The sequence below is a fragment of the Leptospira brenneri genome (genome assembly GCF_002812125.1).
GTDB lineage: Bacteria > Spirochaetota > Leptospiria > Leptospirales > Leptospiraceae > Leptospira_A > Leptospira_A brenneri.
Genome location: NZ_NPDQ01000010.1, coordinates 1 through 57,671 on the forward strand (window position 1 = coordinate 1; position 57,671 = coordinate 57,671).

48 protein-coding genes (1 of these 48 running past the window's edge) are annotated in these 57,671 nt (G+C 39.0%); 27 read left to right on the forward strand and 21 right to left on the reverse strand.

Annotated features, from left to right (window positions below; genetic code table 11):
* Nucleotides 1–82 precede the first annotated feature (82 nt).
* The gene (locus tag CH361_RS17495; RefSeq protein ID WP_100792118.1) at nucleotides 83–4,342 is read right to left on the reverse strand and encodes a beta strand repeat-containing protein; all 4,260 of its coding nucleotides are present in this window, start codon (nucleotides 4,340–4,342) and stop codon (nucleotides 83–85) included.
* A 78-nt stretch (nucleotides 4,343–4,420) separates the two neighbouring features.
* Here CH361_RS17495 and CH361_RS17500 point away from each other — a divergent pair, with 78 nt between their 5' ends.
* From CH361_RS17500 to CH361_RS17510, 3 genes are all read left to right on the forward strand, one after another.
* Nucleotides 4,421–5,614: a CaiB/BaiF CoA transferase family protein gene (locus CH361_RS17500; protein WP_100792119.1), complete on the forward strand. Its 1,194-nt coding sequence runs from the start codon at nucleotides 4,421–4,423 to the stop codon at nucleotides 5,612–5,614.
* Between the two features lie 75 nt (nucleotides 5,615–5,689).
* The gene (locus CH361_RS17505; RefSeq protein WP_100792120.1) at nucleotides 5,690–6,781 is read left to right on the forward strand and encodes a metallophosphoesterase family protein; all 1,092 of its coding nucleotides are present in this window, start codon (nucleotides 5,690–5,692) and stop codon (nucleotides 6,779–6,781) included.
* Nucleotides 6,778–9,087 (forward strand): ATP-binding protein, encoded by a 2,310-nt coding sequence (locus CH361_RS17510; protein ID WP_100792121.1) that lies wholly within the window; start codon nucleotides 6,778–6,780, stop codon nucleotides 9,085–9,087. Before CH361_RS17505 ends, CH361_RS17510 begins: the two co-directional genes overlap by 4 nt.
* Here the strand turns inward: CH361_RS17510 and tpx are convergent.
* Together tpx and CH361_RS19735 are read right to left on the reverse strand one after the other, a co-directional pair.
* Nucleotides 9,071–9,586: a thiol peroxidase gene (gene tpx, locus CH361_RS17515; RefSeq protein WP_100792182.1), complete on the reverse strand. Its 516-nt coding sequence runs from the start codon at nucleotides 9,584–9,586 to the stop codon at nucleotides 9,071–9,073. The genes CH361_RS17510 and tpx overlap by 17 nt on opposite strands.
* Nucleotides 9,587–9,673: 87 nt before the next feature.
* Complete coding sequence (locus CH361_RS19735) at nucleotides 9,674–9,829, reverse strand: hypothetical protein (protein ID WP_165782281.1); 156 nt, start codon at nucleotides 9,827–9,829, stop codon at nucleotides 9,674–9,676.
* Between the two features lie 379 nt (nucleotides 9,830–10,208).
* On the opposite strand from CH361_RS19735, the gene CH361_RS17525 reads away from it, so the two are divergent.
* Entirely contained in the window at nucleotides 10,209–10,973 is a 765-nt protein-coding gene (locus tag CH361_RS17525; RefSeq protein ID WP_100792123.1) for an alpha/beta hydrolase, read from the forward strand.
* A gap of 328 nt (nucleotides 10,974–11,301) precedes the next feature.
* Nucleotides 11,302–12,399 (forward strand): acyl-CoA desaturase, encoded by a 1,098-nt coding sequence (locus tag CH361_RS17530; protein WP_100792183.1) that lies wholly within the window; start codon nucleotides 11,302–11,304, stop codon nucleotides 12,397–12,399.
* Here CH361_RS17530 and CH361_RS17535 read toward each other — a convergent pair.
* Nucleotides 12,396–14,222 carry a sensor histidine kinase gene (locus CH361_RS17535; RefSeq protein ID WP_100792124.1) on the reverse strand — a complete coding sequence of 609 codons (1,827 nt, stop codon included), beginning with the start codon at nucleotides 14,220–14,222 and terminating at the stop codon, nucleotides 12,396–12,398. The genes CH361_RS17530 and CH361_RS17535 overlap by 4 nt on opposite strands.
* A gap of 48 nt (nucleotides 14,223–14,270) precedes the next feature.
* Between CH361_RS17535 and rsgA the strand changes: the two genes are divergently transcribed.
* The 4 genes from rsgA (at nucleotide 14,271) to CH361_RS17555 (ending at nucleotide 21,464) form a co-directional block, all read left to right on the forward strand.
* Nucleotides 14,271–15,224 carry a ribosome small subunit-dependent GTPase A gene (rsgA, locus tag CH361_RS17540; RefSeq protein WP_100792125.1) on the forward strand — a complete coding sequence of 318 codons (954 nt, stop codon included), beginning with the start codon at nucleotides 14,271–14,273 and terminating at the stop codon, nucleotides 15,222–15,224.
* 65 nt (nucleotides 15,225–15,289) lie between these two features.
* Nucleotides 15,290–16,261, forward strand: a complete 972-nt coding sequence (locus tag CH361_RS17545; RefSeq protein ID WP_100792126.1) for a FecR family protein — start codon at nucleotides 15,290–15,292, stop codon at nucleotides 16,259–16,261.
* The gene (locus tag CH361_RS17550) at nucleotides 16,258–17,871 is read left to right on the forward strand and encodes an LIC10124 family lipoprotein (protein ID WP_100792127.1); all 1,614 of its coding nucleotides are present in this window, start codon (nucleotides 16,258–16,260) and stop codon (nucleotides 17,869–17,871) included. The genes CH361_RS17545 and CH361_RS17550 overlap by 4 nt, the downstream gene beginning before the upstream one ends.
* On the forward strand, nucleotides 17,868–21,464 hold the full coding sequence (locus CH361_RS17555) for a tetratricopeptide repeat protein (RefSeq protein ID WP_100792128.1): 3,597 nt from the start codon (nucleotides 17,868–17,870) through the stop codon (nucleotides 21,462–21,464). The genes CH361_RS17550 and CH361_RS17555 overlap by 4 nt, the downstream gene beginning before the upstream one ends.
* A gap of 65 nt (nucleotides 21,465–21,529) precedes the next feature.
* On the opposite strand, the gene trmB is transcribed toward CH361_RS17555, so the two are convergent.
* Entirely contained in the window at nucleotides 21,530–22,189 is a 660-nt protein-coding gene (gene trmB, locus CH361_RS17560) for a tRNA (guanine(46)-N(7))-methyltransferase TrmB (RefSeq protein ID WP_100792184.1), read from the reverse strand.
* Nucleotides 22,190–22,237: 48 nt separating this feature from the next.
* On the opposite strand from trmB, the gene CH361_RS17565 reads away from it, so the two are divergent.
* The gene (locus CH361_RS17565; RefSeq protein WP_100792129.1) at nucleotides 22,238–23,185 is read left to right on the forward strand and encodes an MBL fold metallo-hydrolase; all 948 of its coding nucleotides are present in this window, start codon (nucleotides 22,238–22,240) and stop codon (nucleotides 23,183–23,185) included.
* A gap of 58 nt (nucleotides 23,186–23,243) precedes the next feature.
* Here the strand turns inward: CH361_RS17565 and CH361_RS17570 are convergent, their stop codons facing one another.
* On the reverse strand, nucleotides 23,244–24,275 hold the full coding sequence (locus tag CH361_RS17570) for a hypothetical protein (RefSeq protein ID WP_100792185.1): 1,032 nt from the start codon (nucleotides 24,273–24,275) through the stop codon (nucleotides 23,244–23,246).
* Between the two features lie 56 nt (nucleotides 24,276–24,331).
* Nucleotides 24,332–24,706: an LIC_13246 family protein gene (locus tag CH361_RS17575; RefSeq protein ID WP_100792186.1), complete on the reverse strand. Its 375-nt coding sequence runs from the start codon at nucleotides 24,704–24,706 to the stop codon at nucleotides 24,332–24,334.
* Between the two features lie 78 nt (nucleotides 24,707–24,784).
* Between CH361_RS17575 and CH361_RS17580 the strand changes: the two genes are divergently transcribed.
* The 5 genes from CH361_RS17580 (at nucleotide 24,785) to CH361_RS17600 (ending at nucleotide 29,464) form a co-directional block, all read left to right on the forward strand.
* On the forward strand, nucleotides 24,785–25,351 hold the full coding sequence (locus CH361_RS17580; RefSeq protein ID WP_208861466.1) for a hypothetical protein: 567 nt from the start codon (nucleotides 24,785–24,787) through the stop codon (nucleotides 25,349–25,351).
* Nucleotides 25,352–25,396: 45 nt separating this feature from the next.
* Complete coding sequence (locus tag CH361_RS17585) at nucleotides 25,397–26,608, forward strand: NADP-dependent isocitrate dehydrogenase (protein ID WP_100792131.1); 1,212 nt, start codon at nucleotides 25,397–25,399, stop codon at nucleotides 26,606–26,608.
* A 176-nt stretch (nucleotides 26,609–26,784) separates the two neighbouring features.
* Nucleotides 26,785–27,495 carry an MBT domain-containing protein gene (locus CH361_RS17590; RefSeq protein WP_100792132.1) on the forward strand — a complete coding sequence of 237 codons (711 nt, stop codon included), beginning with the start codon at nucleotides 26,785–26,787 and terminating at the stop codon, nucleotides 27,493–27,495.
* Nucleotides 27,496–27,499: 4 nt separating this feature from the next.
* The gene (locus tag CH361_RS17595) at nucleotides 27,500–28,750 is read left to right on the forward strand and encodes an adenylate/guanylate cyclase domain-containing protein (protein WP_100792133.1); all 1,251 of its coding nucleotides are present in this window, start codon (nucleotides 27,500–27,502) and stop codon (nucleotides 28,748–28,750) included.
* Nucleotides 28,751–28,792: 42 nt separating this feature from the next.
* Complete coding sequence (locus tag CH361_RS17600) at nucleotides 28,793–29,464, forward strand: DUF4328 domain-containing protein (RefSeq protein ID WP_100792134.1); 672 nt, start codon at nucleotides 28,793–28,795, stop codon at nucleotides 29,462–29,464.
* A gap of 139 nt (nucleotides 29,465–29,603) precedes the next feature.
* Here the strand turns inward: CH361_RS17600 and CH361_RS17605 are convergent, their stop codons facing one another.
* From CH361_RS17605 to CH361_RS17615, 3 genes are all read right to left on the reverse strand, one after another.
* The gene (locus tag CH361_RS17605; RefSeq protein ID WP_100792135.1) at nucleotides 29,604–30,443 is read right to left on the reverse strand and encodes a hypothetical protein; all 840 of its coding nucleotides are present in this window, start codon (nucleotides 30,441–30,443) and stop codon (nucleotides 29,604–29,606) included.
* A 124-nt stretch (nucleotides 30,444–30,567) separates the two neighbouring features.
* On the reverse strand, nucleotides 30,568–31,320 hold the full coding sequence (locus CH361_RS17610) for a rhomboid family intramembrane serine protease (protein ID WP_100792136.1): 753 nt from the start codon (nucleotides 31,318–31,320) through the stop codon (nucleotides 30,568–30,570).
* A gap of 59 nt (nucleotides 31,321–31,379) precedes the next feature.
* Nucleotides 31,380–33,224: an SLC5 family protein gene (locus tag CH361_RS17615; RefSeq protein WP_244279947.1), complete on the reverse strand. Its 1,845-nt coding sequence runs from the start codon at nucleotides 33,222–33,224 to the stop codon at nucleotides 31,380–31,382.
* A 111-nt stretch (nucleotides 33,225–33,335) separates the two neighbouring features.
* On the opposite strand from CH361_RS17615, the gene CH361_RS17620 reads away from it, so the two are divergent.
* From CH361_RS17620 to CH361_RS17635, 4 genes are all read left to right on the forward strand, one after another.
* On the forward strand, nucleotides 33,336–34,499 hold the full coding sequence (locus CH361_RS17620) for an LLM class flavin-dependent oxidoreductase (protein WP_100792138.1): 1,164 nt from the start codon (nucleotides 33,336–33,338) through the stop codon (nucleotides 34,497–34,499).
* Nucleotides 34,496–35,401: an aldo/keto reductase gene (locus CH361_RS17625; protein ID WP_100792139.1), complete on the forward strand. Its 906-nt coding sequence runs from the start codon at nucleotides 34,496–34,498 to the stop codon at nucleotides 35,399–35,401. The genes CH361_RS17620 and CH361_RS17625 overlap by 4 nt, the downstream gene beginning before the upstream one ends.
* 57 nt (nucleotides 35,402–35,458) lie before the next feature.
* On the forward strand, nucleotides 35,459–35,995 hold the full coding sequence (locus CH361_RS17630) for a YcxB family protein (RefSeq protein ID WP_100792187.1): 537 nt from the start codon (nucleotides 35,459–35,461) through the stop codon (nucleotides 35,993–35,995).
* 136 nt (nucleotides 35,996–36,131) lie between these two features.
* Nucleotides 36,132–37,229: a GAF domain-containing protein gene (locus CH361_RS17635; RefSeq protein WP_100792140.1), complete on the forward strand. Its 1,098-nt coding sequence runs from the start codon at nucleotides 36,132–36,134 to the stop codon at nucleotides 37,227–37,229.
* Here the strand turns inward: CH361_RS17635 and CH361_RS17640 are convergent.
* Nucleotides 37,215–37,580: a DUF4180 domain-containing protein gene (locus CH361_RS17640; RefSeq protein WP_100792141.1), complete on the reverse strand. Its 366-nt coding sequence runs from the start codon at nucleotides 37,578–37,580 to the stop codon at nucleotides 37,215–37,217. The genes CH361_RS17635 and CH361_RS17640 overlap by 15 nt on opposite strands.
* A gap of 227 nt (nucleotides 37,581–37,807) precedes the next feature.
* Here CH361_RS17640 and CH361_RS17645 point away from each other — a divergent pair, with 227 nt between their 5' ends.
* The 3 genes from CH361_RS17645 to CH361_RS17655 all read left to right on the forward strand — a co-directional run bounded on the left by CH361_RS17645 (nucleotide 37,808) and on the right by CH361_RS17655 (nucleotide 39,936).
* The gene (locus tag CH361_RS17645) at nucleotides 37,808–38,161 is read left to right on the forward strand and encodes an ArsR/SmtB family transcription factor (RefSeq protein WP_100792142.1); all 354 of its coding nucleotides are present in this window, start codon (nucleotides 37,808–37,810) and stop codon (nucleotides 38,159–38,161) included.
* A complete protein-coding gene (locus tag CH361_RS17650; protein ID WP_100792143.1) occupies nucleotides 38,158–38,673 on the forward strand; it encodes an SRPBCC family protein in 516 nt (171 codons plus the stop codon). Before CH361_RS17645 ends, CH361_RS17650 begins: the two co-directional genes overlap by 4 nt.
* A 168-nt stretch (nucleotides 38,674–38,841) precedes the next feature.
* A complete protein-coding gene (locus CH361_RS17655) occupies nucleotides 38,842–39,936 on the forward strand; it encodes an adenylate/guanylate cyclase domain-containing protein (protein WP_100792144.1) in 1,095 nt (364 codons plus the stop codon).
* Here the strand turns inward: CH361_RS17655 and CH361_RS17660 are convergent.
* Together CH361_RS17660 and CH361_RS17665 are read right to left on the reverse strand one after the other, a co-directional pair.
* On the reverse strand, nucleotides 39,926–40,630 hold the full coding sequence (locus CH361_RS17660) for an SDR family NAD(P)-dependent oxidoreductase (protein ID WP_100792145.1): 705 nt from the start codon (nucleotides 40,628–40,630) through the stop codon (nucleotides 39,926–39,928). The genes CH361_RS17655 and CH361_RS17660 overlap by 11 nt on opposite strands.
* 54 nt (nucleotides 40,631–40,684) lie before the next feature.
* On the reverse strand, nucleotides 40,685–41,758 hold the full coding sequence (locus tag CH361_RS17665; protein ID WP_100792146.1) for an alpha/beta hydrolase: 1,074 nt from the start codon (nucleotides 41,756–41,758) through the stop codon (nucleotides 40,685–40,687).
* 59 nt (nucleotides 41,759–41,817) lie between these two features.
* On the opposite strand from CH361_RS17665, the gene CH361_RS17670 reads away from it, so the two are divergent.
* The 4 genes from CH361_RS17670 to CH361_RS17685 all read left to right on the forward strand — a co-directional run bounded on the left by CH361_RS17670 (nucleotide 41,818) and on the right by CH361_RS17685 (nucleotide 47,064).
* On the forward strand, nucleotides 41,818–42,984 hold the full coding sequence (locus CH361_RS17670; RefSeq protein WP_004785316.1) for an acyl-CoA dehydrogenase family protein: 1,167 nt from the start codon (nucleotides 41,818–41,820) through the stop codon (nucleotides 42,982–42,984).
* 565 nt (nucleotides 42,985–43,549) lie between these two features.
* Nucleotides 43,550–45,361, forward strand: coding sequence for a PAS domain S-box protein (locus CH361_RS17675; protein WP_100792147.1), 1,812 nt, complete (start codon nucleotides 43,550–43,552; stop codon nucleotides 45,359–45,361).
* Between the two features lie 65 nt (nucleotides 45,362–45,426).
* Nucleotides 45,427–46,014, forward strand: a complete 588-nt coding sequence (locus CH361_RS17680; protein ID WP_100792188.1) for a DUF6962 family protein — start codon at nucleotides 45,427–45,429, stop codon at nucleotides 46,012–46,014.
* Nucleotides 46,015–46,056: 42 nt separating this feature from the next.
* Entirely contained in the window at nucleotides 46,057–47,064 is a 1,008-nt protein-coding gene (locus CH361_RS17685; protein WP_100792148.1) for a sensor domain-containing diguanylate cyclase, read from the forward strand.
* A 20-nt stretch (nucleotides 47,065–47,084) separates the two neighbouring features.
* Here CH361_RS17685 and CH361_RS17690 read toward each other — a convergent pair whose 3' ends face one another.
* The 6 genes from CH361_RS17690 to CH361_RS17715 all read right to left on the reverse strand — a co-directional run bounded on the left by CH361_RS17690 (nucleotide 47,085) and on the right by CH361_RS17715 (nucleotide 51,525).
* Nucleotides 47,085–47,627, reverse strand: coding sequence for a DUF6428 family protein (locus CH361_RS17690; protein ID WP_100792149.1), 543 nt, complete (start codon nucleotides 47,625–47,627; stop codon nucleotides 47,085–47,087).
* An 11-nt stretch (nucleotides 47,628–47,638) separates the two neighbouring features.
* Nucleotides 47,639–48,061, reverse strand: coding sequence for an arsenate reductase ArsC (locus CH361_RS17695; protein WP_100792150.1), 423 nt, complete (start codon nucleotides 48,059–48,061; stop codon nucleotides 47,639–47,641).
* Entirely contained in the window at nucleotides 48,054–48,401 is a 348-nt protein-coding gene (locus CH361_RS17700) for an ArsR/SmtB family transcription factor (RefSeq protein ID WP_100792151.1), read from the reverse strand. Before CH361_RS17700 ends, CH361_RS17695 begins: the two co-directional genes overlap by 8 nt.
* Nucleotides 48,402–48,548: 147 nt before the next feature.
* Nucleotides 48,549–49,358: a hypothetical protein gene (locus tag CH361_RS17705; protein ID WP_100792152.1), complete on the reverse strand. Its 810-nt coding sequence runs from the start codon at nucleotides 49,356–49,358 to the stop codon at nucleotides 48,549–48,551.
* Between the two features lie 29 nt (nucleotides 49,359–49,387).
* Nucleotides 49,388–50,350: an NAD-dependent epimerase/dehydratase family protein gene (locus CH361_RS17710; RefSeq protein ID WP_100792189.1), complete on the reverse strand. Its 963-nt coding sequence runs from the start codon at nucleotides 50,348–50,350 to the stop codon at nucleotides 49,388–49,390.
* Entirely contained in the window at nucleotides 50,347–51,525 is a 1,179-nt protein-coding gene (locus CH361_RS17715) for a DUF445 domain-containing protein (RefSeq protein ID WP_100792153.1), read from the reverse strand. The genes CH361_RS17710 and CH361_RS17715 overlap by 4 nt, the downstream gene beginning before the upstream one ends.
* Before the next feature lie 284 nt (nucleotides 51,526–51,809).
* Between CH361_RS17715 and CH361_RS17720 the strand changes: the two genes are divergently transcribed.
* Nucleotides 51,810–55,541, forward strand: a complete 3,732-nt coding sequence (locus CH361_RS17720) for a Cna protein B-type domain protein (protein ID WP_100792154.1) — start codon at nucleotides 51,810–51,812, stop codon at nucleotides 55,539–55,541.
* A gap of 124 nt (nucleotides 55,542–55,665) precedes the next feature.
* Here CH361_RS17720 and CH361_RS17725 read toward each other — a convergent pair whose 3' ends face one another.
* A complete protein-coding gene (locus CH361_RS17725; RefSeq protein ID WP_100792155.1) occupies nucleotides 55,666–56,448 on the reverse strand; it encodes an ABC transporter ATP-binding protein in 783 nt (260 codons plus the stop codon).
* Nucleotides 56,441–57,671, reverse strand: partial view of an HDOD domain-containing protein gene (locus CH361_RS17730; RefSeq protein WP_100792156.1) — the 3' portion only. Its footprint extends 242 nt past the window's final position; only the last 1,231 of its 1,473 coding nucleotides appear in the window; its start codon lies off the right edge, out of view; it ends in the stop codon at nucleotides 56,441–56,443. The genes CH361_RS17725 and CH361_RS17730 overlap by 8 nt, the downstream gene beginning before the upstream one ends.

The window sequence follows — 57,671 nt, forward strand, 5'->3', positions numbered from 1 at the left end:
CTAGAAAAACCTTGAATTGGAATACACCTGAAGATGAAATACGGACTCTTGTGCGTTAAATTCTTGAACCTACCAATCTAAATTAATCATTATCTTGATTGGTGACAGAAACATTTGGTAAGGACTCACCATTGAATCCGGTCCCTCCACCGCTGAGTGAGCCAAATAAAATTGAATAAGCTATATTCCCATCAGTAAGAAAGTCATCAATCCCTGTGATGACAACATTTTGGTAATTATTCCAATTACTAGAAGTAAAAACTAAGTTAGAAACGGAAGTGGTTCCTTCTGCCACATTTGAACTAGAGACGGGAATTGTGACATTGGAATTTGGCCTTGCACGTAAACGAACTTGGAATCGAGATTGTCCACCAATCTCCGTTGTGATTAAGTTAGGTGATAGGACAAGCCCACCAGAACTATTTGCCGATGTTCCACAAGCATTCATCGGGTTTGGGTCGGTGCAAGGGACGATATCATAAATATAATTGATATGATTGCCTGAAATGGAAAGAGGAGTGAGGGCACTGTAGATAGCAGAGGGACTAAATCCAGTGCCTGTTTCTCCAGAGGACACCACCGATGCAATGGTATAACTGACATCACCCAGGGCGGCCGTATCAAGTCCGGTTACTGTGACAAGTTGTCCAGATCCAAAATTACTTGGGGTAAATGTGAGAGGAGCTGTTGGGAAACTGACAAGACCTCCTGGAGTTGTGCTAAAGTTTATCGTGATGTCCGTTGTTGGTTGTGAATCCAAATGGATATAAAATTCCGAGGATGCACCTGACTGGGAAGTGATGACTGTAGCGGGAGTGAACCCTGAAGTTGTAATTCCTGCGCTATCATTATCATTTAAAGTGAGCATAGGGTAGTTTGAAGACGGAAAAGGATTGACTCCATTATAAAAACCGTCTGTAGAAGAAAGAACACCAACAACAATAGGGCAAGATACATTTCCATCATCCACTGCATCATCATTAGGAGTCACAGTGATTGTGTTATGTGCCCCAATCGTATTCCAATTAGCGTTAGTGATGGTAAGGGAATTTGTTGATAAAGAAAATTGTGGTACAACCGGACTAACAATCAATTGGCAAGGGAAGGTCGTTGTTACCGAAATGGGAACGGTGACATCATCTGTTGGAGCCTGACTGAGGAGCACATAGATCGGAAATGCTGCTCCGTTTTCTGCCCTAGTCATATTGGTTGGAGTGATTACGGTTACAGGATTTTCGGATGTACTATAGTTCACTAGTGTAGCGGTAGTTCCCGTACTTCCGACAAAACTAACATACCAGGATGGCATAGAACCTGTTTCTGTTCCATTGACTGTCACAGAATAACTTACGTTCCCATCACTTAAGGCATCGGAAACACCTTGGATTTCTACGGGAACAGAAGTACTCCAATTATTCTCATCGAAGATATATTGTTTAGAGCTAACTGGTGTTCCTCCATCGTTGATCATTCCTTCTGTAGCGTCGGAACTTGCCACTGTCACAGTGACTTGGTTTCCTGGAATGGGTCGACTTCCGAGACGTAGGCTATACATTGCCGATTGCCCTGACTCTGTGGTGAAATATGGTTGGCCTGCATCCAAAGTGAATAAAATACTCGGAGATGGATTGTCATCGTCCGTAATATTGATGGTGACGTCGGAAGGATTCATTCCTTCGTAATCTGTTCCTGATCCAGTGATAGCACCTAACGTCAGTATGTGAGTTCTTGTGTTAATTTCATTGATAGAATCATTTGTTACAACGATAGTCACTGTTTGTGTTGTAGAAAAATTCGTATGAGTAAAGGTCAAACTTGCAGGGGAAAAAGTGTATTGTACTGTGTCTGGTAAATTAAAGGTTTCTCCTGAGATCGGGATGGTCACAGATCCAGAGGCACAAGCTGCTAAATTTGCCGGAGTGTCACAAGGAGCTGAATCCAAACGAACGGTAAAAGTCCCATTACTTCCTCCTTCTGTGAGATTTAATGTTGTAGTAGAGATCGTAAAACCGGCTGTATCATTATCGTTAATGGTAATCACCAAATTGCCGTTAGTGTCAGTGTAGCCAGGCACAGCTCCCGTTGGGTAGAGTCCCGTAAAATATGATCCGTTTGCTTGCGGAATGTGGATGGTGACGGGAATGTTCCCATCATCAAAAGAATCTGAAACAGAACGGATCGTGACTACTTGGGCCACATTCCAGCCACTATCACTTGTGTTTCCTGAATAATTTGCGACCTGTCCGTTTGTGGGAGTAAAGGTGAGAGTCCTGGATGCGGCAACACCGGAAGAACTATTGAGTAAGACAGCCTCTGTTCCGTCGGAAGAAGTAATCGGCCCAATGGTGACATTGGAATTTGGTTTTAAAGAAAGCCTAATTTCAAATGTGATGGTGGAAGTTCCATTTTCTACCATAGAGGATGCGGAAAGATTTTGGATGCGAACCAACGGCTCATTACTATCTGTATTGATGGCAGTGACTGCCGGTATGGATATGGAGCTGTATTTCGGATCGGTTGAAACGGAATTCCCAAAGGAGATGTTTACGTTTTGATCTCCGTCATCCACTCCATCTAACACAGAGGTGATGGTTACTGTTTGTGGTGTGTTCCAATTTCCCGATGTAAAACTCAATGAAGAAGGTGAAACGGTGATTTCAGAAGTATTACTGGATGTGATGCTGGGAATACTTACTGAATTTGTTGGTTGTGAATTGAGAACTACGGTAAATGTTTCTGTGGAAGGAGTTCCATTTTCATGAACTACGAGTCCACCAACAGGAGTCACAGTAAAACCAGCAGTATCATCATCTGTTACAAAAATAGTAACCGATGCCGGTGGTGAAACTGAGTTATAAACTGGATCTGCAGATCCACCTGTATCTACGGTTCCAAATTGTAAAGTGACAGTCCTTGTATCTTCGTCAATTGCATTATTGTTTGTTGTGATATTAACATATTGATCTACATTCCAATTCGCATTCGTAAAAACTAAGTTTGTGGTATTAACATTGGTGATGGTATTGTTTTCTGAAATTCCAGTAAGGGTTACGGTAAATCCTGGAGGTGGTTGTGAGGAAAGATGGATGGCAAAGGAAAGATTTCCTCCATTTTCTGAGATCGTCAAACTACCAGGTGAAGTGAGGATAAATCCAGGTACATCATCGTCAGTATTTGTCACCGATGGAAAGACAGGACCCGCCAAACCATTGTAATCTGTATCAGCGGAGGTAGCGGTACCGGTTACGATAGACACAGTTTTCGGTCCGTCTGCAATAAAATCATCTACACCAGTTACAGTAACAATTTTGGGAGTGAACCATTCTCCTGGTGCAAAGGTAAGTGAGGATGGTGAGGCTGTACCTTCTGAACTTGGACTTGCCACAATGGAAGGAATGGTAACCGAACTTGTTGGTAAAGTATTCATCACTACAGCAAAAGTTACGGCACCGCCTGCTTCCGTGGTTGTAAGTCCTGATAAATTGACTACAGTGAATCCTGCCACGTCATCATCCACATTTGTACCAGTAATGACAGGAACTGGTTTTCCCATATAAGCAGGGTCATTGGAAACGGTGGGGTCTGCTGATATTTGAAAAGTGCTTTCGTCTACACTAAAATCATCCACACCAGTTACGGTAACTGTTTGCGGCACATTCCAATTGTTAGGTGTGAATATCAACTCTACTGCGGCGACCGTTGCTTCTGTTGTATCGTTGGAAACAAAATTTCGAATGATGACATCTTGCATGGGTCTTGTTTGTAATACATAGGCAATAGTTCCTGTTTCTCCCGTTTCGGATGTGATGAGTCCAAAGGTCGGGCTTGCGGCAACTCCAGAGGATTCATCATCTGTATTGACTACGAGTAGAACAGGAAGTGCCATAGAGGAAAATCGAATGTCAGAAGTAAAAGTACTACCCAATTGTACTTTATAATTTTGATTTCCATCGGCGATTAAATCATCGACTCCCGCCAAACGAACGATTTGTGGAACATCCCAATTGTCTTCTGTAAATTCGAGAAAGGTTGCTGATAACAGTACACCCTCTGTGGGGTCACTGACTGTAACTGGGCCAATTCTTACTGAACTGTTCGGCTCTATGTTCAAACGAATTGTGAATTCTGCTTGTCTTCCATTTTCACTCGTAAATAAAAAATTCGGTGCATCATAGATGACAGAACCTTGTCCGGTTGTTGATGCAAAAAAAGAACCGAATAACATCTGTAAATTAAGCGGTGTTATGGATTGGCAAGATACAGTGAGAGTGGAAAACACGAGGAAAATGCTGGAAATACAGACTCTGAACATGATTCCCTTTTGTCCTCGTATGGCTCCCATTTAGGGTTCTCCCTGTATATATTACGAGAAAAATCCCCTAAATCAGAAAAAAATTTCCAGGAAAATGCAATAAACCAAATGAACCAAAATCAAAACCAAACTTCCCCAGGACCACTGGCCGGTGTGAAAGTAGTGGATCTATCCTTACTCCTCCCTGGCCCCTTATGTTCGCAACATTTAGCGGATATGGGAGCTGAAGTGATCAAAATTGAAAATCCAAGAGCTTATGATGGTTCTCGCGCTATGTTTAAAGGCAAAACTGGATATCCTGCTTTGTATATGATGTTGAATCGGAATAAAAAAGCGATTACACTGAATTTAAAACGAGAACAAGCCAAAGAAATTCTTTTTAAACTTTTAGAAGATGCAGACATTTTACTCGAAGGATTTCGCCCTGATGGAATGGATAAGATGGGGATTGGTTATGATGTCTTAAAAGAAAAATTTCCACGTTTGATTTACTGTGGAATTTCTGGCTACGGTATCTCGGGAAAATACGTAGACTTTGCAGGACACGATTTGAACTACTTGGCGATCTCTGGAGTTCTTGACCAAACAGGAAATCCTCCGAGACCCGCTGGTTTTCAAATGGCGGATGTGGGAGGAGGAACACTGACTGCATTGTCTGCTATCCTTGCTGCTCTTTATTATAGAGAAAAAACAGGCAAAGGACAACGAATTGATATTTCGATGACGGATGCATCTCTCCAATTTCTTTCGTTATACGGTGGAATTTTATCTGCTTCAGAAAAATCTCCAGAAGCAGGGAACGATATTTTATCTGGTAAATTGCCCAATTATAATGTGTATGAAACAAAAGAAGGACGATATGTGGCACTTGGCGCTTTAGAAGATATGTTCTTCCAAACTTTTTTAAGAGCGGCCGGAATGGAAAACCTTACCAAAGACCATCCAATGAATGAAGAGAACATTCCTATCATTAAACAAAAGTTAACTGATTATTTTAAATCCAAAACATATTCAGATTTACAACCTATTTTTGATAATACAGATGCTTGTCTTTCTCCCATTCTCAATATGAAAGAAGTATCCGAAGATCCACATATGAAAGACCGAGGAATGGTCTTAGAAAGAAACCATCCAAAATATGGACCGATCCTTCAGTTTGGTTCTCCTTTTCATTTTTCAGAAACACCTTTTGTATATCGAAATGACCCTCCAGAACATGGGGAACATACAGAGGAGATTTTGACTGGTTTGGGGTTCCAAAAGGATAAAATTGCGGAGTTTAAAAAAGACCGGGTGATTTAAGGCTCCCTTGCTTTTTTTTCGTAATTTCTTTATTTTGTCCCAGGGGGGAGGTAAACTCTCCCTTAAACATAAAGTATGAAGTTATTACAAGTATCTGACCTCCACCTTTCCAAAAATTCCCCTGAGGAAAGGGCTTATTCCCTTTCCGTACTCAGAGAAATCTTGCAGACAGCAGAATCTACAAAATGCGCTCGTATTCTATTTTGCGGAGATCTTTTTAATACCTTTCCTGATTTAGAATCACTTCGTTCCGATTTTTTAAAGGAAGTATCTACATATTCAGGAATCATTTATTTTCTACCGGGTAACCATGAGATTCTAGAAAAAAAAGGAAATCATAATCGTTATGCGGACTACGATTGGTCGACAAAGGTAAAAGTTTTGGACCAAACTCCTTATTTTTTATTTGAAGATGATGGGATTGAATTTTTGTCCATCCCTCACCAAGAAAATTATTCCGAATTATTACTTTCTCCACCACCAAACAAACAAACCAAACTAAGGATTGGACTTGCTCATGGGACTGTTTCTGGGATGAGTTTTACAGGTCTTAGTGAGGAAGAAGAAGAGGGCGGATCGTATTTAGATCCTCATCTGATTCAAAATTTGGGACTAGATTATCTTGCCATAGGGCATCTACACCGGGCTCGGATGGGGAATCTTGGAAATTGTAATGTTAGTTATGCGGGGTCCTCTCGTGTTTGGAGAAAGGGTGAATCTGGACCGAGAGGTGGAATTTTGATCCATGTAGATGGATCGAATCTTCGGACAGAATCCGTTTATTGGAAGTCAGCTGGTGAATACCGGGAAATTTTAGTTTCTTTAGATACAGAAGGAAAACCAGAAGAAAAGATCGAAACTTATTTGAGTGGCACAAGTCCAGAGGATTGGATTGTGTTTCGATTTCTTGGGTACGTTGACTCCATGGTAGAGAAACAAAAATTCCAAGAAGAAGTCCTTCGAGATTGGAAATCAAAATTTAGAATTTTAGAATTTGATCCCGATGAATCGCAAATCACTGTCATCCAACATCTATCGGAAAATGAATTTGTGAAACAGTTTTTGGATAAAATGAATGAAAGAAAAGAACAAATGGATCCCATCCTTTGGAAACATACAAGAGTCACAGGGATTCGATTGATTTTAGAAGGAAAAAAAAGCCGATGAATTTAAAAATAGAAAACTTCGGTATCTTTTCCCAAAAAGAATTTTCGATAGAAAAAGTCACTGTGTTTACAGGCCCGAATGAATCGGGAAAAACAACCATTTTGGATGCCTTTGTATCTGCGTTAGTGAAAGTCGCTGGAAGTACAAAGTTTGGAACTTTGCTCAATCTTAGATACAAAGCAGAAAGAAATTCTGATTTAGGAATTCCGAAACTCACTCTTTCCCCTAATTTATTTTTGAACTCACTCGTGATTCGTGAAGGAAATATGGATGTAGGATCAGAAAAAGAGTTGGTGAGCACCATCGAACAAACGATATTCGATAGTGGATACAATCCTGAAAAACTGATTGAACAAGTGGAACAACTTTCTGCAAAGACAGGAACTAGAAAGTCAGCAAAAGACTGGAATTCTGCTTTGGCCGAATTGAATTTAGCCAAACAAAAGTTTGATGCATCGGAATTGGCTTTAAATAGAATCTCATCTGGATTTGTTGATTTACCGATTTGGGAAACAGAACGCCAGAAATTAAAACTTGAGTTGTCAGGGTCTCATTCGGAACAAACTAAATTACAAACGGAACTTCTCGAATTCAAAGAAAGTGAACAACATAATGAAGCAGATCGTGTTTACAGCCAACTACTACAATGGGAAACTTTGGAATCCGAATCCAAACCAGAAGAAAAAATTTTAAAATCTGGTTGGGATAAAAAATCAAAACAGTTGGATGAGGAAATCAAATCATTAGAGCAAAAACGTTCGTTGTCTAAAGAGAGAACACTGAGTTTAGAAACCAAACTAGAATCTTCCCTTACTCAAAAAAAACAAACGGAACAAAAATCTAAAAAGTTAGAATCCTATTTTGATTTTTTTGAAACTTGGAAACAAATGGTTCGAAAATTCCAGGAAGAATCACCCGTCATTCAAAAAACAATTTGGAATCCGTTGAATAGAAGTTTGGCGGGAGGATCGGCTGTCATTTGTGTTTTTTCGCTGATTGGTTCTATATTTTCAGGACTTGATCTTTGGGTTTATCTTTTCCCAATACTTTTTTTGGGAGCATTTTTCTTTTTTCTTTTTCGAGCAAGAGAAATCAAACTAGAAAAGGATGAATTCAAGTGGAATGAAATCATTCGTCGCATTGCAACCGAGATGGAAACTAAAACTTTGGGAGAGTGGAAACCAGAATCTTTGACTATGGAATCGTTAACGTTTACCTTCCAAAGATTTGAAAGGGAATACACGAAACAAAAACTAGAATTAGAAGGACAGAATTCTAGTTTTTCCAATCTTGAAGAAGAAATCGTTAAACTTCAAACAGAAGAAAAAAAGATAAATGAAATTCTTTTGGAAAAGGAAAAGGAATTAGCAAACATCTGGCGTGAGGCTGGTGTTCAATCATTATCAGAACTTTCCGAGTTATACGTTCAGATCCGAGTCAAACAAGAAAAGTTACAAACTCTTACCCAGTCTTTAACACTTGAATCAAAAAAGTGGGGAACTGGTGATTTGAGAGAACTCAAACTCAAACTGAAAGAAAAGGTTGGTGACTTAGAAAAAAAGGGAATTTCCAAAAACTTTTCTTCTGAAGATAGGGCCACCAAACAAAGATTAGAAAATAAACTCCAAGTTCTTTCTGATACAATCCGTGATTTAGAAAGAAAGATTGTGGAGTTAGAAAAAAAATTGGATACGGGGAAAGCGGTTCTAGAATCGCAAATGGTTCCTGCTCAAAAGGAATGGGAACTCAGTAAACGTAATTTAGAACTCAAAGAAAAATGGAAAAATGATTTGGATAGAAACTTTCAAAGTTTGGAAGTTCTTTCTGAGATATTTTCAGAGATGCAGGATGAAAGTACGGACAAAATGTCCTCTCTCGTTAAATCCTTACAAATTAGAATGGATGCATTAAAAGGAAATCTTCCCACAAAACAAATCCATTGGAACGGGTTTTCTGATGAAATCCAAATCAAAACTGATACATCTAATGACAGTTATCGTTTCGAAAATTTATCCACAGGAACCAAAGAACAGATTTCCTATGTTCTTCGTTTGGAATATGCCTTTCGGATTGGAAAACAATTTAATTTGCCGTACTTACTTTTGGATGAACCGTTTCGGCACATGGATGTGGCGAGACTTAACTCAGCATTAGCTTATACTTTACAATGCATCGCAAGTGCTGAAGAAGATTGGAAGTTAGTGATTTTTAGTTTTGATCAAGGTTTGGTTTCTAAAATCAAAGATTTGGCAAAAGAACTTCATCTCCCTTGCCAAATCCATGAATTATCTAAACAAGTTTCTTAGCTTCAGCAAGAACTGTATCGTAATTGGGTTCACTTCCAATTTCTGGTACAAGTTCTGTATAACGAACGATATCATCTTTATCGACAACAAAAACAGCACGTGCGGAAAGTCCAGCAAGAGGGCCTGTCGCGATATGAGTTCCATAATTTTTTGAAAAAGAAAAATCTTTAAACTGAGATCCTGTGATTAAGTTTTCGGAATCGATTCCTTCGGTAGCACAAAATCGTTTCATAGCGAAAGGAAGGTCACCTGAGATAATGAGTGTGGTGATTCCATTTTCTTTGGCTGCCTTTTCGTTAAACTTTTTAGTTTCGAGGGCACAAACTGCTGTATCTAAGCTAGGAACAGCAACTAGAATTTTTACCTTTCCTGATAGGTCTTTGAGTGTAAGATCACCTAAGTCTTGCTTTGCGACTCGAAAATCAGGAGCTTTGTCCCCTGGTTTGGGAAGGTTTCCTTCTAGGGGAACGGGATTTCCTTTGAGAGTTACTTGGGCCATGATTGTCTCCTTAGTATTTAGATTAATTCTAGTCTTTTCGTGAACGGATTCTTCGGGAAGGATTTTTTCCATCCAAAGTAGAGATTCTTAAAGTTCTCCTTTCTGGATGGTTTTTGTCAAATGCCGAACCCAGTGGAGAAGTGAGGAAGGAAAAATCTCTGTGATTTCCCAAAACGCTTCCAACTCTTCTCTATTTTGGGACCCATCGAAAGAGGAACAAAGGGCAAAGCGGGTGATCGCCATTTTCTTTCTTCTTTTGTTAATTTTTGGAAAGAAAGGACAAATTCTGTCTAGTCATCTACGTTTGTTAGTTTGTCTTTATCGGGTAGAAGTCCAATCAATCGAAAGAATCAATAATCAAAGTTAGGATGGTATGTTTTGGTCACAATTATACTGTGTTACCGTGCGAACTGTTTGATTTTCAAACGTTTTGCTACTTTTTTAAAATCCTATAAAGTTGAGATTTGATTCGGATTATACTGCTTTCGTAAACTAACATAAATTAATGTTAGTTGAATGTATTGATAATTTCATAAGAATAAATAACAATCTTACGGAAAATAAAAAAGAATTTTGACTGAAAAAACTATATGATCACTTTTTAGTCAAAAAGAAGGTTACAATGTCTAAAACAATTATACTCATACACGGAAATTTTGTGAACGACCTTACGTGGGCAGAATGGAAAAAGTATTATGAACAAAAGGGTTATAAGGTTTACGCACCTGCGAACCCAGGTCACGATGGGATACCATCTGAATTAAGAAAGAATGTTCATCCAAACTTAACGAAAACAGGGTTTATCGATGTTGTGAATCACATATCAAATCTTATTGATACCTTACCCGAAAAACCACTATTAATTGGACATTCCATGGCAGGTATGGCAGTTTTGAAACTTGTGGAATTAGGAAAAGCAGCGGCTGGTGTCAGTATTGACGGTGCTCCACCGAAGAATGTTTTCCCACCTTTCCAAACATTAAAAACGGTTATTTCAGCATTCGGATTTTTTTCGTTTCAAAAGTTTTTTATGGGCAGTAAAAAATGGTACAACTATGCATTTTTTAATACGATCACCGAATCGGAAAAAGAAATTGCCTTTGAGAAATACGCTGTACCGGAAAGTTACAAAGTAAGTCGCCAATTGGTATTAAATTCCTTTGCAAACATCAATTTCAAAAAACCTCACCAACCAATCCTTTTTATCGGCGGTGGCAGTGACCATATCTTCCCACCAAACCTTACAAAAGCGATCGCATCAAAGTATTCAGACAAAAACAGTAAAGTGGATATTCAGATATTTGAAGGTAAAAGTCATTTTATCTGTGGAGAAAAAGGTTGGGAAACGGTAGCTGATTCTATTTTGAATTGGTACGAAAAATTATAAAGGATTTATTTTATAAAAAAAAATTCATATAACAGAGCCCCATTTTAAGTTTTGAAGAATCAATTTTTCTGATCCTTAAACTGGTGGCTTGGGTTCAGGAAAAAAAGTGGCTCTTTCTCTATATTTGGAGTTTTTTTTGTTCTTCAAAATTTCTGTCTTACTCTTTCCAGTGGGCACGGCTAAAAAATCGTAAATCCAGTCCCTCTCCAAAATCCTAAAAATCACCAAGGATCTGGCCTGGGTGAGTAAAAGTTTCGACGGAAATTTTATTTTTTTTGCAACCGACTTCCTTGTTTGGGACTCTCACAGCGCGAAACAGGAATTCTCTATGACAACACAAGCTGAAACCAAAACCAAAGCCCCGATGGATTGGGTGACTACGATATTTTTACTCACTTCTCCTTTGGTAGGAATCTTTGGAACTCTCTACCTTTATCTTTATGATACCATCCATATAGGCACTTGGGCCTTATTTGTGTTTTATTTTTTCGCAACGGGAATGGGGATCACCGTAGGATATCATAGACTTTTTTCACACAAAGCCTATGAAGCAAAATCTCCCATCAAACTTTTGTTACTTCTTTTTGGGGCAGCAGCCTTTCAGTCAACGGCTTTAGAATGGAGTGAAGACCACCGCATCCACCATAGATTTGTGGATACGGACAAAGATCCTTATTCGATCAAAAAGGGATTTTGGTTTGCCCATATAGGTTGGTTGTTTCGTAAAAGAACCTATGTCCAAAATGGGGTTCAAGATTTGGTGAATGACCCGTTAGTATTGTGGCAACATAAACATTTTTATTCCATTTCGATCTTTATGTGTTTTTTTCTGCCTGGGTTCATCACTATGTTGTGGGGATCTTTTTTAGAGGGGATGTTGGTTGCGGGTTTCCTGCGACTTTTTGTAGTTCACCAATTTACTTTTTTTATCAACAGTGCTTGTCATGTTTGGGGAGAAAGAACTTTTTCCAAAGAACAAACCGCAAGAGATAACTGGATCATCGCCTTTTTTACGTTCGGTGAAGGGTTTCACAACTTTCATCACGAATTTCAAGCAGACTATCGAAATGGAATCCGTTGGTTTGATTATGATCCATCTAAATGGATGATCAAAGGATTGTCCTACCTCGGTCTTACTTATAATTTAAAAAAAGTATCCGAAGAAAAAATTCTCCAAAAAACAATGTATCTAAAAGAAAAAGAAACTTTGAATCAATTTGCAAACCTAGGAGAATCAAAACTTCGCCATTGGGAAGAACAACTCACAAATTTAAGGGAAACTGCACTTCAAGACTTCCAAACTTGGAAACAGGCCAAACAATCATCTAATGAAAAAGAAGTGGGGGCCCTTCAGAAAAAATTTGAAGAAACCAAAGAAAGTTGGGAAAAATTACTTCGTAAACCGGGGAATCCTCTTTTCTCTTAACCTCGAATCTCTCGGAAGATTTCTTTCGGGAGACTGGGAACATCTCCAGGACCAACTAACGGTAAATAAACCAGAAACCTGGTTTTTCCTGGGGAGGATTCCACTTCAATCCTACCTTTGTGTTTTTCAATGATACCTTTTACGATCCCAAGGCCGAGTCCCGTACCTTCTCCTTGGTCTTTGGTTGTGAAAAACGGATCCCAGATTTTGTCTTTGATCTCGGAAGGAATTCCTGAACCATTATCTTCAAAACTAATCATTACATAATCTTCCCCAATCCTTCTTGAGGAAATGACAAGTTTTGGATGTTCGATTTTTTTCATCGCATGGATGGCATTGGTGATGAGGTTTGTCCAAACTTGGTTTAGTTCATCGATATTGCACCTAACGAGAGGAATCGTTCCATAAACCCTTTCAATTTCCACTCCATGTTTGATTTGGTTTTGCATAATCACAAGTGTGTTTTCTAAACCTTCATGTAAATCCGCCTCAGCGTAAGATGCTTGGCCCAAGTGAGAATAGTATTTAAGTGCTTTGACAATCCGTACGATATTACGAATCGCATATTTAATGTTTTTGATATTTCTTTGGAGGCTTAAGGTGTTCTTTAACATCTCAAAACTTTCTTTCCCACCAACTTTCCAAATTCGGATGAGTTCCTCTTGCATATGCAAAAGATGATGATCAATGATAAAGGTAGCGAGGTCAGTAGCATCGTTTTCCGGAATCCCGTCTTGGATGAACTTATGTTTAGTTTCTTTTTTAAGTTTGAATTTATCTTTAGGATCAATTTTTGCCGCAGGATCTTCTTTTACAAAACTGAAAAGAATGTCCAAATATATAGAACGAAAGTCTGGGTTTTGGATGAGATAAGTGATATCACCCAAATGAGATAATACATAAACTAAATTAGCATCTAAGTTGTCGGCAGCACCGTTGATAACAGCGGCCGGAGTATTGATTTCATGTGCAATTCCTGCAACCATCACCCCAAGAGAAGCCATCTTTTCTGATTGTACTAAATGAGCTTGGGTTTCTTCTAATTCTTTCGTTCGTTCTCTTACCTTTGCTTCCAATGTTTCTGTTAAGTTTAACAACTGTTGGTAAATCATCGAATTGGATAGAGACATGAGAGAAACAGCAAGGATCTCTAAAATGATTTCGATTTCTTCGATATCATAAACTTTTTCCTCTTTGTGTTTTCCAAGTAAAATAAATCCAACAAGGCTTGATTTGATGGAAAGTGTTGCCACTAATTCAGATTTTGTTTCTGTAAAAAAATCTAATGCCTGTTTGGCTATTTTTTCGTGATGGGTAGAGGCAAAATGAATGAAGTTTTCTTTGATATGGATTCCTTCCCGTTCAGATAACCAAAGTAGAAATGGATTGAATACTGGAATGGAAGGCAAATCGGAAAATTTTTGGTCCAGTGATTCTAAAAATGGTCTTGGGCGAAATTGTCCTTCTTTTTCATCCCAAGTATACACTTGTACAAATTCAGCGGGGATTTTGGAAGCAAGGAATTGGCTGATGGTTTCGCTAATTTGGTCTGGGTCGTTGAAGGAAATCAGCTCTTCTTTGAATTTTTCTAAGGCAAATAGGTTTTGGACCAGTTCATCTCGTTTTTTTGGTTTCTCCAATGGTTTGGATTTTGGTGTTCTTCGCAAAAAATACAAAAGAGAAAGGGTGAAGGCTCCTAAAAAGTACGCAAACAATGATAAGTTTTTTGTGGAGTCGGTATTGCCTAAGGTATAAGCAAAAAACAACCAGCCAAAAGCAGAAAGGATTATGATTCCAAAAGGAAAGAAAACTTGTGTTTGCATGTCATCTGTATAGAATGTAAGAACTAGATTATTTTGGTACGATTCCACTTGGGTAAAGAACTATTTACAATCGCTCGTATCTTCGGAGCTTATTACGAAATTTATTCAGAAGGAACTACCTATGCCCTGGCTGTCCTAAAAGGAAAGTTACGTTTAAAGAATTCGAACGAACGCCACCCCTTTGTCGTGGGAGACTTGGTTCTCGCCGAAAAATCTTCCGGAGAAGAGTGGGTCATTTCAGAACGCCAAGAAAGAAAAAATTATCTCACAAGGAAGAGTGACCGTGGCGACAGTCACGTGTTATGTGCTAATTTGGACCAAGTGGCTATCCTTGCTTCCTGCAAAGATCCAGAAACCAAACCAGGGTTTATTGATAGGCTCCTTGCTGCATCCTACCAAACAGAAATTCCTCCTCTTATCATTTTCACCAAAAAAGATCTTGTCTCTCCAGAAGAAATCGAAGAAAGAGAAGTTTATTATCGGGAGTTAGGTTACGAAGTCTTAAGTGTTTCTCTTCTTTCGGAAGAGTCCATCCAACCACTCTGGGAACGGATTCGTGGAAAAAGAACCTTTCTTTGTGGAAATTCGGGAGTGGGAAAGTCCACTCTCATGAACCACCTTCATCAAAAAACAGTACAAAGGACAAACCTTGTCAGTGGATCCACCAAAAAAGGAAAACATACCACCACCAATTCTTTCGCCCTGTTTCTGGAAGAAAATACGGTTCTCATTGATTCCCCAGGAGTCAAAGAATGGGGCATTCTACACCTGACACCTGTTGAACTTTGGGAGAGTTTTCCTGAATTACGAAAGATTAAAGAAACTTGTAAGGAAATTTATTGCTGTGAACTGGGTTCTGAATGTCCAATGCGAAAACACATGAACGAATCCATGGATGAAACCAGAAAAAAAAGCTTAGAATCCATGATTGAGAGCCTAGAAAACCCGTATCGTGTCACAAGAAGGGACCATTGGACAAAAGCTGTCACAAAAAGGTATTAGGGAAAAGAGTTGCCAAGCACTCAGTTGTTATCTATTCTTAGAATGTTATTTCCGGAGGAAGGAATATGAAACGTACAATGATCAATCGGTTGTCGGCATTGGGATTTGTGGCAGTTTTTGCCATATTTTTCGCTGCTTGCCAAAAAGATTCTAAGGAATCTGTAACTAATGTTACAGATAAAGCGGCACAAGAAAGTAACGTCGTTGTTGCCTTCGTAAAAGGTGATGTGGTTGTGATCCGCGAGAGTGGACAAGTAAAACCAAACCTGGGTGATGTTTTAACTTCCAAAGATACCATCGTAACTGGCGAGAATGGTTCTGTGGAAATCCTTGTTGGAGAAGACGGAGTTCTCAAGTTAAACAAAAATACTTCACTCAGCGTAAGCCAAGCATTTGCAGCAAACGATGGTTCACGCGAAACAGAAGTGAACATGCAATACGGAAAACTTGTTACAGTTTTACGTAAGGAAAGAAAAACAGAATCTTTCAGCGTAGTGACTCCCACTTCCATTGCGGGTGTGCGCGGAACCATTTTTCTTACCAATGTAGAAAACCCTTCTTCAAAATCTGGGAACGTAGCTTGTGGTTCTGGAAACTGTGTTGTGAAGTATACAGTTCTTGATGGAGCTGTTGCGATTCGCAAAGCAAACTCAGAAAATGAAATCGTTGTCGACAAACAGAAAACAGCTGAAGTCGGAAATGATACTAAACTTTCTGATAAAATGATCAAACCAATGGACAAACAATCTTTATCTGAAATGAAAGAGATGTTGGCTTTTGAAAACACTAAAATGTTACAGTTTGAATCTCTTGCGAACGAACTTCGAACCAACAACGAAGAACTTCAAAAACTAAACATTGGATCTTCTGTAGAAGAATTGGAAAAAGCGGCGAAAACTCGCGAGATCACCAAATCAAAATCAGACGAAGTGATTAAAACTGCTAAGTCCATTGAAGATTCAAAATATATTAAAAAAGACGTTCAGAAAGAATCCCTAAAATTAGCTCCCAAAGAGAGTTTTGATAAGACGAAATGAGATATGTTTATTTACCGGTCCTTTGTTTTTTAGTCGGTTATTGTTCTTCGGTCACAAAGATCGAAACACTGAATCGAAGTTTTACAAAACCTAAGTTCATCACCCCTCTGCCGGGTGAATCGGAACCCCTTCCTTCGGGTAGAGATTACAAAGAACGACTGGTAAATAAATCCACTCCTCATTTTTCCCTCCTCTGGAAACAAGTTCCAGAGGAGTTTTCTAAATCTGATTTATTATTACTCGAAGAAAAAATCCTCTTCCCACACAACAAACTTGGGTTATACAAAAAAGCCCCCAAAGTTCCAGATCCAAAATTTGCTGAAAGTTCCGACTTAGACTTGATACTCGAACTTAGTCTTGTTCAGAGTGCAGACAGATACTCTGTGGAAGTGCAATATAAAGATCCCGTACTGTCGCAGAACTATGGAAAGGCGATCTTTGTTTACCAAGAAGAAAAAGATCCTGTTCGTAAATCTTCAAAATCCTTTGATATTTTTCATGGGAAAAGACAACTCCAACCTTTGACGGGATCGGTTTCGTCTTACTTTGCAGAAGTTTCTTCCCCATCGGATGATGAACTTCGTAATTATTTTACTTCTTCCTTACGAGGAAATGTTTCTGTATTTTCTACCTCACCTGGGACGGCCATTTATTTGGACGGAGTGGAAGTAGGCAAAGCTCCTTTGTTATCTTACCAACTCATCAACGGGAAACATACACTTTCTTTTGCAAAACCTGGTAAAGATCCTGTAAAACGAAATATCCTCATTCGTGCAGGGAAAACCACTCGTGTGTTCCAAGAATGGAGCGACGATATTTCCCAAGGAACCATTGTCATTTCTAGTTTTCCTCCTGGATTAGATATCGTAGTGGATGGGCAAAAAAAAGGAAAAACACAATATGCTGAATCGGGAGTTCCTTACGGAAGTTATCCGATCCAATTCATTCGTACTAAAAACGATTCTAACTTTGAATATGCAAAAGCTGGAATTAAAATTAGACCCAAACAAATTACTTCCATCGCTTTACCCATCTCCCTTGAAGATGGAGTGGGTTGGGAGTCAGAAGAATTTTGGAATCTAACATCAGCTTCTCCAAATTTTTCCGCTACCTTTCCTGGCAAACTTACCTTTGCCAAAAACAAAGACCTTCCTGCCGGTTGGTATGGAGTGTATTCGGAAGATTTAATTCCTGATTATTTGGAAGCCGAACTTGTGTTAGATCTTGTGAAGGATTTGAATGGAGCGGTTGGTTTGACTTTTACTGATCACAATCAAAATACAATTTTAGTTTATGTAGATAAAACAGACTTCCATATCGTAAAATTTTCTTCTGAAGAAAAAGAAGCTCCGGTTCGTTCTTCTTATCGTTGGGATAGAGAGGATGAATTAAAGGGAAGGACTGTAAAACTTTCGACAGATATCGAAAAGAAACTCGTTCGATTGTCTCTTGGAAATAAAACAGTAGAAGAACTTCCTTGGAATTTTGAAACTTTTTGGAATTTAGGAGTCTTAACTCCGCATAACGCTCCAACTACGGGCACACCCCTTCGTGGTGTAAAAATACGATATCCTGACATGGTTAAGTTTGAGGAAAGGCTCCAAAAATGAGACAATTTAGTTTTTTAATTTTTACCTTTGTTCTTTTCGTTGGTTGTCAGTCCCGAGACTTCAAACCTGTGACGGTCAAGGACCCTGTAGTGGAAAAATCAGATCTTTCTGACCGCCAAAAAATCGAGGAAGCGCGGGCCCTTGTCGCGGAAGGAAGTAATGAATTCCAAAAGGGAAATATGGATGCAGCTTTAGAGAAAGCTAAAACTTCCATCCAAACTTTTGAACTCATTGATGGTTATTCACTTCTTGGTTCTTCTTATTACCAGTTAGGTGATTATGAGAATGCTAAACTTGCCTATGAAAAAGGTAAAAATTTAGAACCCAAAAATGAAAAACTTCTCATCGGGCTTGGAACGGTTCAGTCCACTTTGGGAGAAAATGAAGAAGCACTTTCCACTTACCAAACTCTTAGCCAATTAAAACCAGAAGAAACAATTTATACTTATAAAACGGGAATTCTTTTAAAAAACTTGGGCCGTTACCAAGAGAGTTTAGTGGTTTTAAAATCATTAGAATCAAAACCTGAATTTCCTTATCCCGTTGAACTTTTGAATCAGTTGGGCGATATCTGTTTGGAACTCAAAAGATATGAGGAAGCAGAAGCTTATTTTGCCAGAGCGGAAAAACTCAATCCCGAATTAAAAACTGCCAAAGATGCAAAACTTTCTACAAAAATTGCCTCTCTCATCCAACGGGGAAATGACTTCTTAGCAAAAAAGAATTATATTGAAGCAACTTCCGAATTTAGAAAAGCTACCGACTTACAACCGCAAAATGGTGCTGTGTGGTCATTTTTGGGAAATGCACAATTACTAAATGGCAAACTCAAAGAGAGCGAAGAAAGCTTTAAAAAATCAATTTCTTTGGCTGATACAAACCCAAGTGGTTATATTGGTCTTTGTAATGTGTACATCCAAACTCATAATTATTCTGATTGTTTAAAAACTTCTAAACAAGCCGGCGGAAAAATTCCCAAAAATGCTGAAATTCGCAACAAACAAGGGATATGTGAGTGGAAATGGGGGGAAACCAAAAAGGCAACTCTGAGTTTCCAAGATGCATCTAATTGGGATCCAAATTTTTTTGAACCTAAACTCAACCTTGCCTATGTACTCATTGATTCTGGCCGTTTTGATGAAGCATTGGATGTTTTGAAAAAAGCAGAGTCGCACCCAAAAGCTAAAAAAGAAGATATCCGTAAGGCAAAAGTTTTAGCTGAATCACAGAAGTTTATCGCAGATGGTGATACCTTCCTTCGTCAAGGAAAACGGAAACAAGCCTTTGATGAATACGGGAAAGCAATGGGAGTGAATCCCGAGAACCCAGCAGCACAAAATGCTTTTGGTCGAGCTTTCTTTGCATTTGGTGAATATAAAAAGTCTGAATCTTCTTACTTAGAAGCCTACCGAATGGATTCTACAAATCCGGGGGCCTTACAAGGTTTAGCACGAGTTTATGCCAAGACTGGTGAGTCCAAAAAAGAAAAAGAATACATCAAAAAATTAGAAATCCTTTCTGCGACTGATCCTTTTAGTGCGATCACATTAGGTCGTATTGCAGAAGATGCTAGTAAGTGGGATGAAGCAGAAGCGATCTATTTGGGACTTAAGAAAAAATTCCCAAACAATGATGCGGTAGATTACCGATTGGGAAGTTTGTATTACAAACGTGCGGTGGAAGAAAACTCAAAAGAAAATTACGTCCGTGCTAACGAGTTCATTCAAAAATCCAAAAAGTATACAAAAGACATTCCTGAAGTGATTGAAACAGAAAAGACAGTGGCGGAAAACTCTCGTTTTGCGGAGATTCTACCTTTTGTAAAAGAAGGAAATTCTTTATTCAATCGTAAAAAATACATTGAAGCAGTCACTCCTTACCAAAAGGCATATGATAGAGTTCCCAAAGCTTCTCTTCTTGTCAAAATTGCTGAGTGTTATATCGAAAAAGGTGAGGAAGAAAAAGGTCTTTCCATTTTAGAAAATGCAGTTCGTACAAATAAAGAAAATGCCATTTCCTTCAAGGAAGGGATTTACTCTTTTTACTATAAAAAAGGGGAACTAAAACGCGCTGAAGATGGATTTAATGATATCTTAAAAGAAAAACCAGATTCTTATTACGCCTACTATATGTTAGGTCTTGTAACCATGAAACGTAAGAACTATGATGCTGCCATTGTAGAATTTGACCGTTCTATTTTGGTAAATCCTAATTTTGCTCCGAGTAACGTTGCGAAGGGTTTGGCTTTTTACAAACTAGGCCAGATGGATGGGGCAAAACGTGAGTTTGAAAAGGCGAGGGCAAAAGATTCGGAATTTGGATTATCTTCTTATAATTTAGCGATCGCTTACTTCAACGAGGATCTTACAAACGAGGCAAAATCCATTTTAGAATCCATTCGTAAATCGGATCCTGATTTTATGGATGGTGAGATCCAATTGGCTTATATTTACTTTAAAGAAAATAAATTAGAAGAAGCGGAGAAGATCGTTGATCGAGTTTTGAAAGAGGAACCTTCTGCGGAGGCACTCTTTGCTCAATTTAGAATTTTGGATGCTAAACAAAAACAGTCTCCATCGGATAAGGTCAAAACAAAACGAAACCAAGTAAAAGAAAAAATCTTACGTGAATATGGAGAAACCAAATACGCAAGATTACTTCCTTCTGATGCTTTGGATGATGAACCACTTCATGTGACCGACCTAAACCTTTCTGGAACTCCAGTTTCTACACCGATTGTTTATCCAAACAGAATCATTGTGAATTATGGAACCGCTCTTGTTGGATATGACCGGATCACTAAAGAACTGGTTTGGAAACAATACACTTCAACCCCATACCAATTATTAGTTGCTGGTAAGGAGTTGGTGGGGATCACCAATGATACTGCGACTAAGATTTATCCAGAATCAGGAAAGATGAGTTTCAAAAAACAAGTTCTTGTTGGTTGGAAAGTGAAACAAGGTTCCTCTGTGGATGGAAATGGATTTTTACTTCTTTTAGAAAAGGAAAAAGGATCTGAGAGAAAAATTGTCAGAACAAATCCTAATTTGGAAATTGAAGAAGAATGGAATGGAAATGATTTTTTAAGTTTTTCTCACACTTCCGAAGGGAAATTATTTGTCCTTCGTGATTTAAAGAAAGAATTCCAAATCCAAGTGTTTGCCATTGGAACTGATTCCGAAAAAGAAAAGAAACTATCCGCTCCTGTGGTTAAGAAGGATGCGAAAGAGTCTGCGCAGATCCTTGGTTGTTTAGAAGATACTTGTTTAGTGCAACTTGGAAATCAAATCTATCAAGGAACAGAAAAAGCAAAACTAAGTTCCTTGGGGAATACGGACCTAATTCGATCTGTTGTTAAAAACCCTGAGTCTTTACTCATCAATACTGAAAACACCGCCTATCTTTGGAAAGGTGGTTCTAAGTGGAAAGACTCCTACGCGATCCAGGGAGATTTTTATTATCCTTTGGATGGGCTTGTGGTGGAAGGGAGGTCTAAGGAATTACTACTAATCAAAGGTGGTGATAAAACCTCTGTTCCTTGGAAGGGGGATCGTGATGGCCTTCGGATCAGTACGGTAACCGTAGATTAAAAAAATATAGGATCTGTTTTTATAGAGAATCGAATCTAAATTAGAAAACCTAGTTCTAATTTAGATTATTTAGATTTTGTTCGGTTTAGGTAGTAAATCCGCCTTCCTTCGTTTCTTTTTTCGGTTTCGAAAAAGGAAACAGGGAAACCAGGTCTTTCAAACTCGTATTCTTTTTCATCCCAAATAAATTTTGGAAATTTTCTAAACAAAGAAATGGTGCGCCTCGCATAAGGACCGTAGTCGGTTGCAAATAACAACTGGCCCCCTGGTTTCAATAGGTCATAAATTTGTTCGAGCATTTCACCTTGCATGAGTCTGTTTTTACGATGTTTTTTTTTGGGCCAAGGATCGGGAAAGTTGATGATGATTTTATCAAAAATTTCTTTCTCAAGCAATTCATCAAAGAACCACTGAAAGTTGACAGTCATATAGCGGATATTATCCAAACCTAGCGTTTTTCGTTGTTTTTCGGTATGGATGATTCGATTTACCTTCTTTTCCATCAACAAATAACCTGTTTGGCGGTCGCGACCTGCCAATTCGATGGCAACTTCTCCCCATCCCGATCCAAGTTCTAAAACAAAGTTTTGGATCTCTTCCGGGAAAGATTTTTTTAGGTCGATTTTTTTTCCCCGCTCTTTAGGTTGCAGGAGATAGTCGGATTGATAAGAAGTTTTGGTAGTAAACTTCCAAAGTTTTTCTTGGATTTCTTGGCTAACTAACAAATGCATTCCTTCCGATGATGTAATGTCAGGATTTTAAAAAGGAAATAGATGAAAATAACTCTTTTTGGTGTTCGCGGTTCTCTCCCTACGCCTATTTCTAAAATGGAACAAAGAGAGAAAACTCTCAAAATTCTCCAAATGGCCAAAGAAGAGTGGAGGAAGGACCCAGAGGGATTCTCCGAAGAGGAATTTTTAAATCATCTACCCATCCCCCTTTCTCAAGATCTAGGGGGAAATACCACTTGTGTGTTTATTGAAGGGGACGGGGGCGAAAAAGTCATTTTAGATATGGGAACGGGACTTCGGGTTCTCGGAAACCAATTGGCTCCACAAGCTTTTAGTGGCGAAGAGATGGACATTCATATCTTGGTCTCCCATACACATTGGGATCATATCCAGGGTTGGCCTTTTTTTAAACCTGGTTATTCACCTTCTTGTAATATTCACTTTTACTCATGTATAGAAAACTTAGAACAGCGCCTTGTTCGCCAACAACATCCAGAAAACTTTCCCGTTACTCTACAACAAATGGCTTCCAAAAAACATTTTCACCTTTGGAAAGAGTTTGAATCCTATATGTTAGGTGGCTTAAAAATTATTCCTTTTGGCCTTCGTCACCCTGGTTCTTGTACGGGTTATCGAATTCGCGAAGGGAATAAAATTTTCCTTTTCTGTACCGATGTAGAATACAGAGAAGAAGACCGGGAACACCTGCTCAAAATGAAACCACAGATCGCAGGAGCAGATCTCATCATCATCGATGCACAGTATAGCACTGCTGAGGCGGAAAAAAAATTAGGTTGGGGTCATACGGCCGTGAGTAAAGCTGTTGAGTTTGCGGAGATGATGGAAATTCGTTCCGTTGTCCTCACACATCATGAACCAGATCACACTGATCACGAAGTAGCACGAATCATTTTAGATGAAGCAAGGTTACAAAAACCTGGTGGAATGCAGATTCACATTGCTCACGAAGGGCAAAAGTTTATCCTTTAGAATGCCCATCGTTTGCCTCTTCGTTTAAGATGCATCAATTCTGAACCAATTCTAAGATTCATTCGTTGATTAAATAATTAGAATGATAACCCTTTGCCTCACCAGACCAAATGGGACAATTCATTTTTAAGTCTGCATACCAGTGGATTTGGTAGGGTTTTGCAAAAAATAATTGGATAAAAAATCTTAAAAAAGAAGAAATGTTTTCTAACGCGCTCATGGTCGCAATGGGTTTGGTTCGTTTGACGAGAAGTGAACATTTCCCTTCGTTAAAGTAGAAAGTTTCTGTTTTTGGGATCGTATAACCAGAAGTAGGTTCTTTTTCCCAGTCTAAAATTTCTGTTCGTTCTATTGTTCCTTCTAAAACCAAATTGCCTGTTGGATCCAACACCGCAACTCGACGGTAAAACCCACCGGGGAAATCTGCATTGCCAATAAACCCACCAGTAAAAATTCGATGACCATCTTTGGTAATGGATCTAACTAATTCCCATTTTTTAGAGAACTGGTAAACTGGTTCGTTGGAAAGGATATGTTCGAGTCCACCGACACCTTTGATTTCTTCTGTGATTTCTTTATAACGAATGGTTCCTGTTACTTGAGAATAAGAAAAAGGGATGTCAGCCTGGACAAATTTTCCTTCTTCTTTTAGTGGGAATTTCCCTTTGGATATAGGAACAGATCCTTTCTTTGGTTTATAATCTAATTTAATTTCCCAATCTCCATAATTCATATAAAAGGAATAAATTCCGTTTTTATATTCCATCCAGTTCTCCCCACTCCTTTGGTAGAACTGGCCTTTTTTAAATTCATATTCATCGGAATCGAATTCTCGAGTAGAATAGAATACTGGTTGGTCTTTGGATTTTAAAAGTAACGATATACCGTTGTTATGTGATCCTGGGCCAAAATTGCTAACAAGAAAGGTCGCAAAGAGATTGTATTTTTCATTACGAAACGTAAAGTTCCAGGCCTGGAGATATCCTTCCTCAGGGAAATGTTGGGTCTTAAAGTCTTGTGCCGAAGTTTCGGTTGTAAGGAATAACAATGAAACGAAGAGACAAACCAGTCCGAAGAATTGCCGAAACACCGGCAAATCCTAACGGGTGCTTGTAAAAGAATCAAGATTTTTCTTGGGGATTTCCTTTAAATGCAAACGGAACTGGGAAGGGTCAAAGCAAACAAATCACCCAGACAAACGAGCGAAAAGACGGGATGTTCTGTATTGCCAATTTGTTTTAGCCTTTCCCTTTCTTCGGCAATTCCGTCGATATGAATCCAAGTTTCGATATGTTCCTCTGGCAAGAGTCGACAAGCCACTTGGTATTCGAATGTCCCGAGTTTAGAGAAAAAAATCTGAACGAGATCTGGGGAGGAGTCCGCAAGCCGACGACGGAAAACAAACTGCTTAGACTTGGTTTCGCCCCGCATTTCATAGTAATGGTTTAGAATTCTTAAGATATGCAAAAATTCTTCTTTTTTCGTCACAAGCTCGCGCCAAGGCTGATCGGTTTCTTTCATACCACTTGTGGTCATGGAGATTTGACTTTGGTTCTTAAAAAAGGATTCTCACTTGAAAAATACTTTCCCCTATCCAGGATGAACGAAACGGGCATGGTCACGGAGATTTTAGAAATATTCTGGAAAGAGAAACTTCGATTTGCCCAATACTGTTTTGATGAATTGGCTCCTTTGGAAGCAAAGTCCTATGTTGCCATTGGACCTACAGGAAGGTCGGCTGATTGGACCCTCCAACAAATGATCTCTTACGATCGTAATTTTAGTTTTTTCCTTCCTCTTTCATTACGAATTAGTGGGTTTTTCTTTTTTAATAGTTTCAAAGACCAAGAGATTGAAAGAGACCTAGAAACCATCCGAGACCGGTACACTCCGCCCGCTTTTCCTTCCCATTTTTGGGAAATCCAGATCACAAAAGCCGCAGACCTAAAAATCAAAGCGGAGGATCCATTTGTGAAGAGACAATGTGAGTCTTGGAAAGAAGTTCTTGTCCGGCTGGAATCAAAACTTTCTGGAATTTCTGAACGAGATGCTTATAGAAAAAGATATACATCTCTTACGGGAATTCATACCATTTCAGGAGCGATCAATAATTCTACGGAGTTTTGTCACTACTTGTGGAATTTACATATGGTAAATCCAACATAAACGTATTTATGCGAATCAAAAATTGAATGAGTTTAGGAGAAATCAATGGGAAAAATTAAAGTAAAAACACCGCTTGTTGAGTTAGACGGCGATGAAATGACAAGAATCATCTGGAAAGAGATTAAGGATCGTTTCATCTACCCTTATTTAGACATCACTTTGGAATACTATGACTTAGGTGTTGAATACCGTGATAAAACAGATGACCAAGTCACTGTCGATTCTGCTAACGCGATCAAAAAACATGGAGTAGGTGTTAAATGTGCAACCATCACTCCGAACGCAGACCGCGTAAAAGAATATAACTTAAAACAAGAATGGAAATCACCAAACGGAACCATTCGTGCTATCTTAGATGGAACAGTTTTTCGTAAACCAATCATCATCAAAAACATTCCGGCAGCAGTAAACTCTTGGAAAAAACCAATTGCGATTGGACGACATGCTTACGGCGATATTTACCGTGACGTGGAAATCCAAGTGGATGGTCCAGGAAAAGTGGAACTTGTTTATACAGATGCTTCTGGTAAAGAAAAACAAAGACTACTTGTGAATGACTTCAAAGGTGGTGGTGTTGCACTTGCAATGCACAACTTAGATGAGTCTATCAAATCATTTGCGAAAGCATGTTTTACTTATGCTTTGTCTGAAAAAATCAGCATCTGGTTTGCAACGAAAGATACTATTTCTAAAAAATACCATGCTCGTTTCCGTGATATCTTTGATAACATGGCAAAAGAACAAGAAGCTGCTATGAAAGCCGCTGGGATTACTTATAGTTACTACCTCATTGATGATGCGGTTGCGCAAATCATGAAAAACGAAGGTGGACAACTTTGGGCGATGATGAACTACGACGGTGACGTTATGAGTGATATGGTTGCTTCTGGTTTTGGTTCGCTTGGTCTTATGACTTCTGTTCTTGTATCTCCGGACGGAAAATATGAATACGAAGCAGCTCACGGAACAGTAACTCGGCACTACCGTAAATACCAAAAAGGAGAAACCACTTCTACAAACTCTGTGGCTTCTATTTTTGCTTGGACAGGAGCTCTTGCGAAACGTGGGGAACTTGATGGAACTCCAGAACTTGTGAACTTTGCTTTGAAATTGGAAGAAGCAATCATCGAAACCATCGAAGGTGGTGAGATGACAAAAGATCTTCTTTCTCTTTCTACAGCAGCTACCAAAAAAGAATTGGATACCTTCCAATTTATGGAAGCTGTACAAAAACGTTTGGATTCCAAACTAAAATAAGTTTCTTTCTATGCACCCTGTCATTCGACAGGGTGTTGTTTCATTTCTAATTTATCTTTCCCTTCCCTCTCCTTCACAAGGCACTCCTTCCTTTTCCCTTTCATTTTCAATAAAATATTTCCTTGCAATTGTTTGTGAACGCCCTACATTCAATTTCCGTTATAGAGGAGATGGTTATGAAACAATCTATTTACTTTTTCTGTTGTTTGTTTTTATTATTTGGTTCTCTTTCTGCAGATCCAATTTCCCCTAAAAAAGGAGACCGAGTAGAAGTTTACGATGCCAAAGAACGAAAGTCGTTTTCAGGTATGGTGATAAAAATTGAAAAAGACGGATTTTTAATTCATTATGATGGTTATGCAGATAGTTATGATGAAGTTGTAACCTTGGATCGGATCAAACCGATGGCAGAAATTCCTGGTGTTTCCTATATCAAATCGGAAAAGGGAAAGTCGGTCACTCTACTAGGTAATTTGAAAACAGGTTCTGTTATGGATGATTTGGAATGGGCAGAGTCAAGTTCCATGGCTTGTTGGCCTGGAATTCGGAATGTAGAATTCGAAGGGAATCAGATTCATTATTGGACGGACCTTCCTAAAAAATCGACTCTTATCGTCACTGTAAAACCAAAAGATAACAAAACGAGAGTTAATCTATATGCATTTAGTGGTTTTGAACCGAAATACATTCCTCCCAAAGTATATGGAGCCGTCAGTTGTGAAGCTTCTCACCCAACATGGATTGGTTCTCCTGATTTTTCGAAACCTGCAGAACCGCAAAGTATAGAACTTCGTGCTGTTGGTAATCCTTACCGCGTATTTATTGGAGTGAGTGGAGCAAAAAATATAACCGAAGGTGACTTTGAGTTAATTGTTGAAGTCAAATAGGGTAATGATCGCTGAATTTATAGAATGGTATACGAATGAATTGTCAGAGGTGAAGTCATCTGCTGAGTTATTCGATAAAACTATTGGTTATTTGCAAAAATTGGATTTTCGGATTGTGCGGGTTAGTATGGGGACTCGCACACTACACCCACAAGTGGAGTCATTGGCTTACACTTGGGTTCCCAAAGGAAAATTAGAATATTTTGATGAAACTACAAACCAACTACAACATTCGCATTCCATTATAGAATCCGAAAATGGATTTCTCCGAGAAGTTCGTTTTCGATTGGGATCTTTACAGACTTCTCAGTTTGTGGTGAGTCCTGTTCAATATGTAATGTCTACAAAACAGTCGTATTACTTTGATTTTGTGAATCATAAGGAAGAAACCTATCCTTATCCCATTTTGGATGACCTGGCACCTCTCGGGGCAACTGGGTATTTTGCGGTCCCGATTTTTCAGAAGGGTGCGGGTTTTGCTTTCCTCAGTTTAGTAACTGATAAACCGAATGGTTGGTTCGCGAACGAACTTACATTTTTACAACATGTTCTCAGGTTGATTTCTCTACAATGGATCAACTTCATTCAAAATGAATTAACTGAATCACTCTTAAGTGTTTACTTAGGAAAAAGAACTGGGTCTACCGTTTATTCAGGAAAAATTTATTTAGGGGAGCTAGATAATATCAAATCAGTGATTTGGTTTTCTGATATTCGCAATTACTCAGGAATGAGTGAAAAATTATCTCCCCCAGAAATTATACAGTTACTCAATGATTATTTTGGTTTGGCCATCCCCCTGATTGAGGCCCATGGTGGAGAAGTTTTAAAACTACTCGGTGATGGAATTTTGGCAGTATTTCCATATACGGAAGCCAATAAAACTTTTGTAGGAAAAAAAGTACTACTCGCTGTTCGAAAGTTAGGTGAAGATTTGGTTCGTCATAATCAAATCAGAGAAAAAGAGGGAAAACTTTCCATTCATCATGGAGTGGGGTTACATTCTGGCGAAATTCTATATGGAAATATTGGTTCTACAGAAAGGTTGGATTTTACTGTGATTGGTGAGGCAGTTAACTTAACGAGTCGGATTGCTGGTATGTGTGGGGAGTTAGGGAAGGCTGTGCTTGCCTCTGAAAATTTAGCAGAGCAAATCCCCATTCGCTGGGAAGAACTTGGAGAACACAAACTCAAAGGCATTGGCGTTCCACAAAAGATTTTTGCGATTTCCGAAAGAACGAAGAGAAAATCTTAGAATGGTGGGAAATTTTAGAAAAATAAAACTTCAGGAAAAACTATGAAATACAAAGAGAGAATTACTGCTATTAATATTGCTATTATGTTCATTTTGACACTTTTGTTTGTTAATTTTGGGATCTTATATTTTTATATTGAACAATTTAATTTATATTCCTCTCTAGAAAAAGGAATTCAAGTTTTAGATTCAGACATCACTATCATCGAAAAAAACATTACTGTATTTAGTTTGATATATACAGTTGGTTTTTTATTCACTGGAATGTTTTTTGTCTATTGGCTTACAAATGCCTATCTAGGAATAAAAACTATTTTTCCAAATCTTTCCGGAACCAATTTTCAAATTCTCATCGTATGGTTTATTCCTGTCATTGGTTTATATAAACCCTATGAAATTATGGATGAGTTATATACTCATTCTAAACAATTACTTCTGAAATACAATAATGCAAAAAGTTCATTATTGAATCTAAAGATTTTGAATATTTGGTGGTTTTTATGGATCGTCGATAGTTTCTTAATTGTTTTTGCTTCTAAGCTGAACCCAAATACAGTTGATGTCGAAGAAGTCCTGTTTTCCGCTAAATTCCATATAGTCGAAAATATTTTCTCAATTCTACTTTGTTTCATCACAGCCAAAATGCTTTTGAATTTTTCGCGAGTGGAAGCTGAAATTGATTCGATCGTTGCAACTGAATATAATCAAAATTAACCAATACAAAGTTTTGAGTCAGTTCATTTTTTTTATTGGATCTAATATGAAACGATTTGTTTAAAACAAATCTATTGGAGATCGTTTTCGGCAAACTCCAATTACATTGTATGACTTTGTATGTTTATGGTTTTAATCATCAACGAACGATCACCCACTTACCTGCAATCCAACTCAAATAGAGAGGTATGGAAGCACCCTTTTTAGAAGTAATGATAGGTTCTCCTTTTTGATCAGTGATACTCAAAATTTGCTGATTACAAAGCAGTGTGAATTTAGTTTTCTTTGTATCTAGTTTCCAGCTAGAACCAATGGCTTTTGTCATTTCTTTAATGGATTTGATTTCCTCAGCTTCTTCATAAGGATAATAACGAACTTCCGATGTGTCCTTTGAACGAAACTGAATCAGTGTCAGTATTTTTTGGGGATCTTTTGTGTTTAAGACCTTTGTGAATTCTACAGCAAATTCTATAGCAGAGTTTTCTTTTTCTTTGGTGAGAGTGATGGTTTCTGCTTGTTTCCACAATTGGCTTGGCGGATCAAATGGTGGATTGAATTCTATTTCGAACCAATCTCCTAATTTGTAATCGCTAGATTTTGGCCATTGGAAGTGATTTAAAAGAAGTCCTTCGTCCGGGAATTGACCTTTTTGGTCAATTAGTAGTTTGACTTCTGCCTCTGCAGAGAGTCCTTCACCTATCTTTTGTTTGTTTTTTCGTTCTGTAAGTCGGATTTTAATTTTGTTTTTACCAGGTAAGATCCAGTAGTTGATATCTGCTTGTCCTGAAGAATCTTCATTAGAGGATCCGCTATGAACTTCATACCCATTAGCATCTATCTCTAAATTGACCGAGTAGTTTTTATAAGTAAGTATATAATAGCCTTCCTTGGGAAGGGCCGGGGGATTTGGTTTTTCTTCTGCTTGTACCTGGAAGTGGGAAAGAGCAATCGTTATAATAAGGAACAAGATTCTTTGCATCTGGAATTCTCCGATATCGAGGTAACGAAGGATTTTCACTGAGGAATAAAAAATGTCGATGAGAAATTTATTTACAAAAATATTTTAAAGCGAATTCAAAACCAAAATATGTTCTCATAAGAAATTAAAGAAATTTTTTTCCATGACGATCGAAAAAGAAATTGGTGTCGCAGGAAGAACAATGAAGCCTTCCATATTTTTTTGCAGGAATTGGTTTATTACAAGAGGGGCAGAGGACAGTTTTATTGATAAAGGTAGATAGACGGAGATTCTGTTCTAATCGGTCTAAAAAATTGTGACGGATAAAAAAGAGAGCAAGACTGACACCAGCCAAAAAAGCGACAACTTGTCCACCATAAACACTTCGCACTTGGTTGTTGAATTCAATAAGATAGAAATAAGACTGGATAAGAATCCAAATGCCAAGGCTGATAAAAATAGGTACATCACGGAAGGTCGCTCTTTCAAAAACCATAGTACTTTTTACATTGGGAAAAAATACAAAATACATTCCAAGAATGCCTGAGATGACTCCAGAAGTTCCGACAACAGGAACAATGGAATTCATATGAAACAAAAAATAGGTTAGGTTGGCTAAGATTCCAAAAAAAAGAAATAAAAGGAAAAAAAATAAATGTCCCACTACATCTTCTATATTATCAGCGAACATGTATAAATAAACTGCATTTGTAAGCCACTCGGTAAAAGAAGAATTAAAGAAATTAGAAAAAATGAGACTAAGTCCGAACTCTTTTTTGGGTGTGAAAGCATAGGACTCAGGATGATCGAAGAATAAGGTCAACATCGTTAGAAAAATAAATCCCAATGTTAGAATTGGTTTTCTATAATTGTGATTTGCTTTTTCGAATACGAACATTGTTAGCTGGTAGGAGGTTCTACCAATTATACCATATCTACTTTTCTTTCAAAGCGAATTTAAAACCAAAGGTAAAACAAAAATGTCAATCCTAGGAGGATTCCATATAACCATTCGTCCCTTTTACGAAATAAGGTTATCATGGATTGGTTTGGTGATCTTTTTTGGAAGGTTAAGATCAAAGTAGAGTTTACAAATAGTAAAAATCCTGTTGCGGATAGGTAGGTTTTATACTCAGGAAATCGAATTCTAAATGTGATTATTCCAAAAAATAAAATCAAAAAAATGAAGAAGTTTTTAGTATTTGGCTTTCGGATGGTTTGGGTGAGAATTTGTTTTAGGTTTCGAATTGAACTTTTCTCAGTTCTCAATCCTTCGGAATTTTTTTCCCATTTGTATTGCACCAGGGCTGTGATTGTTAGTAAAATTAGAGCAAAATGAAAACTAAAAAACACTCGGTGTAAAAAATTGAGTTCTTCACCAAATAATTGTTTTGTGAAACTTGGTGCAAGGTTGGAATAGAGTAGTGGAGATAAAAAGGAGAAAATCGGTGTGATCAGGATTGTTATACAAATCATTCTGCTACTGATTTTTACATTTAAAATTCCTAATAAAAAAACAACAAGAAGGGCCGGTGTGAAGTGAGAACTTTGGTTTGATAGTTCAATAAAGAAATTTTTCTTAGAATTGGGATCGACAAAGAGAATGGCGAGGACCGTGACTAACAAAGAAAATACCAACAGGAAAATTCTACCAACTTTCATTTCCTCTTCATCGATGAGTTTTTTACCGAATCTTTCCCGAAACGGTTTATAAAAATCGATGGTAAATAGAGTGGCTGCGGAATGGAGCATGGAATCGATGCTTGAAAAAATAGCTCCGAGGAGTCCGGCAAGGATCACTCCAATCAGGCCATATCCTAAGGGAACTACGAGAACCACAAGTTTGGAAAAGGCTTCGTCTGGTGCAATGTTTGCCGTTTCCCCCAGAGATGTCCAAATTTGGTAAGCCGCAACGCCAGTAAGGATTGAAAAAAAAGGAACTGTTAGTTTAAGAAGTCCACCTACTAAAATTCCGAGCCTTGCTTCTCTTAATGATTTTCCACCTAGCGTACGCTGTACGACATACTGGTTTGTATTCCAATAAAAAATATGTAATAAAAAAAGTCCATTGAGAGCTCCCGTCCAAGGAAGGGTGGGATGGTTGGGAGGTAGATACAAATTCATTTTACTAAGTCCATCAACTCGACCTTCCTCTTTGGCAAATAACTCAAAGATACCACCCACTTCTGGTCTTGTAATGGAAAGATATGCTAAGAGTAATCCTGAGGCTAAGATCAGAAAGGTTTGGATCACATCGGTATAAACTACTGATTTTAAACCACCAAACCAGGTATAGATGGTTGATGTAAATGCAATCCAAAGGACAACTTCTGTATAAGTAATTTGAATTCCTGTATCTTTGATAAAGGGAAGAAAACTCCGTGCGCCAATGTACAAAGCTCCTGTCAGTTGGATGGTGATGAGGACGAGTGAGATCCCCGAATAAATCCTTCCGGCTGCGGGTCCAAATTTGCTCTGGAGGAATTGAGAGAGAGTATAGAATTTTTTACGTCGGAACAAGGGAAGGAAAACAAAAGCCAAAAGGACAATGGCGGGAATCGATCCAAATTCGTAATGGCTCTGTGCGAACCCTACAGAAAATCCAATGCCGAGCATTCCCACCAAGTGGTTTGCTGAGATATTGGTTCCGAATAGAGAACCGGCGATCCCCCACCAAGGTAGGCTTCGTCCTCCGAGAAAGTAATCAGAAGAGGAGGATTCCTTTCGGCCTGCATACATTCCCACACCAAGGACAAGAAGGAAGGTTGCTGAAAAAAATACGATATCGATCGTTGTTATCATAACAGAGAATTGATTCACCATATTAGAATTTTTCTAAAATTATGGCAAGCGTTAGATTTTTACTAATTCTCTCTTGTCGCCTGTCAATGCCTAGCTTCCAGTAGTGAAAGAATGATACCGATCCCGAAAGCACCCACCATCCGATCCGAAAACCCTTCCGTAGAAGTAGCCTGGTTTTGTGACCTTTGTAACGGAGATTATGAATATTTGGGAGTTCCTGATGGTAATTTACGTTCTAGTTTCGAACATTGTTCGGATATCATTCGTTTGGCGGATGAATTGGGATATCAAAACATTCTCCTTCCTTCTTCTTACCAAACTGGACAAGACACATTAACTTTTGCAGCCGCTGCTTCCCAATTCACAAAACAAATTTCTCTCCTAACGGCCATTCGGTGTGGTGAAATCCATCCCCCGATGCTCGCAAGAACATTATCCACTTTAGATCATATGTTAAAGGGAAGACTCAATATCAATATTATCTCTTCGGATCTTCCAGGTACCCAAAGAGATTCCAAAACAAGGTATGAGATCTCTAAAGAGGTCATTCAAATTTTGCAACAAGGTTGGACACAGGACCAAATCAAGTTTCAAGGAAAACACTATCAGTTTGATTTACCAACGGATCCAGTAAAGTCATACCAACAAAACGGTGGGCCTTTACTTTATTTTGGAGGAATTTCTCCCGATGCACGAGCTCTTTGTGCCGAGTTTTGTGATGTTTTTTTGATGTGGCCTGAAACAGAAGAAAGACTTGCTGATACCATGCAAGACTTAAGTTTACGGGCAGCAAACTTTGGAAGGACTATTGATTTTGGTCTTCGCATTCATTTGATTGTTCGTGATACAGAAAAAGAAGCGAAAGACGCAGCAAAACAATTGTTATCTAGACTTGATCTTGAAAGGGCAAATGATATCAAACACCGTGCTTTGGATTCTAATTCAGCAGGGGTCCTTCGTCAAGATGAACTCCGAAAATCTGCAGATCCTGACCTATTCATTGAACCCATGATTTGGTCAGGAATTGGCCTTGCCCGTTCTGGATGTGGTTCTGCCATTGTAGGAACTCCAGAACAAGTTTATGAAAAAATCCAAAGATACATCCAAATGGGGATTCGTGCTTTTATTTTCTCTGGATATCCTTTGATTGAAGAATCAAAACTTTTTGCAAAATCGGTTCTTCCAAAATTACAGACCATCAACTTTGCAGAAGCACAAGGTCGAAAACCAAAAGGGATTCCTGTGACCCCTCTCACAACAGGAGAAAGAAAATGAAAGTCCCTCAAATTGAATTTCCAATACATAAATTTTCTATCTCCAGACTGGTTTATGGAATTTGGAGGTTACATGAAGATAAAGAGGGTAGTTCTCCTGAAAGAATTTTAGAAAAAATCGAACTTTGTCTTAGTCTCGGAATCGATACCTTTGATCATGCCGATATCTATGGAGGTTTTGAAAATGAAGAACTTTTTGGTAAGGCTTTGTCCAAGTTACCTTCTTTAAAATCAAAAATCAAAATCATCACAAAATGTGGAATCCAAATCCCTGGATCGAAATTTCCCACCAAACATTACAATACATCCAAAGAACACATTCGTTACTCGGTGGAACGATCCTTACGGAAACTCACAGTAGACAAGTTGGATGTGGTACTCATTCATAGACCAGACCCACTCATGGATCCTTATGAGTTGGCAGAGATATTTGAAGTTCTGATCACTGAAGGAAAAGTAAATCATTTTGGAGTTTCCAACTTTACTCCATCGCAATTCCAAATGTTGCAATCAGCTTACAGGAGACCTCTTTTTACAAACCAAGTGGAGTTTCATCCATTTCGCACAGAACCACTGTTTGATGGAACCTTCGACCAAATACTAGAATCAAGAATTCATCCCATGATATGGTCACCCACAGCGGGAGGACGGATCTTTGTTCCCAAAACGGAAAGGGAAGTTGCCACACATTCGAAACTTCAGGAAATTGCCAAAAAATATGGATCTAGCGCCGACCAAGTTCTTTATTCGTGGTTTTTAAACCATCCCGCAGGCCTTGTTCCCATTTTGGGAACTAATGAACCCAAACGAATCCAGTCTGCAGCCGAATGTTTTTCTTATCCTCTTACTCGAGTGGAATGGTTTTCCATTTTAGAAGCGGCACGTGGGAAAGAAGTGGCTTGATGGAATTAAATTAATTTTTGTTAGTTGTAATCAAATTTGGATGTGTTGAAACTTGAAATGAATGAAATCAAATATATACAAAAATTAGATGACCTGTCTTTTTTTTCCTTACACCATCACAATCGATATAGTAGTAAATACCAGAAATATTACCCGGAGATTTTTTTATCCGTAACAACAATCATATCTGCTGTGATGTTCTTTAGCACGTATCCAGAAGAAATTAACTTTGTAGCTATCTTGTATCTGTTGTTTAGCATTCTATATTATGCTTATCTCCGTTTGACTCGCAAAAGAAAACTCCTCAAGCACTTTAAGAAATTCTATACGGAAGGAAAGGATTTTACGGAATCGGAACTAACCATTCGGTTTGAAGATTTATTTATACTGACCCAATCCAAAAACGTGGAGTCAAAAATTCCCTATGAAAATCTTACGAGGTTGTCTATCGGAACAGAAGCCCTTTACGTATATATCTCGAACATTCAGGCTTTGATTTTACCCAATCGGATTTTTCATTCTCCTATGGAAAGTCAGACGATCATCGACTTTCTGATCCAAAAGAATGGGAATCTAATAGCGCCTCTCAAATGACAAAATTTCCTTTGTAAGTGATTGCACGAATTGGGAAAGATATTGCTCGTTATATTGAATTAATATCCCGTATAACAGATTAAATCTCTGGTCGCGGACTGGTTCCTTGTTGGGATGGACGGAAGAGGTGGTTTGTATGCTTTCTGAATTGGCTCCCAACCATTATTTTTCTGGGGTTGCTTTGACTCGAGATCTTGCCGATGACTTACATTCCTTTCCTTCTTCCGTTTCTTCCGAAGAAATTTGGGAAAAGACCGTAGAAACTATCGCAAGGATTCCTGAAATCATTGCGACTTGGATTTTGGAATACCTTCCCGATTCACAAAACTTCCGTTTGTTGGCTCTTCACGGTCCTTCTTCTTTTCAAATTCCTGAAACGGTTTCTAAATATTCTCTCCCTTGTTACCATGTAGTGGATTCTAATATGATTTTTGAGATGAATTTGGTTGGAGAGGATTCTTTCTTTTCTCCTCTGACCCAAGTTCTATCTGAAAAAAATTCTATTATGTATTTGGGATATCCTATTCGTTCTGATATTGGCACAGTGATTGGTGTGATTGGAATGGTGGTGGAAGATAAGTTCAAACATAAATTCAAAAATCTAAAACTCATTGATGTGATTGCAGACCAGCTCAGTCAAGAACTCATTCGATTCAAAAATCAAAATCTAATTGCAGAAACTTTAAACACGGCTGCGTTTGTCAAACACTCACTTGCGGAACTTTTTCGTCTTCTTTCTTCAACAACAAATAATCTAACAGAAATTTGCCGTAATTATCTGCAGACGGGTACAAAACTCTTTGGATTGCCACTAGGACTTATTGCATCCAAAATTGGAGACGACTGGGAATATAGCCTTGTGGAAGGAAATGTACATGGAATTTATGAGGGACAAAAATTCTCTCATGTTGAATCTAAATTTTTATCTGGAAGTGCAGTACCTTCTGCAATCATCCTAAAAGAGATTTCTTTGGCTTCAGAAGGAAATGTAAGAGAGCATCTGTTAGAAGTGGGAGTTTCCTCTCTTATGGAATTTTCTTTGCGAGTTCATAACCAAACAATCGCTATTTTGGGATTTTATGGACTAAAAAACCAAACGATTCAATCGGTTGAGCTATTCCAGAAAGTATTCGAACTTATGGGGATCGGTCTTGCCAATCAAATTGAAAAACATAATATCAATTTGTTATCAAAAATTGTATTTTTGGAAAAAGACTCATCAAACACTAGATAATTTGTCGATTGCATTCTCTTCAGAATTTAGAAAAAAGACATCTTTACCCGAATTCATTTCATAAATGAAATCTTTTAGACTTTTACTAGAGTAAACCGAGAAATCACCAACGACGGCTAGTTTCATTCGGTAGTTGACTAGTTTTTGTAATACGTTTCCCGCAAGACCCGTTTTTAAATCAAAAAAGTCTTTGGTAAAATGTGATTGTTTTAAAACAAAGCGGTCACATCCCGAATCGTACTGGAGGGTTGCAAAAAAATCAAAAGCAGTGGAGACCTCGTTCACGAGCGTATCCTCCGAGTCAACAACCGCGATATCAATATTGTTTTTCCTAATTTTACGAACATTCATTTTGTTTTAGAGTTACTGTTTTCTTTTTGGGAAATTTGGATGATCCCATTTTATTTTCTATCTTTCTTTAGACAGACTGCAATTCGTTTTTTTCTGGAACCTTTGGTTCGGAACAAATGAATCAATCCTGGATCTACCGATTCATAGAAATTTCTTAAATTTTTCCTATAAAAATAAGTTTGACATTTTTTATTTATATATCTAACTACTTATATAACCGATTAGTTATGCAAACACTCGATTCTACATTTGCCGCTCTTGCCGATCCCACTCGTAGGGCCATTCTGATGCGTCTCGCCAAAAGCGATTTAACGGTGATGGAACTCGCAAAACCATTTCGGATGAGCCAACCTGCCGTTTCCAAACACCTCAAAGTTTTGGAGGAAGCTGGCCTCATTTCTACCACCGTCCGTGCACAAGAAAGACCGCGCCGTCTGGAAACAGCACCGTTAAAAACTGCGATTGATTGGATCGAAACATACCGTCAGATGTGGGAAAAAAGATATCAGTTGTTAGATGGATTACTAGAAGAATTACAAAGTATACAAGTCAAACAAACCAAAGGAGATAGAAAAAAATGAAATCAGAAAAACCAGAAGTAAAGATGGAACGCCGAGGAGAAACGGAAGTTGTATTTACAAGATACTTTGCCGCACCACGTGAATTGGTATTCGATTGTCACACCAAACCTGATCTCATGCGTCGATGGCTCATTGGTCCCGAAGGAATGGTTTTAGATACATGTGAACAAGATTTGAAGGTAGGCGGTAAATACTTGTATCTTTATGCAGACAAAGCGGGAAATAAATCAGGTGTATACGGAACCTTTCGAGAAGTGGTGGTACCTGAAAAACTAGCCAATACTGAAAATTATATTTTTGATATGGCAAGTTTCGATCCGAATGCTCCCGAAGATCCGAACGCTACTTTCGAGTCGCGCACCTTTACTGCGGAAGGAAGTCGGACACTTATGACGCATTTGTGCCGGTATGCTTCGCCTGAAGTATGTAAGATGATGGTAGACTCTGGTGCGGCTGATGGTATGGCGGAATGTTATTTGGAGTTAGATAAGTTGTTAACTCAGATCAACTAAAAATCACTACGATTGTAGAATTGTATAGTTGAAGTTGAAACTTTAGCTCTAATCTAAGTATAAACAGATATTGAAACTTTATCTTTATGCTCATAAAATTATTTCTTAGGTAGGTTTCTTTTTAGATTGGAACTTGTCTAAAGTTTGGTTGAAATAGAGTATTAAAAAATGAAAAATTCAGAAAAAGTTTTAGATCTTCTCGGTTTTGAATCTTTGCCATCTACACTTGTTGCCTTTTTTGACAGTTCAGAACCAAACGATTTTTTTCGGATAAATCTGAAACACTTGTCTGAAATAACGGGTGTTCCATTCCAAAGTTTATTCACGATTTTTTTGAAACTTGTAGATTTGGGTGCTTTTAATTTATCATGGGAATACCACTGCACTCATTGTAATGGTATTCCAGGATTTAAACATAATTTTAGCGAATTAAAATCAGAAGGGGAATGTGCACTTTGTGAAGTTTCTTTTCGAAATACACTCGATAAAAACATCGAAGTAACTTTTACTGCTCATGCTTCTTTTGTAGAAATACCAGAAGTTGTTTTTTCGGAAGCCAAGGAAAGTATGATAACAGCAGTTCGCGAAAAACGATTAAAAATGCCAGACCAATTTCTTTCTGGTCTTGAATGTTTAAACAACGAAACGTTTCGGGAACTTTTTGGTGAACAAGTACTTTCTGTCCAAGAAAGTCTCGCCGTTGAAACAGTATCTTTTCTATTCACAGATATCAAAGGATCAACGCAGATGTATTCAGATTTGGGAGATACTAAATCTTATGATATCGTAAGGGAGCACTTTAAAATTTTGTTCGCAGCCATTGCGCGAAATAACGGAATTGTTGTAAAAACCATTGGTGATGCAGTGATGGGTAGTTTCTTAAAACCAATAGATTCACTGAATGCAGCATTAGAAGCTCATCGTGAATTTGCTTCTCGACAATTAAGTCAAGTAGGTTATTTAAAAATTAAAATGGGAATCCACTCGGGAAGTGCGATTGTTGTGAACCTCAATCGATCTGTTGATTACTTTGGAAATTCAGTGAACTTGGCGGCAAGAGTTCAGGGATCAGTTGAAGACCACGAAATTAGTTTTACGAAACGTATATTAGATGATAATTCAGTTCATTCCTTTTTGAAATCGAAGCGAGCTCACCTTAGACGACGTATGGAAAACTTCAAAGGGATCAATGGTGCAGTAGATGTTTATACTCTTTCTGCAGATACCATTGACTCTTGGTCTACGCCCCATACTACCAACTAATCTCTTTTTTATCTCGAAAGAATTTTCCTGTTGGTCCACTATCTGGTAAAGTGGCTGCCCAAACAATGGTTTCCGCTCCTTTTTCGACTGACCTTGTGGCACTTTCCCCACCCATATCGGTTTTGACCCAACCAGGGCATACTGAATTGATTTTGATATTTTTACCTACGGCTTCCACACTGGATAGACTGGTGAGAGAATTGATTGCAGTTTTCGAAATGCGATACGCAGGATAACCCCCACCCATTTCGGAGAGTTGCCCCATCCCGGAACTAACATTCACAATACGACCGAAATTATTTTGGATCATCATCGGCAAAAATATCTGAATCAATCGGAGTGGTCCATAAAGATTGACAAGAAGGGTTCTATGGAGGTCTTCACTAGTGGTATCAAAGAAGGACCCGGGATCGGCAAAGATCCCTGCATTATTGACCAGAATGTCTAATTTACCAAAACTCCCCGTAATGATATCCAAAGCCTCGTTGATACTTTGTTCCTTGGATACATCGAGTGATAGAATTTCCCCTTTACCGACGGCTTGGACCGCTGCTAAGGTTTCCTCCGCATCACTTGGGTTTCTGGCACCAATGAGGACATAAATCCCTTGTTTTGCCAGATCAATGGAGACTTGTTTCCCAATCCCTCGGTTGGCCCCTGTGACAAGTGCAATGCGTTCCTTGGATTCTTTCATGGAATCAAATCTCCTTAGATAGAAAGTTTCTATCTTGTTTTCTATAGACTGTTTTTACTTAGACTTAGATAGTTCCGTTAGCCATTTTTCCGTTTGTGCTTCAATAAAAGCTTTGTCTGTGATCACCCACTTGGACATTAAAACGTGCATTCCATTTTCCACTGCCACTTTTCTGTTGAGTGGACTTGGTGATTTGTCCAATCCAAAGTAAGTATAACCCTCTAACATTTTAGGGACACTGGCCGTAGGGTCTTGTTCTTTATCCGATTTATAGTAGTACAGAAGTAATGCGGGTGAAGTTACTTTTCGAAATACTTCGGGGACGGCTGCATAATTTCGTAAATCATTCACACCGGCAAGGGCTGCAAAGTATTGTTCTGGATACCAATAACTATTTCTTTCAGGCAGAACTTTGGGATTGTTATTATGAGCTGAGGCTCTAACTTTTCCTTTGAGTAGATGAATGAAACTAAGTCCACCAGGATAGTTAAATAAATTCAAACTACTATCCACAGGAGCATAAAAGGGATTCGCTAAAACAAGTCCATCCACTTCTTCGGGGTATTCGGAAGCAAGCCAAGTGGCAAGGAGTCCTCCCATCGAACTTCCAAACACAACCACACGGTCTCCTTGTGACTGCATCATATACAATGCTTCACGTGATGCATCTAAGTAGTTGTTAAAATTCTGATCTCTTTGGTCTTCTTTGTTCGTTCCGTGACCCGGCAAACGAAGTAAGTAGGTATTGGCTTTAAATTTCTTCGCCAATTTTTCCATCACTTCTTCCCCTTCTGCACGAGAAGCGCCATATCCATGGATATATAAAAAAGCTAAGGGTGTTTTTTTGCCAAAACTGATATAACGTTCTTCATTTCCTGGTCTATGGTTCTTTCTTTTGCTTTCTGCTAACTTCTCTTGGAAGTAAACTTCAAAGTTCGCGTAACTCAAGTTTGCTTTTGGTTCGTACTTAGGACGTCCCGAGCAGGAAACAAGGAGCAAAGAAACGGTGATGAGGAAGACAGCGGAGAGCTGCCTGAGGTTGTGGAATAAAGAACACGATTTAGCCATACAAATGGAAAATTTTATAGGGTATTTGCTTTCTTGTAAAGAGAGAAAAACCCTTGGCACAGGAAGGGTCGTACGAAAAAAGGTAGTAAATACCCCATTCTCAGAAGGAACATCCCGGAATGTATAGCCAATTCACAGAGCAACAACTTGAAATCAGAGATTTAGTTCGTAACTTCGTAAAAAAAGAAATCCCACATGAAGTAGCATTGCACTGGGATGAGAAAAACCAACACCCAACAGAACTCATCAATAAAATGCGTTCGGAACTCGGAATTAACGGTCTTGTCATTCCAGAAGAATACGGTGGATGGGGACTTGGTGCGATCGAGCAGTGTTTAGCCATCGAGGAACTTTCTCGTGGATGCCTAGGAATCGCTCTCGGATTTGCATACACTGGTCTTGGAATCCTTCCAATTCTAAAAGGTGCAACTCACGAACAAAAACTAAAATGGCTTCCTGAAATTGCGGACGGAAAGTTCGGAGTTTCTTTCTGTTTGTCTGAGCCAGGTGCTGGTTCTGACGTTCCTGGTATGACCACTCGCGCTGAGAAAAAAGGCGACAAATGGATCATCAACGGTGCAAAACAATGGATCACTGGTGCTTCTGACGCCCAAGCCTTTACTGTATTTGCTTATACTGATAAAAATCGCGGAACACGTGGAGTATCTTGTTTCTACGTTCCACGTAACGCAAAAGGTCTTACTGTTGGTAAAAAAGAAGACAAACTCGGAATCCGAGCTTCTTCCACTCACCAAGTAATCTTCGAAGATTGTGAAGTAGGTGAAGACGCACTCGTAGGAAAAGAAAACCTCGGTTTCGTTTACGCTCTTCAAACTTTGAATGCTTCTCGTCCGTTCGTAGCGGTTATGGGTGTGGGTGTGGCACAAGCAGCACTTGACCATGCAGCTCGTTACGCTCGTGAGAGAGAACAGTTCGGTGTTAAAATCGGAACTTTCCAAGCAGTGCAACACATGTTAGCTGATATGTCTATCAAAGTAGAAACTGCAAGAGAAATCACTTACAAAGCAGCTCGTCTTTCTGATGCAAACGATCCTAACCTTCCAAAATACTCTGCAATTGCAAAAGCATATGCTTCTGAATGTGCGGTTCAGTGTGCTACTGACGCAGTTCAAATTTTTGGTGGATACGGATATACAAAAGAGTATCCTGTTGAGAAGTTAATGAGAGATTCAAAAATCCTCACAATCTTCGAAGGAACTACTCAAATCCAAAAGAACGAAATTGCAGCTTACGTAATTAAAGAAGCAGCTTCTAAAAAAGACTAATACCGATAAGCTATCGATTGTTAGTGGAAAAAGCCTCCAGAGATGGGGGCTTTTTTTGTGTTGGGTTGGGGGTGGTACAGGTTTGATGTATGTATCCCCGCCCTGAATTGGGAGGGGTGCGACCACCCGCCACCCAATGAGTTCCCTTTACACCACCTAACCATTTCTATCCATCTTAAAATTGAATTTACAAATTTATATTTTTAGAAGTTCATCTTTCTACATTTATGAATCAAAATTTCACCGTGAGACTTGTTGAAACCTTAGATCCTAAATCCCCGCTTTCGGTAAATGGACTTCCGATCCCACGGCCATCTGTTTTGAGAAAATAATCATCTAATTTTTTTTCTGGCCACCCGGGCGGGCTAGTCCGGAGTCCGCGTTCGCTCCCCCCTTGGTTTGTCTCACCGCCAAACCAGGGTGCCTTGCGGCATCCTTTCTATCCCTGGTGGGTTTCATTCATCTGTGTAGTGTTAGATTTTCCTTTTTTAGATAAAAAAATAGCTGACTTGGAATTTTCCATCGAACAGAATCATACTTCTGTTTTACGACGAGAGGGTTCATTGTGAAGGAAACAGAAAATAACAATATAATTCCTCCTTCTACCGTAAAGGAAGAAGATAAAAAATACAAACTCATCCTTCGTCAGATGGAAACTCTGGGAAGACTCGGTCATTGGGAAGTTGATTTTGTTAGTCAAACCTTACATTGGTCAGAGGGCGTATTTCGCATTCTAGAAATGGATGCTTCTAGTATGCCAGTGGACTTAGAAAAAGGATTTTTATCTGTCCATCCAGAGGATCGTGAACGAGCCGTCAAACACATGCAAGATGTTTTAGAAACGGGAATCGATTACAATCTAGAATGTAGACTCATCACCACAAAAGGAAAAGTTATCTTTGTTCACTCGGTTGCCGATGTAGTCCGAAATGAAAAAAATGAACCCTTACAAATTGTAGGAATTTTTCAAGACATCACCGAACAAAGAGAAGCTTATCAAAATCTTTTACAAAAAGAATTACGACTGAGTTCCATCCTTCAGTCAGAACCCGAATGTGTGAAAGTGGTTTCTCCTGAAGGAATTCTGGTGGAAATGAATCCCGCGGGTTTGCAAATGATAGAAGCTGACTCTGCGGATGTTGCATTGGGGCAAAAAGTGGAAAACTTAGTGCATTCAGCAGATTTGAAATTTTATCAATCGATACATACAAATGCTCTACAAGGAATCAAATCGAGTACACGTTTTCGAATCATTGGTTTGAAAGGTACTGAGAGGTGGATGGAAAGTACTGCTGTCCCTCTCACAAACCAAACAGGAGAGATCACCTCAGTACTCAGTGTCACTCGTGATATCTCAGACAAAGTCAAAAACGAAGAGAAACTCATTCGTATCAAAAGAAACCAAGAAGCACTCATCAATGGAACTTCTGATTTGATTTGGTCTTTAGATTCTCAGTTTCATTTAATTGCTGCAAACAAAGCATTTTTAGATGTGATGGGATTTTTACTGGGAGCCACTGCCAAAGAAGGAGACTCCGTTCTCATCCTAAACCAAGGAGAAGCTTTCTATGAAAAGTGGAAAGGTTACTATGAAAGAGGACTTTCGGGTGAATCCTTTAAAACCTATGAAAGGTTTACAAGTCCTATCACTGGAAAAGAAGAACATCGCGAAGTATTTTTTAATCCAATCCGAAATCCAGAAGACCATATCACTGGCCTTGCTTGTTTTTCGAAAGACATTACTGATCTAATGGTCAAACGTATGGAACTTGCATCGAGCGAAAGGCGATACCGGGCTCTTGTCGAAAATGGAGTGGATGTCATCGCAATTCTGACGGAAAAAGGCCAGACAAAATATGTTTCTCCTTCTATTACTAAGGTTTTAGGATATTCAGAATCAGAATTGGTGGACATAAATATATTTGATATCCTTCATCCCGATGATATCACTAAAAAGAAAGCAAGGTTAGAGGAGGTTGTTTCCGTTCCGGTAGGAAATTCGCTTTCTAGTTATAACTTTAGAGTCAAACACCAGAATGGTACTTGGCGCTGGATGGAATCTACCATCACCAATCTAATGGAAGATGAAAGCATTCAGGGAATCGTAGATAACTTTCATGATGTGACCGAACGAGTTGTCCAGGTTACAGCCATCCAAACACAGAACGAAAAGCTCAAAGCCATAGCCTGGACCCAGGCCCACGTCGTCCGTAACCCATTGGCAAAGATTATGGGGATTGTGGACCTAATCCAAACAGGCACTTTGTCCCTTACAGAAGAGAAAAGAAGCCTAGACCATCTCATTGAATCAGCAAAAGAATTGGATGAAGTCATCCAAGACATTGTCCTAAAATCCCAAAGGGTCATCGTACCATGAATTAATTCTGGAAAAGCAGCTTATTTTATCTTGCTTCTTGTACTAAATTAGTTCTAATGCCTGCCATGGTTTTATCAACTTTTCTTTCGGACTTAGTCCTTTCCTTAGTTTCCCTGGCGATGGCTTATCGGTTCGTCGGGAAGTCATCCATTCCCTCTCGTTCGGCCTTGTATGGATTTGCCATTATCGGTATCTCTGCAGGTCTTGGTTCGATTCACTTTCTTGGCATCAATACCTTAGATACAATCTATCGTTTTTTTGTAGGACTTTCTGGATGTGTGGGTGTTCCTCTTTTAGGATTGGCATTTTTTCATTTTACGTTTCGATCGTTATCGGAAAAAACATTTTTTCTATTCATAGCAGTCGCATTCCTCCTCTACTTAACCTTTTCTTATTTGTATCCATTGGGTATTTATTCGACAGTTGTTGGTGGAATCGCAATGTTTATCATTCTGATAAGTTCACTCGTACGTTTTCCTAGAAAATCAAATGCAGCAGTGATGGGTATCATTGGTTCTATATTGTTTATTGTTGCAGGTCTTGTGATTGGTACTAAGGGCTCAACCGGATCTATCTTGAATGTTGATATTTTTCATATCCTACTTGCGATAGCAAATTACTGTATTGCTGAAGGTATCAAAAAATTAAGCTAGATCAAATCAGAGGAGTTTTACAATATATTTCCAAGCGTGACTATGGAAAACTTCTCTGATTCAACATTAGAAAAAATACTAAAGCTACAAACAGAATTAACAAAAGCAAAACCGGACGTTCCGCAGCTTTTGGAACTCATCACTCTTCGGGCTAAAGAAATCACTAACAGTGATGGAGCTGTTTTTGAACTTGTAGAAGGTGATGATTTAGTTTACCGTGCGGCCAGTGGGACGGGAGAAAAACAGATTGGGTTAAGAATTCCAATGAAAGGAAGTTTTTCAGGACTAAGCCTTCAGTCCAAAGAAACTTTATATTGTTTGGATTCCGAAGTTGATGACCGAGTCAATCGAGAAGCATGTCGTCGTGTCGGCCTTCGGTCTATGATTGTATTACCTTTATACTTTGATTCCGACGTTCTAGGTGTATTAAAAGTACATAGCACGGAAGTTGATTTTTATTCGTCTAACGAAATTTATGTGCTAAATATGTTGTCTGGGACAATGGCTGCCATTTTACATAATGCATATCGTTGGGCAGAAAAAGAAAAAAACCTCCAATCTATGATTTATTTAGCAAGTCATGATTCTCTTACGGGAGTTTACAATCGTTCGGCTTTCTATGATTACTTAAGAAGGGGACTACTTCGGATCCAAAATGATTCTTCTCGTCTGACCATTGCCGTCTTTGATTTGGACGGATTAAAAAAAATTAACGATACTTATGGACATGCGGCTGGAGATTATTTTTTATCTCGGTTTGCCAGTCGGTTTTCTCATTTGTTGCAACACCAGGATATTTTTGCTAGACTCGGTGGTGACGAGTTTGGACTCATTATGATCCACCGTGAATCAAAGGAATCTACCCTTGCTCATGTTGGCAATTTGGCTAAAATGGCTGAAGGAGAAATTCAATTTGATACCGCCAAATTAGAGATCAAAACCAGTTTGGGAGTTTCTTTTTATCCAGAAGATGGAGCTGAGCCAGAGACCTTAGTTTCTATCGCAGACGACCGTATGTATGAAAACAAAAGGATTCGAAAAAACGGATAAATAAGAGGAGCGAAACTCCTCTAACAACATCCTGCTGGTTCTTCTTCCTTTTCCGTTGCTGTTTTTTTAGATGAACAACAAGATGAGTTTTGTTTTTCCAGTTTGGGAAAAGAAACTAAATCTTTTAGTAGACCGCAACTTTCGTTTGCCTTACATTCTGTTTTCCCATCTGCTAATTGGATTCGAAAAGCATGATTCTTAGGTTGCATCTCGGATACAAAATACTGTCGCATTGCGATGTTATCGTTTCCAAATTCAATTCTTAATCTGGCATCATCAGGAATCAACATTGAAGTTGATACTTTTTTAAGAATAGAGTTTACTTTTCCAAGTGTCATAAACTTTGTATTTTCTTTTGTTTTTGGTTCTAACACTTGTAAAATAATATCAAACCAAGAATCCGATTTTCCACCACAATCCACAGATTGGATGTTTGCTAGTTTGAATTCGGTGATATGATAGTTCGGAAATATAGTTTGGTTTTTTCCATATTCAAATTCCAATTGAAGTTCTGGATATAAATCCAAATTGGTTTTAAAATCCTTCCAAGTTTGTGTTTTCATTTTATATTCTCCTATAATTCATTCTTTACAAAGGTTTCACTATATTCCCGTATTTCTTCTCTCGTGTTTGTAAAGGCAGTTTTGATCTCTTCTTCTGAACCTATCTTTTTAGAAGGATCAGAAAAGTTATGATGGAAACGTTTTGCATTGGATGGAAAATACGGGCAGTTTTCTTTGGCGTGATCACAAACGGTGATTAGGAAATCAAACTCGATGTCTTTGTATTCACCTATGTGATTGGAAGTGTGGTTGGAAATATCAATCCCGGCTTCTTTCATCGTCGCGATGGCCTTGGGATTCACGCCGTGAGTTTCGATTCCTGCGCTGTACACATTTGCTTTTTCTTTTGCATAGAAACGCATCCAACCTTCTGCAATTTGGCTTCGGCAACTATTTCCCGTACAAAGGATTAAAATATTTTTTGGATCACTCACAACAGTTTACGTCCTTGTTATTTTTGAATGTTGTTATGAATTCGATGTATTTTGAAAACTCGTCAAAGGCTTTAGAGAAGTTTTCCCAATGGATGCAATAACAAGAAGAGGTTCCTTCTACATCACCTTTGACAAGTCCCCCTTCTTTCAGTTCTTTTAAATGTTGGGAAACCGTTGATTGGGCCAGAGGTAAAATCTCTACAATCTCGCCACAAATACAGGATTGTCGTTTAGCCAGAACTTCTAAGATGGCCAACCTTGCAGGATGGGAGAGAAGTTTGGTAAAAGAGGAAATCCTTTGGGCGGTTTTCGGGAATTCTGTTTTTTTATTTTGAGCCATCGTTTATCGCAAATATACGATAAATAAAGATGATCAATCCCGTCAAGATAAATTGAGTTCAATTCGAGGAAGAATGCCCCCGGGGAATCCAGGGGAAAGTCTGTAGAAAAACAGGATTGTTTTTACGAAAAGATTGTTGGAGAGATTTTATAATCCCGAACTGTCGGGGATGACCACAGGTTCATCAGAGGTAGGGGTGTCTGGTTTGACATCAGCCGAAGTGTAACCGTTGTCATTTTGAGGTTTTGGTCTGTTGTCCCATTCCCCTGGATTTGGTTTTTTGTTCCCTTCCACGGAAAACAACCAACCATCATCTTCTTTATTTCTGGCACCTTGTTCATGCGGATAGGAATCAATAGGTCTTATGGTAATTGAAATGTATTGGATGATCCTTTCGTCTTTTACTGGATCTAGATACGATAAACTGTCGTTACGCCATCTGTTTTTCGTGCGAGTTTCTCTCCGGAAACTTTTCATCACCAAATCCAAATCTTTGGAATACTTTGCAAAATAGGCTCTTGGCGTTTTTGCTTGGATTACGTAATACAAGCCACCTTTTCTATGAAATAAAAATCGATTGGAAACAAGTTGTTTATGTTCAGTATAGTGTAACACAACAAAGACGGATTCATCAAATCCCGCCACTTCGTTCTCTAACATTTTTTCACGAACAAGTTTTAAATCAGGATATTTTGTTAGGAATGTATCTACCGTTTCTTCAATGAACCGGTCAATGTCATATTCTTTTGTACGACGAGCGACATCGATTTGGAGAATGGCTTCTCGATTGGTTTTGGAAAATTGGACACGAACTGTATCGGGATGCCTTAAAACGGACTTAGCCCAACCTCTTGGATATTCAAATGCGAAACCAAGTGAATCTTCGATCCAAGTTGCTGCATTCAAATGAGAAAGAGTAAGACATAATAAAATAAGTAGGCTAAGTCGCTTTTTCATACTTAGAATATCGGCCCTCAGTACCTTGATTATTGATAGTCAGTGAGTCCTTTTCGTAAATCTCGTTCTGGAAAAATTCCCAAATTTTCCCAAGACTTAGAATCATAAATCGCCACAGATTCTAATAAGGGTTGGAGAGGAGATCCATGAAAGGGTTTTCTTCTGACCAAAGCCAAAAATTGGAAGATCAGTTCTACGATTTTTGCCCAGAAACCACCTACGGGAACGGGGAAGAGAATTTTTTTGGCAATTCCCAGTTCTTGGAAGGTTCGAATCACTTGGTTTACGGTCACAAATTCAGGGTGGGAAAAAACATAAATTGGCTTTGGTGGTTTGCCAGCTAATGTTTGTTTGGCCCAGGTAACTAATGCGTTTATGGCATCGGCTATATGTAAAACAGACTTTTCCCGTGTAGAGGAAATGTAGGGATACACTCTTTGATTCGAGAGGGACCTCAGTTTTGAAATAAAACTTTTGGTCCCCTTCCCATAGATACTTGCCATCCGAAATATAGAATAAGGTCTCTCCGCATTGATCACATAGTTCTCGGCAAGCGCCTTGGTTTTTGCATAAATGGTTTTTCCCATTCTTTCGCTATTAAGATTCAACTGAATTTCTTTGGATCCATAAACAGAAACAGAACTCACAAATCCAAAATGAGGAATGTTATTTTTTTTTGCAAATTCCACAAGTAGTTTCGTGGAGTTAACATTGACCTGGTGGTAAACTTCTTCTGTTACTTTTGCACCTGAAACAACGGCAGCAAGATGAAGGATTAAATCAATGGACTCTGGAATTAAAAACTCTTCGGGATGATTGATTTGTGAAAGATCTCTTTCGTAAAATTTAAAGTTCTTATGAAACCGAATTGAATCAGGAAAATTTACATAATTTTTTCCGATCGCAATCATTTTATAATCTTCAATTAGTTCTTTTAATAGTTCTTTTCCAAGAACACCACTCCCTCCGGTGATGAGAATTGTTTTTGTCATACGAGAAATACCATTTGAAACCAACCCACAACTGCACCGAGTGCAGCTCCTACTAAAATTAATAACAATTCATCTTCTTGGAAGGCTGATCTTAAGATCGACTCAAATTCCTTGGGAGGAAGAGCCGCCATTCGGTCTCCCATCATTGATTCTATTTCTAAAGCCGTACCCAAATATTCTTCTAAGTGAAAGGACTTTTCTACAGCATTGTCGGCCATAGCGCGAGCGATCCTTTCTTTTGCAGATTCAAACTCTTCTATTTTTCCCGTCGCATAAAGTGCTGGTTTCGCTAGAAACGTAACTGTATCCACGTGATGGATCACTTCTTTGCGAATGATATCGATGATATCTTTGGAAGCCTTTCCAAAGATGAGTTCCGATAAAATATTTTCAGGTGTTAGGATTTTTTCACTCACTAACTTTGCATAAAGTCTAGAAACTTCCGTTTGTCTTTTTAAAAACAATCCTTGGTAAGTAAATATTCCTAAAAATTTTTTAGGAAGTAGGGGACGAAAGATCATCTCAAGTGCTAGATAGTTTGTGAGGTAGCCTACAATCACTCCTTGGATGGGTAGAGTCCAAGCCAAAGGAAAATAAATCATAAAAATCATTTGGACAAGACCCAAAAGAAATCCAAAATAAAAACCAGAACGTTCAATGAATCGAAATTCTGGTGCCCCGACTTCTTGGAAAAGTTCAACAACAAGACCAACATTCTTTCCGGATAATTTTTTTAAAACTAAGGCCTTTACATCAAAAAGAGTATCGATGTCTTTTTGGAGTTTTCTAATGACCTTTCGGATTGTGACTCCGCTTTCCCTTTTGACTTTATGATAGATTTCTTCTCGGACAAATTCAGGAATCATCTCCCAAAGTTTAGGATCCAAACTATTGGAAAATTCTATGATCGTATAGCGAATGCTAGGTTCCAAAACGGGTAAAAATACCGACTCTGCTTTTTTGGGATCTACTTTTAAAAAAACTTCTTTGATATTCAGAAGGCGTTCCGTGATCACATCTACGGATTTACTGGCCATTTTATGAGCTTTTCTAGGGATGATACCTTGCCAGCCCAAATAGGGAGGGATTCCGACGAACTGAAGGGGGTAGAAGGTCATTTTCAGGGCAAGCCAATTCGTTACCCAACCCACAAATCCGTAAGTAAAGGGAATCATGAGGAGTTTCCATTGTTCTGCTGTCAGCCCATTCTCCCACATCCGCTATGAGTAAGTACTAAGGTTGGGGGCAAAGGGCAATCGAAATTCCTTTCCAAGGGTGATTTTTCCCTTAAGTTGCGTAACTTTTGTTATTTTTTTGCCGATACCCCTAAAAAAGGTTTGATTTGTGTACGAAAACAGACTACAAATTGTACACTTCGGTAGTTTTTAGGAATTTCCCGAAGTCTATTGAAAAGTCAGTGGTTTTTCCACAAAGCGAATTTTAATCAGAGGGTAAGTCAATGCGTGTTCGAGGAATCGTTACAGTTCTCGTTCTCCTATCATTAGCAGTTGTGGGTTGTTCCCGCAAAAAGAAATCCATGCCGTTTTGGTTCTTATTGGGAACTGGTGGTGCGGTCTCCGATGCACGAGATGGTTTGGCTACTCCTCCCGATTCGAATGGGGTTCCCCTTCCTACTCCTGGTGATTCTGTTGGTGAAACAGATCCAGATGAAGTTCCAGGTAACAATTCCGAACAAGAAGTACCAACGCATGGTCCTGCTCGCGTGATTGGAACCATTGTTCCTGTTGTAGCCGGTGTTCCTGCCAACGTTGTTTGTGGAAATCCTGGTGCTCCGGCAGCTCCCGCTTGTGTTGATCTTACTTTAATCGCTGTTAAAATCGAGGTTGCCAATGGAGAGACGAACACACTTGTTGCGTCGACCTATGCAGAATCCAATGGTAAATTCCAATTCGACTTAACTGACCTTCCTAACAATAACTATCGAGTACTCATCAATACCGGGTATGGACTCAATTATACTTACCAAGATTTTTCTTTTGTTTTTGATCCTACACAAAACCCTTACACTTTGGTGAATGTCGGAAACCTTCTCGCCGAACGTTTGTATTATGGACAAGGTCCGGCTCAGTTTGTTGGTGTCGTGACTAGTCCTGGATTCTCGGGTGGCGGGGTTACGGTTCCTGCAGGTCCAATTGCAGGGATCACTGTTTCCATCATTGATTCCAATGGAAATACAGTTGGTACAGGGGTCACTGGTTCCAATGGATCTTATGTAATTAATATCAATCCTCTCCCTAACGGAAATTATACGGTAGTTTACTCTGGTGATTCCGTCGAAGTATCAGGCCAACCCTTTGCCAATACTACTGAATTCATTCACTATACCTTTCCAGGAACCAATCCTAATACTGTAGCACAAGTTGATTTGGGAGAAACAAGTCTTCCTTGGATGGCAGCAACAGAAAGTGACCTTCATCTAACGGGAAATATACTGAACGGTGCAGTTCCTTCTGATTCTACCACCGTGTTCACAATCAAACTTAAGAACGAACAAGGTGCCGTTTTACAATCAGTTCAAATCACTGGGAATGGAAGTTTTGCCATCGAAGGAAGTTATCTGACCAACGGTGTTTACTACCTAGAAGTATCCAACCCTGTCTTTTACACAGTATCTCGATCCTTTTTGTTTACGGCTTCTCCCACTGGTGGAACCAAGAATGTTGCCCTTACGGATCCGATTTACATCATTGCAAAACCTTCTCTTGTTACTGGATTTGTGAAAGATGCGAGTGGAAATCATGTGGCAGGTACTGTGATCAACGTAAGACCATCGGCAAACCAAGCACCGTCTAGACTTGTTTATTTGAAAGATGATCCGACCCTCGGTAGTGCGATTAAACTTTGGATTGCGGAAGCTCTGAGTGCAGTCGCAGGAACAAACTGTTCTTTAAATCCAACGGGTTCTATTTGTTCTTGTGCTGTCAATCCAACTGCTGCTTGTTTGGTGACCGTACAAGGATCTGGCCCATGGGCGTACCAAACTTACGGAAACAAACTCTATGAAGTAAATCCAACTACTAAAGAAGTATCCTTTCTCGGAGCTAGTGGTCTTTGGGCTTATTATATCTCTGCTCCTGGGTTTGAAAACTATTGTGGGTCTAATGCTTCTCCTTGTTCTTCTAATCCACTCCAAGTGAGTTTGAACGGAAACAACTACAATGCAGGAACGATTTCGCTCACTTCTATTGCTACTCGTTCCCAAATCCTTGGATCTATTTCTGTTCGTGACACAGCTCCGACAGCAAATTCAGTCCATACAAACCAATCAGGACTCTTTGTCGTTTTACTTGGAAATACTTCTTTAGATGGATCTGCATTGGCTCACATTACAACCACTTCTGCAGGACAGTTTAGTTTTGGTGGTAGTTCTTATGTTGTAACTCTGCCTGCCATCCTTCCTGTTCCATTTACCAATGATGAAACTGGTCGTGTGGCTTATGCACTCTACCAATTGGGTACTGGTGCGGCAACAACTCTCGCACAATCACCTAATATTGCCAGAGCGAATGATAGCAATGCATCCATTGATGTCATCAATGGAAACGAATACAATTTCCGCCAAAGTTCTTACCAACTGGTAGTTGTGGACCGAGTGGCTCCTTCTTATCAGTCCAGTTATTTATCTTCCACGAGTTTGGGTGTAGATACCTCTACAGTGGCAACAAACCAATATGCTTCTACTCCAGCCGTATTCAATGTGAACGGAACTGTATTACATAGCCCAAGGGCTACTGTAACCGGCATTGTGACTGATGCTGTTTCCACGCAAAACGTCAGCGGAGCTACGGTAACCCTTGGACGTCTGGTGGGTGGTAACTTTACTGCGGATGTTCGTCGGGACTGTTCTGGTGGATTTGATTCTCCGAATTGTTCTGTTTCCTCTGCTAGAACATCTGGTTCCGACCAAGTAGTGGGATCTGTTTCTTCACAATCAAATGGAAGTTATAGTTTCCCATTTCTTTCTCCAGGTTCTTACCAACTCCGCGTGGAAAAAAATGGAATCACCACTTACTTCCCTGTAGAAGTGGGAACTGGTGGGGGAACCGTCGTTGTCAATACTCCTATCATTACCAATGATGGTCGTGGTCATTTATCTGGTTCTGTTAGAACTCCAGGTGGTTTCTCTTTCCTTGGAACTTATTCTCTAGAGATTGTGGATCCGAATGGTGGAACACTTCGCCCATCGGCAGGGGTGCAACCTGCTTCGATTGCAACGGGAGCCACTATCTTCTCTAATGCCAGCCAATACACGATTTTTAACATCAATGCAGGTCGTTGGAAAATTCGATTTGTATCGGCAGGTTATGCATCAGTGGAAGGGATTGTGGACATCCAAGCAGATGTGACCACAAACTTTGATATCATTACCTTTGTTCCAGGAAGTCAAACTAGCGGTTCGATTTCGGGACGTGCTTTGTCTGCCTTGTATAACACGGGAGTTTGTAACCTAACAGCTCGTATCCGTCCAGGTGTGAACGTCAAATCGGGTGCTTATGCGATTGATGCCAGTGGTGCGACCATTGCTTCTGTCAAAACATCCACAGATGGATCTTATGTGATTCCTTCCGTGCCACCAGGTAATTATACTTTAGAAGTATCTGGGTCTGGAAAACGTGGAGATTGTACCTCTGTATCTGAGAACTATTCCACAACTTACAGGACGGTAGTCTCTGCGGGTTCGGAAACACCTCCTAATCAAAACATCTTAGTGACACCAATCCTTCCTGATAACGAGATGCGAGTGGTTCTTTCTTGGGGTGCGAAACCTCGTGACTTGGATTCCCATTTACAATATGGAAATTCTGCCAATAACAGAATCGTTTGGAATAACAAAACTCCTCTTGGTGCTGGTAACGGAAGTTTGGACTATGATATCACAACAGGATATGGTCCAGAAACCATCACACTCCAAGGTTCTGTTTGGAGCCAACCAAACCGTTATTACAGTATTTACAATTGGTCTGGTGAAGCTCTTATGGGAATCTCTGGTGCCAATGTTCGGATCTTTAAAGGAAGTGTCGGTGAAGTGAGAAATTATTCCATCGCGCCAAACCATTCTAATCGTTGGTGGAAAATCTTCTGTATTGCACAAGACAAAACTATTTCTGATGTGGGAACGGCAGGTTGTAATGCCTCCAACTTTATCGAAAAGTCGATGTATTCTAACTAATCGACAAAGGAATATTCTAAACTGTATCCAAAGTCTGGATGCAGTTTGTAATCGAGGGAAAGGTAAGAGAAATTCAAACGGTTCTTAACGAAAGGTTTGAGATACTTATACTGGGGGAACTCTTTTAGGAAAGGACAGTAACAGAATACTGTCCTTTTTTTTCGCTTACTTGCAAATCTAGATCATAAAGTTGTGATAGATTCTGGTCTGTTAACACTTCGTTTTTATTCCCAAAACTAATCACATTTCCTTCTTTGAGTAATAACACCTTTGAAAAGTCTTCGGGGATTTCTTCGATTCTGTGGGTGATGAGAATTCTTGTGAGTTTGGGATTGTTGTTTTTCAACTGGAATAGAGATTTTCCAAAATCAGTTCTTGCCGTGATGTCCAAGGTGGCCGTGGGTTCATCGAGTACTAAGATTTCCTTCCCCAAACCAAAGGCACGTAGAAGTAATACCTTCATTTTTTCCCCAGAAGAGAGTGTAGAATAAATTTGGTTTCTTTTATGACTTAAACCTATTGAGTTTAACAAGGATTCTGCGGTTTTTTCTTGTAGTTCTGTTGGGTCTTTGTAAAGTCCTAGAGTTCCTATCACACCAGTGAGTACCATTTCAAATGTGGAAAGTCTTTGTAATAAAGATTCTTGGTGACCAGGTTGCACCATCCCAATGCGATTTTGTAAAGGAGCCATCGGTGTCTCGCCATAAGTTTCACCAAAGGCGGAAATCGAGCCAGTAGTGGGCCATGAATAACCAAAGAGTAGATTGATGAGCGTTGTTTTACCAGCTCCGTTCCTACCGATGATGGCAAGAGAATCACCTTGGTTCAGTGAAAAATTAACATTGTCTAAAATCTTTTTGTCTGTTCTTACAAAAGAAACAGAATCAAAACGTATCACTTCACTCATTCGATTTTTTAAATAAAAGTTCGATTTTATTCACTGCAGCAGAGAACACATCGATATTATCTAAATTAAATTTTGCGAGTAGGATTTTGTCAATCGCATAGAAACCTTTTTTCTGTTCATGATAATCTGCCATCATATTTGCCATATAGATGACTTCTACAAGATCACGAAGTTCCGGTGGTGCTAAAAATGGTTTGTGATGGTACTCAATGGCAACACGTAGATCCATTGGAAATTCCCATTTTTCGGCAAGTAAAGCTCCTAGTTGCGGGTGGCTTAGTCCAATTGCCATCTCTTCTAAAAGGGTTGAGTTTCCAGAATCAACCCCTCTTTGATAGGTTTCTAATTTTTTAAAGAAACCTCGATCCACGGAAAGTAAAAGGAATTTCCCTATATCGTGTAACAAGGCACTGACGGCAATGATATCGGCGATTTTATTTGTATGGTTGTTTTCAGTTGCCAAGTACCTTGCATAATAACTGCAACGACTGGAATGATCCCAAACATCCATCATCTTACCATACTGACCATCCATAATTTTACGAACTCCAGAAACATAGAGTAGGTTTCTTAGGTTTTTTAGTCCGACAACTTTGACCGCTTGTAAGATAGAGCTTACTTGGCTTCTGTTGGCAAAAAAAGCAGAGTTGGATAGTTTTAATAGGTCAGCAGAAAGAGCAGGGTTCTTTTCGATTTCTTGAGAAATCATATGTAAATCAGAATCTGGATTGTTACAGAGCTGAATGATTTTCGTAAGTGAATGCGGCAGTGGCGGAAGGCCATCAATTTCGTTGAGAAGTTTTGTTTTTAAATCTGTTTGGATTTCTACTGGTGTAGTGACTTCTGGTACAGACAGTGTAGCGCGTGTTATTTTGTCATTTGTGAAGATTTTGAATTTTTCAGAACCAATTCCTGAGTTTTTTAAAAGTAGTTGGATGAGTACTAACCCTAAACCGGCGGACTCCGTACTGTCTGAAACATCGGTAAAAGCATCAGACAGGTCATTATAATTTTTTGCGACTTCGATCCTTCGATTAATTCTTGCTAGTTCTTCTTTCGTGATGGGTGCGTTGTTTTCAACAGCGAAGTGGATAGACTTTCCTTCCACTTTCATGAGTAGACTAATGTAGTAATTTCCGCCGTCTAACCGCTCCAATTGTTCGTTCCATTTCATGATGATGTTTTCTTGGAATCGGGACATTCCCTTAGCATAATCACCGGCA

What these genes read in the sequence shown, in the direction of transcription:
- CH361_RS17580 (WP_208861466.1), top strand. Translation starts at nt 24,785, where the DNA reads ATGAACGAAACGGGCATGGTCACGGAGATTTTAGAAATATTCTGGAAA.
- CH361_RS17550 (WP_100792127.1), top strand. Translation starts at nt 16,258, where the DNA reads ATGAGATATGTTTATTTACCGGTCCTTTGTTTTTTAGTCGGTTATTGT.
- CH361_RS17530 (WP_100792183.1), top strand. Translation starts at nt 11,302, where the DNA reads ATGACAACACAAGCTGAAACCAAAACCAAAGCCCCGATGGATTGGGTG.
- CH361_RS17525 (WP_100792123.1), top strand. Translation starts at nt 10,209, where the DNA reads ATGTCTAAAACAATTATACTCATACACGGAAATTTTGTGAACGACCTT.
- CH361_RS17705 (WP_100792152.1), bottom strand. Translation starts at nt 49,358, where the DNA reads ATGAAAAAGCGACTTAGCCTACTTATTTTATTATGTCTTACTCTTTCT.
- CH361_RS17505 (WP_100792120.1), top strand. Translation starts at nt 5,690, where the DNA reads ATGAAGTTATTACAAGTATCTGACCTCCACCTTTCCAAAAATTCCCCT.
- CH361_RS17555 (WP_100792128.1), top strand. Translation starts at nt 17,868, where the DNA reads ATGAGACAATTTAGTTTTTTAATTTTTACCTTTGTTCTTTTCGTTGGT.
- CH361_RS17600 (WP_100792134.1), top strand. Translation starts at nt 28,793, where the DNA reads ATGAAATACAAAGAGAGAATTACTGCTATTAATATTGCTATTATGTTC.
- CH361_RS17590 (WP_100792132.1), top strand. Translation starts at nt 26,785, where the DNA reads ATGAAACAATCTATTTACTTTTTCTGTTGTTTGTTTTTATTATTTGGT.
- CH361_RS19735 (WP_165782281.1), bottom strand. Translation starts at nt 9,829, where the DNA reads ATGGCGATCACCCGCTTTGCCCTTTGTTCCTCTTTCGATGGGTCCCAA.
- CH361_RS17510 (WP_100792121.1), top strand. Translation starts at nt 6,778, where the DNA reads ATGAATTTAAAAATAGAAAACTTCGGTATCTTTTCCCAAAAAGAATTT.
- CH361_RS17685 (WP_100792148.1), top strand. Translation starts at nt 46,057, where the DNA reads ATGGAAAACTTCTCTGATTCAACATTAGAAAAAATACTAAAGCTACAA.
- CH361_RS17495 (WP_100792118.1), bottom strand. Translation starts at nt 4,342, where the DNA reads ATGGGAGCCATACGAGGACAAAAGGGAATCATGTTCAGAGTCTGTATT.
- CH361_RS17565 (WP_100792129.1), top strand. Translation starts at nt 22,238, where the DNA reads ATGAAAATAACTCTTTTTGGTGTTCGCGGTTCTCTCCCTACGCCTATT.
- CH361_RS17575 (WP_100792186.1), bottom strand. Translation starts at nt 24,706, where the DNA reads ATGAAAGAAACCGATCAGCCTTGGCGCGAGCTTGTGACGAAAAAAGAA.
- CH361_RS17585 (WP_100792131.1), top strand. Translation starts at nt 25,397, where the DNA reads ATGGGAAAAATTAAAGTAAAAACACCGCTTGTTGAGTTAGACGGCGAT.
- CH361_RS17630 (WP_100792187.1), top strand. Translation starts at nt 35,459, where the DNA reads ATGAATGAAATCAAATATATACAAAAATTAGATGACCTGTCTTTTTTT.
- CH361_RS17625 (WP_100792139.1), top strand. Translation starts at nt 34,496, where the DNA reads ATGAAAGTCCCTCAAATTGAATTTCCAATACATAAATTTTCTATCTCC.
- tpx (WP_100792182.1), bottom strand. Translation starts at nt 9,586, where the DNA reads ATGGCCCAAGTAACTCTCAAAGGAAATCCCGTTCCCCTAGAAGGAAAC.
- CH361_RS17605 (WP_100792135.1), bottom strand. Translation starts at nt 30,443, where the DNA reads ATGCAAAGAATCTTGTTCCTTATTATAACGATTGCTCTTTCCCACTTC.
- CH361_RS17610 (WP_100792136.1), bottom strand. Translation starts at nt 31,320, where the DNA reads ATGTTCGTATTCGAAAAAGCAAATCACAATTATAGAAAACCAATTCTA.
- CH361_RS17500 (WP_100792119.1), top strand. Translation starts at nt 4,421, where the DNA reads ATGAACCAAAATCAAAACCAAACTTCCCCAGGACCACTGGCCGGTGTG.
- CH361_RS17655 (WP_100792144.1), top strand. Translation starts at nt 38,842, where the DNA reads ATGAAAAATTCAGAAAAAGTTTTAGATCTTCTCGGTTTTGAATCTTTG.
- CH361_RS17640 (WP_100792141.1), bottom strand. Translation starts at nt 37,580, where the DNA reads ATGAATGTTCGTAAAATTAGGAAAAACAATATTGATATCGCGGTTGTT.
- CH361_RS17670 (WP_004785316.1), top strand. Translation starts at nt 41,818, where the DNA reads ATGTATAGCCAATTCACAGAGCAACAACTTGAAATCAGAGATTTAGTT.
- CH361_RS17690 (WP_100792149.1), bottom strand. Translation starts at nt 47,627, where the DNA reads ATGAAAACACAAACTTGGAAGGATTTTAAAACCAATTTGGATTTATAT.
- CH361_RS17645 (WP_100792142.1), top strand. Translation starts at nt 37,808, where the DNA reads ATGCAAACACTCGATTCTACATTTGCCGCTCTTGCCGATCCCACTCGT.
- CH361_RS17595 (WP_100792133.1), top strand. Translation starts at nt 27,500, where the DNA reads ATGATCGCTGAATTTATAGAATGGTATACGAATGAATTGTCAGAGGTG.
- CH361_RS17715 (WP_100792153.1), bottom strand. Translation starts at nt 51,525, where the DNA reads ATGATTCCCTTTACTTACGGATTTGTGGGTTGGGTAACGAATTGGCTT.
- CH361_RS17635 (WP_100792140.1), top strand. Translation starts at nt 36,132, where the DNA reads ATGCTTTCTGAATTGGCTCCCAACCATTATTTTTCTGGGGTTGCTTTG.
- CH361_RS17725 (WP_100792155.1), bottom strand. Translation starts at nt 56,448, where the DNA reads ATGAGTGAAGTGATACGTTTTGATTCTGTTTCTTTTGTAAGAACAGAC.
- CH361_RS17615 (WP_244279947.1), bottom strand. Translation starts at nt 33,224, where the DNA reads ATGATAACAACGATCGATATCGTATTTTTTTCAGCAACCTTCCTTCTT.
- CH361_RS17720 (WP_100792154.1), top strand. Translation starts at nt 51,810, where the DNA reads ATGCGTGTTCGAGGAATCGTTACAGTTCTCGTTCTCCTATCATTAGCA.
- CH361_RS17700 (WP_100792151.1), bottom strand. Translation starts at nt 48,401, where the DNA reads ATGGCTCAAAATAAAAAAACAGAATTCCCGAAAACCGCCCAAAGGATT.
- CH361_RS17650 (WP_100792143.1), top strand. Translation starts at nt 38,158, where the DNA reads ATGAAATCAGAAAAACCAGAAGTAAAGATGGAACGCCGAGGAGAAACG.
- CH361_RS17545 (WP_100792126.1), top strand. Translation starts at nt 15,290, where the DNA reads ATGAAACGTACAATGATCAATCGGTTGTCGGCATTGGGATTTGTGGCA.
- CH361_RS17710 (WP_100792189.1), bottom strand. Translation starts at nt 50,350, where the DNA reads ATGACAAAAACAATTCTCATCACCGGAGGGAGTGGTGTTCTTGGAAAA.
- CH361_RS17680 (WP_100792188.1), top strand. Translation starts at nt 45,427, where the DNA reads ATGGTTTTATCAACTTTTCTTTCGGACTTAGTCCTTTCCTTAGTTTCC.
- CH361_RS17535 (WP_100792124.1), bottom strand. Translation starts at nt 14,222, where the DNA reads ATGCAAACACAAGTTTTCTTTCCTTTTGGAATCATAATCCTTTCTGCT.
- CH361_RS17620 (WP_100792138.1), top strand. Translation starts at nt 33,336, where the DNA reads ATGATACCGATCCCGAAAGCACCCACCATCCGATCCGAAAACCCTTCC.
- CH361_RS17660 (WP_100792145.1), bottom strand. Translation starts at nt 40,630, where the DNA reads ATGAAAGAATCCAAGGAACGCATTGCACTTGTCACAGGGGCCAACCGA.